The organism is Gordonia sp. DT218 (assembly GCF_049847105.1).
GTDB lineage: Bacteria > Actinomycetota > Actinomycetes > Mycobacteriales > Mycobacteriaceae > Gordonia.
In genome coordinates this window covers 400,233-457,159 of record NZ_JBNCNS010000002.1, presented here as the reverse complement: position 1 = coordinate 457,159, position 56,927 = coordinate 400,233, and the positions used below count along the sequence as shown (strand labels likewise).

The window sequence follows — 56,927 nt, the reverse complement described above, 5'->3', positions numbered from 1 at the left end:
TGTCCGAGGGATCCGAGCGTCCCGTCGCCACCACGACGGCCGGACCCGTACGCGGCCGGGGACTCACCGACGGCGTCGTCCGATTCCTCGGAATCCCTTACGCGGCAGCTCCGTTCGGGGACAACCGGATGCGCCCTCCCCAGCCTCCGGAGGCGTGGCAGGAGCCGCGGGACTGCGATGAGTTCGGCCCGACGGTACCCAAGGGTGATTACCCGCCGCACTACGCGACGCTCTTCGCCGAGGTGACCGTCGACGGTGCCGAGTGCCTGAACGTGAATGTCTGGTCCCCCGGCCTCGATGACGCGCGGCCCGTGCTGGTGTGGATCCACGGCGGCTCGTTCATGAACGGGTCGAACTCGGTGGCCGAGTACGACGGCACCGCGTTCGCGAGGGACGGGGTGGTGCTCGTGTCCGTGAACTACCGGTTGGCCGCCGAAGGCTTCCTGTACCTCGACGACGGCACCGCCAATCTCGGGCTGCAGGACCAGATCGCCGCCTTGCGGTGGGTGCGCGAGAACATCGCCTCGTTCGGCGGCGATCCCGGTCAGGTGACCGTCGCAGGCGAATCCGCCGGCGCGATGAGTGTGTCCACCTTGCTGACGATGCCGTCCGCCCGCGGCCTGTTCACGCGGGCGATCACCCAGTCGGGCGCGACCGCGCACACCATCAGTCCCGAACAGGGACTGATGGTCGGCCGTTACCTGGCCGAGTCACTCGGCGTCGAGCCGACCCGAGACGCCATCGCCGCGGTCCCGCTGGACAGGTTGGTGGCCGCCGCCGCTGATCTGGTGACCGAGGTGCAGACCACTCCCGACCCCGAGAAGTGGGGCACTCTCGCGATGAGCCTGCTGCCCTTTGCGCCTGTCGTCGACGGAGATGTCCTGCCGCGCCACCCGCTCGACGCCATGGCCGAGGGCGCAGGCGCCGACGTGGCGGTGCTGACCGGCTCGACCAGAGACGAGGCCCGGCTGTTCCTGGTGGCGCCGCAGACCATCGACCTCATCGACGAACCGACCTTCACCGCGACCGCGCGGGTGTATGGACTGGACGAGCAGTCAATCGAAACCTATGCGCGCAACCGTCCGGATGCGCGCCCCGGTGATCTCGTCGCCGCCGTCGTCACCGACTGGTTCTTCGGCATCCCGGCACTGCGGGTCGCGGAGACACGGGTGCGCGCCGGCGGGACGCCGACCTGGATGTACCGATTCGACTATCCGGACCCGTCGGAGAACCGCGGGTTCGGCGCGTCGCACGCGGCGGAGATCCCGTTCGTCTTCGACACCCTGCACGAGAAGACGGTGACGCCTCGCCTCGGCAACCACCCGTCGCAGGCGGTTGCCGACACCGCCCATCGCGTCTGGGTCGACTTCGTCACCACCGGATCTCCGGGCTGGACGTCCTACGATCTCAGTGCCCGTCACGTCGGATTGATGACCGACATCGTCGCCGACGTCTCGGATCCGGCCAAGGACGAACGGAAGGCGTGGGAGGGCGTCCGCTGACGCATCCCGGCGGCCACCGCACCACGGAAACGGAAACGGCCCCCGAACCGCAATGGTTCGGGGGCCGTCTGCTGTGGAGCTGCCGGGAATTGAACCCGGGTCCTCCGTCGCTTCAGTAGGGCTTCTCCGTGTGCAGTCCGCTATGCCTCTACTCGGATCTCCTGGTCACGCGAACAAGCCAGGATGACGATCCCAGTCGCTGTTGGTTGTCCCGTCCACACCCGCGACCGGCGAGGACGGTGAGCTCCCGAGATGATGCCGGGACCCGGGCTGGGAGCAGACCCGGGCCGACAGACTAGCCGTCGCTGTCAGGCAGCGAGGGCGTAGTCGCGCTGATTCTTATCGGCGCTTAATTGGTTGCTACGACGCTTACGGTGGTCTCTAGCCTGCACCGACACGCTTCCCCTACCTCGACGCACGCAGTCGAAACCGATCAGCCCCGAGACAGGAACCCACCGATCTCTCGGTGAGCACTTCAGTCTAACAACGCCCGGCGACGAAATCATCCGGGTATCCGCAGCGGCCGTCGCCGTTCTCACGCGATCTGCAAGACGACCGTGTCGTGGACACCGACGTCGGCGCTGAGCCGGCCGCCCGAGGCCTGGTATCGCCGCCCGGTCCACGCGTCGACCGCACTCACGGTCTTGTCGCCCACCAGCCCGAGACTCGTCAGCGGAACCGACATCCGGCGGGGATGGCCCTGCCGGTTGGTCAACGACACGACGATGCCTTTCTCCCCGATCGCCCGGGCCCAGATCTCGGGATCGTTGTCCACGGGTGCGCCCGCGCTCACGCGCTGGTCCTGGTCGATCGCGAGGACCGCCCGATTCCGCAGGATGTCGATCGTCGCCTGCGACATCCGCGTGAGGTCGTTACCCGCCATGAGGGGCGCGGCCATCATGGCCCACATGGACATCTGGGTCCGCTGCTCGGCGACGGTCAACCCCGGCTCCCCGTCCACACCGACGACCAACATGTCGGGGTCGTTGTACGACGACGGCCGCACCCGGGCCGCCAACGGTGCGATGGCGTTGACGATGTCGGTGATGCCCTGCGCGCCCGATGACCCGGTGTCCGTGGACCACTGCGGAGTTATGTCGTTGGTGACCCGCGTCATCGTCGCCACCCCGCCCCAGTCATAGCGGGTACCAGGTACCGATCCGCTCACCCCGCTGTTGGGATTGATGCTGTAGAGGATCGGACGCCCGGTGTCGCGGATGCCGTCACGCATCGCGGTGAACGCCTCGACCTGGTGGTCATGGTCGGAATCGCTTGAGCACCAGTCGTATTTCAGATAATCGACCTGCCAGTTGGCGAAGGTCCGCGCATCCTGCACTTCATGCCCGCGGCTCCCGGTCGAGCCCGGGTGCGTTCCCTGAAACTGCGTGCAGGTCTGTTCGCTTGCGCCCGAATAGACACCGAACTTGAGCCCACGCTCATGCAGGTAGGTCCCGAGTGCCGCCATCCCGGATGGGAATCGGGCCGGATCGGCCTGCAGCGAGCCATCGGCGGCACGCTGGTCTGCCGCCCAGCAGTCGTCGACCACCACATACCGATAACCGGCGTCACGCAGACCCGACGACACGAGCGCGTCGGCCTGTCCCCGCACGGTCTGTTCGGTGATGTTGCAGCCGAAGGTGTTCCAGCTGTTCCACCCCATCGGCGGAGTCGGGGGCAGATCGGCGACGGCGACGGCGTCACCGCCGATCCGGCCCGGCGGATCCGGCGTGCAGCCCGCGACCAGCACGGCCAACCCGACGACCACCACGCAGAGGAGTCGGCGGCCCGTCCCCCGGGCACGAGGTATCGGCACCGATCACATCCCCTTGACGCGACGACCAATCTCGCGGGCCACTTCACGCTGCGCGGTCCGCCGCGCGATGTCCTGTCGTTTGTCGTGCGCCTGCTTGCCTCGTGCGAGTGCGAGTTCCACCTTCACCTTGCCGTCGCTGAAATACATCGACAGCGGGACCAGGGTGAGATTCCCGTCCCGGATCTTGCCGATCAGGTTGTCGATCTCACGCCTGTGCATCAAGAGTTTCCGGTTGCGGCGCGGAGTGTGGTTGGTCCACGATCCGCTCCCGTATTCGGGGATGTGCAGGGCACGCAGCCAGATCTCACCGTCGTCGACGGTGGCAAACGCATCGACGAGAGAGGCCTTGCCGTCCCGCAGGCTCTTCACCTCGGTACCCAGCAGCGCGATCCCGGCCTCGTAGGTGTCGAGGATGGCGTAGTTGTAGCGCGCCTTACGGTTCGTCGCGATGACCGTGCGGCCCTTCTCCTTCACCATCTCAACACCTCCTCATACTGGGTTCGTCACTCGCGGACGTACACGCGAAGCGTCACATATGCAGTGACACCTGACAACAGAATTCCACCGATGATCAGCCACGGGGACACGAATAGCACGTCGGATGCCCCGATGCGCGCCAGGATGTTGACACCGTACAGATCCGCCAGGGCCTTGTCGAAGAAGAGGACCTTCGCGGCGAACAGCCCTCCGATCGCGAGGAATGCGCCGACAAGGGCCGCCACCACCGCCTCGAGCAGGAACGGTAACTGCGTGTACCACCGGGTGGCGCCCACCAATCGCATGATCGACACCTCGGTCCGACGAGTGAACGCCGCCACCTGAACGGTGTTCGCGATCAGCAGGATCGCCGCGAGGGCGAGCACGAGCGCAACGGCGAACGCCGCGTTGCGGGTTCCGTCGAGCACGCTGAATATTCGTTTCACCAATTCACGCTGGTCGAGCGCCCCGTCGACGCCGAGATCCTTTCGACCCTTGAATTCGTCGAGCACCGGCCCGAATTGCGAGGGGTCGGACATCCGCACCTTGAGCGACGCCGGGATGGTGCCCTCGCGGATGTTGTCGGCGATGTCGGGGTTGTCCTTGAACGTCTGCTTGGCGGCCTCGAAGGCCTCCTTGCGATCGATGAACGTCACCGAGCCCACACCGGGGTGGTTCTGGATCTCGGTGCGCAGGACCGAGCACGGCGCCTGCTGGCAGTTGGGGTCCGCTTCGGAGACCGCGTCATTGATGAAGAACTGCATCTCCACCCGGTCGAGGAAGATCTTCTGACTCTTGTCGGCCATCTGGATCACCAACAGTCCGCCACCAAAGATGCCGAGAGTGATCGCCGTCGTCAGGATCATGGCGATCGTCATGGTCACATTGCGGCGGAGACCGTTGAGGACCTCACTGATGATGAAGTTCGCTCGCATGGAGTGCGCAGTCCTTACAGGGATCGAGGGCGGAAGGGTCGGTTCCCTCCGGCGGTCGTGTCACGGGGCGGGTTGCGGAGGTATCGGCTAACCGATGCCGTACACCCCTTGCGGGTCGTTGCGGACCAGCCGGCCGTTGTCGAACTCGAGGACCCGTCGACGCATCGCATCGACGATGTGGCGGTCGTGCGTGGCCATGACCACCGTCGTGCCGCGCCGGTTCACCCGGTCGAGCACATCGACGATCTCCTCGCTCGTCTCCGGATCCAGGTTTCCGGTCGGCTCGTCGGCGAGCAGGACGAGCGGGCGATTCACGATCGCCCGGGCGATCGCCACCCGCTGCATCTCTCCGCCCGAGAGTTCGGTGGGCATCCGGTCGGCCTTGCCCGCGAGCCCGACGTAGTCGAGCACCTCGGGCACCACCCGGCGGATGGTCGACGGCGGCTTGCCGATGACCTCGAGGGCGAAGGCGACATTGTCCGACACCGACTTCTGCTGCAGCAGACGGAAGTCCTGGAACACGCAGCCGATCGACTGACGCAGCTTCGGTACCGAGCGCGCCTTGAGCGTGTTGACGTGGAATTCCCCCACATACACCTGCCCCGACGTCGGCCTGTCTTCCTTCAACAGCAGGCGGAAGAAGGTGGACTTGCCCGAGCCCGACGGACCGATCAGGAACGCGAACTCACCCTTGTCGACCTCGAGACTGAGATCTGACAGCGCGGGTCGGCTGGAAGCCTTGTACTTCATCGTGACGTTCTCCAGCGTGATCACGAGAAGCCAGTGTAACGGTGGGCCCTGAGAGTTCCGCTCAGGTCGGCGTCACCGACGATTCATGCTCGGCCGATCACCGTTGCGGCACCGAACTCTGGTCCCCGGTCTGTGGCGCATTGCCGAAATTGGGCAGTGTCACACCAGGTAGTCCAGGAACGGTCTGCTGTGTGGTCGTCGTGCCCCGCTGCTGGCCCGTCTGATCACCTTCGGGGTTGTTGTCGTTGTTCTGGCCGGTCTCGTTTCCGGGCGTCGTCGTCGACTCCGTGGTCGACGTCGACGACGGAGTCGAACTCGGGGTCGACGACGGCTGCGGCGTCGGTGTGGTCGTCGTGCTCGACTGCGTCGTCCGTGCCGGCTGCGGTGTGGGTGGGGCGACCACCCCGTAGCGCTGCGAGGTGTAGCCGTAGAGCACGATCGAGCCGAGAAAAACGATCAGCAAGATGGCCGTGCTCGTGCGCATGCGGGTCTTGTAGACGTGTCGCCAGTTGCGCGGTTTGCGTTCCCTGACCTCGTCCTGCTCGGTGTGCTCACTCGTCACGGTGCTTCGCCTTCCCGACCTCGTCGGCCAGGGCCGCCGGCGGGGCGCTCGCGGCCTCCACCTCGCGCCCCGGTGCCACCGTGATCCCCTCGCGGGCCAGGGCGCGCACGATGCTGACACGCAGTGCACGACTGATGTCGAACTGCTTACCCGGCAGCGTGCGCGCCACCACGCGCACGGTGATCGAGTCCAGTTCGAGATTGATCACGCCGAGCGGCGAAGGCGGGTCGAGCATCAGATCGTGCCACCGCTTCTCCTCGTAGAAGTCGCTCCCCACGCGATCCAGGGTCTCGTTGACCTTGGCGATGTCGGCCTCGGCGGGCACCGGCACATCGACCACGGCACGCGCCCAATCCTTGGAGAGGTTGGTGGCCTTGATGATCTGGCCGTTCGGCACCGTGATCACCTCGCCCTCGCTGGTGCGGAGCTTGGTCATGCGCAACGTGACATCCTCGACGGTGCCCTCGGCAAGGGTGCTCCCGGTGACCGTGAGGCTGACCACGTCCCCGTATCCGTACTGCTTTTCGGCGACGACGAAGAACCCCGCGAGGATGTCCTGGACGACACGTTGCGCACCGAAACCGAGAGCTGCGCCGATGACCGCGCCCGGACCGGTCAGGCCGGTGATCGGGATGTTGAAGACCACCATGATGCGCAGGATCACGATGATCGCCACGATGACGATCATCGTCCACGCGACGACGTCGACCAGGGCCCGGCGATGTTTGGAGTCCTCGGTCTGGACAATGAGGTCGCTGTTGTGGAATTGCGACTCGACACGCGCCGCGTACTTGTCGGCCGACCACCGGATGCATCTGATCACGAGGAGACCCCCGAGAATCCAGATCAGGATCTCGAGTCCGTCGGTGGCCGCCCAGACGTAGAACCGACCGAGTACCGACGCCGTCGCGCCGTCGGCAAACGCCAGCGGCGTCAGATCACGCATCTGCAGAAGCCATCCGCCATCGGATTCCGGCTTCGATGAACTTGTCGATGTCGCCGTCGATGACCGCGGTCGGGTTGTTGTCCTCCACGTTGGTCCGTAGGTCCTTGACCATCTGATACGGGTGCAGGACGTACGACCGCATCTGATTGCCCCAGCTCGAACCGCCGTCGCCCTTCAGGGCGTCGAGTTCGGCTCGCTCCTCCTGGCGCTTGCGTTCGAGCAGCTTGGCCTGCAGAACACGCATCGCCGACGCCTTGTTCTGCAGCTGGCTCTTCTCGTTCTGACAGGTCACGACGATCCCGGTCGGGAGGTGGGTCAGCCGGACCGCGGAGTCGGTGGTGTTGACCGACTGGCCACCGGGACCCGACGACCGGTACACATCGACCTTCACGTCGTTCTCGTCGACGTCGATGTGGTCGGTGGTCTCGACCACGGGCAGCACCTCGACCTCGGCGAACGAGGTCTGCCGACGACTCTGGTTGTCGAACGGGCTGATTCGCACCAGACGATGGGTGCCCTGTTCGACCGACAGCGTGCCGTACATGTACGGCGCCTTCACCGTGAAGGTGGCGCTCTTGATGCCAGCCTCCTCCGCGTAGGAGGTGTCGTACACCTCGACGCCGTAGTTGTGTTTCTCGGCCCAGCGGATGTACATGCGCATCAGCATCTGCGCCCAGTCGGCAGCATCCACGCCACCCGCGCCGGAACGGATGTTGACCAGGGCATCACGCTGGTCGTACTCGCCGGCCAGCATGGTCTTGACCTCCATGGCCTCCACATCGGCCCGCAACGACGCGCGCTCCGCATCGGCATCGGCCAGCGCGGCGACCTTGTCGTCGCCCTCCTCCGCCTCGGCGAGTTCGTAGTGGACGGGGAGATCGTCGAGGCGTTGACGCAATTCGCTCACCTTGCGGAACTCCGACTGCGCATGCGAGAGCTCACTGGTGACCTTCTGCGCGTGCTCCTGGTTGTTCCAGAGTTCGGGGTCAGAGGCCTGCATCTCCAGTTCGTCGATCCGACGACGCAACTCGTCGAGGTCGAGCACCTTCTCGACCGTGGTCAAGGTGGTGCCGATGGATTCGAGGTCTGCGGTTACGTCGGGATGCACGGTGACCAAGACTACCGGGGCAAAACAGTCTCGGTATGCCCCTGCCCGCTACCTCGTGGCGCGGTTGATCATGCGGGCGGGAACTGCCCGGGCGGTGGCGGTGCATCCATCGGCGGCAACTCGCCGAACCGCCACGTCGATGTCGCCTTGCCCGGCTTGTAGACGACCGGCAGATCGGCGCCGATCTGCGGCCAGGGATCGTGCTCGCCGAACACGAGGGTCCCGTAGACCTCGGCGGGATCGGTCTGCGGTCCGACGATCGTCCCGGACACCGTGCAGTACCGCTCCCCCTTCGCGTCGCCCTGGTCCGGCCGGTCGCTCACACCTGTGACCGTCAGCGTGCCCTGCACGAACCGACCGGCCCTCGAGGGGTCGAGCGGGCGCGGGTTCCGTCCGCGCTGCCATTGGACGAGCAGCGCCACCAGAAGAGCCGCCAAGATCGCACTGAACGCCACCGCGAGCCACATGGGCCCACCTTACCGTCGGTGGTCGGGCAAATCCGACGTACCGCTCCGCGGAGTTCATCGCCGATCTCCGATGTGACATGCATGCCGGTGGCGATAACCTACCCGCATGTCACACGACCTCGGGCCCACCGCGATCTCCGACGATCTCGAACTCGCGCTGTCGCTCGCGGACTCGGCCGATGCCCTGACGATGGAACGATTCGGCGCCGTCGATCTGCGCGTCGACGACAAGCCCGACCTCACTCCGGTCTCCGACGCCGACCTCGCATGCGAGACCATGGTGCGCCAACGCCTCTCGGCCCGGCGTCACGACGATGCGGTACTCGGCGAGGAGTTCGGCGGGGACGCCGTGCTGACCGGCAGGCAATGGGTCGTCGATCCCATCGACGGCACCAAGAACTTCGTCCGCGGTGTGCCGGTGTGGGCGACGCTGATCGCCCTCCTCGTCGACGGTGTCCCGCGCGTCGGCGTGGTGTCGGCGCCCGCACTGCGCCGCCGATGGTGGGCCGCCGAGGGGATCGGGGCGTTCTCGGTGTTCGACGGTGAGGAACTGCCGCGCCGATTGTCGGTGTCGGCCGTCGCGGATCTCCCGTCGGCCAGCCTCGCGTTCTCGAGTCTGTCGGGCTGGGCCGATCGGGGCATCCGCGACGAGTTCATCGCGCTGACAGATGAGGTGTGGCGGGTCCGCGGCTACGGGGATTTCTGGAACTACTGTCTGGTCGCCGAGGGAGCTGTCGACATCGCGGCCGAACCCGAGGTCTCTCTCTGGGACCTCGCCGCACTCGACATCCTGGTCCGCGAGGCGGGCGGGAGATTCACGGGCCTCGACGGCACCGACGGACCGTCCGGTGGCAGCGCCATCGCGACAAACGGACTGCTGCAGGACACAATCCTCGGGGCGCTCGCCCCCTCCCCGAATCGTCCCTGAAACCGTCCGTTCGACGAGTTCACTACCGGTGTCGGTAGGCCTAGGATCGGTGGAGCGGGGGCATCCGCCGACAAGGAGCAGGGACATGGCATTTCCCGCGTTGACCCACGCCGCCATCACCGTCACGAACCTCGACGCCAGCACCCGCTGGTACACCGAACTCTTCGGATCGGGCCCCGTGCTCGACGAGGATGAGGAGTCGGGCAAATTCCATCACACCGTGTTCGCACTCGACGGCGGCATGCTCTTCGGTCTGCACACGCACACCGAGCCGGGCCCCGTCGACAGCTTCGATGAACGACGCACCGGACTCGATCACATCGCGTTCGCCATCGGACGCGATGAACTCGATTCGTGGACAACACGACTCGATGAACTCGGTATCTCGCACAACGGCGTGAAGCACGCTCATTACGGCTCGGGCATCTCGTTTCGCGATCCTGACGGCATCGCCCTCGAGTTCTTCGCCCCACCTGCGTGAGCGCGGGATCAGGCGACCAGAGCTCGGAGGCGACTACAGATCCGTGGCCGATTCCTCGTCGAGGACCACGAACTCGGTGGCGGCGTCCTTCATCTCGGACAGCCGTCCGTAGTGGATACCGGTACCGGCATCCGACAGGATCGCCTGGTGGATCGGCACGGCGACGCGCGGTGCCATCGCGCGGAGGTAGTCGACCGACTCACTCAACTTCATCCATGGCGCCGCCGACGGCAGTGCCAGCACGTCCACCGTCTCGAACGGGATGTAGAACGAATCGCCGGGGTGCATGAACCGGCCGGTCATCGACTTGGTGTCGAGGACATAGGCGACATTGTCGATCACCGGGATCTCCGGATGGATGACGGCGTGGCGACCGCCGGTGATACGCGCCGTCACCGTCCCGATCTGCACATGCGACCCCGCGTTGGCCGTTTGCCACGGTCCCGCGACGTCGTCGCCGTTGAGCTGTGACGCGGTCTGTGGGTCCGCGTACCGGATCGCGTCGGGATTCGCCGCGACGAGGTCGGGCAACCGGGCGACGTCGCAATGATCGGGATGCTGATGAGTGATCAGGATCGCGTCCAGCCCGGTGACGCCGTCGAATCCATGGGAGAAATTGCCCGGGTCGAAGAGGATCTTGGTTCCGTCGATCTCCACCAGGACGCACGAGTGACCGAAGTGAGTGATCTGCATGTGTCCACTCTGCTCCCGAGTCGTGCCGACGTCACGTCGCGACACTCAGCGCGCAAACACCGACAGCTGACCACGGTCACGTGATCGGCGGAAAGACCCCCCAGCCGAATCCGGCGTCGACGGCACGCACGATCCCGTAGCCGAACCAGACCACCAGAACGGCCAGGGCCACCGGGCTGGTCAGGGTGCGCTGCACTCGCGTCAGAACCGGACGTCCGGTCGCCAGCGCGGCGATCGCGACAACGGTGACGACCGCGACCACGAGCATGAACAGCGGCCCGAACGCATTGAAGGAGAACGCCGACGCCACGTCACCGTGCCCGAGTGCGACCCAGCTGCGGGTGAGCCCGCAGGCCGGGCATGGCAGTCCGGTGATCCGGAGGAACGGACAGAGCGCCGGCCCCCGTTCGACCACGTGGGGTCCGAGCGCAGTCGCGAGCCCGAGCGCCGTGAGTCCCGCGGCAGCCACAGCGGCTACGGTCAGACGGCCGCCCCCAGCGAGCCGCTCGGGCGCGACGGTTCCACTCGTCGGTACCGTCGCCTGCTCGCCCGAAGTCACCCGACCAGCGTAGATCGATCGTGACGCCATCGTCATCGGCGAGCTGCGTGACAAGCTACTTACCGGATAGTAAGGTCTGTACTTACTACCGAGTAAGATCGGGTCGCGAGTCCGTCCGGACGCGGCCCCAACCGCCCGAGAAACAGCTGGTGATCATGACCTCACAGACCGAGCCGCGGCATACCGAACCGCGCGACACCTCCGCCGTCGGAAAGAATCCGCACCCGCGTTCGTTCATCGGTACCGCGATGCGCGTGCTGACCACGGTGACCGGATCCGAGTTCGCGGAGAAGTACAAGATCCGCGAGCCCATCAACCGGATCGCCTTCCAGGGCACCAAGACCGGCTTCCAAACCCTCGGTGCCGCGAACCGGGCGTTCAAGGCGGCCCAGGGCGGCGGTTCCGGTCAGGCCAAGCGCTTGACGACGGCCCCGAAGGATTACTTCAACCTGAACCCGGACGACGAGCAGCAGATGATCGCCGAGACGGTGAAGGAATTCGCTGTCGAGATCCTGCGTCCGGCCGCCTACGACGCCGACAACGCCGCCGCCGCGCCCGAGGAGATCCTCAAGCGGTCGGCCGAGCTCGGCATCACCATGATCAATGTCCCGGAGGACTTCGAGGGCGCCGCATCCGAGCGCGGCGTGGTGACCAACGCATTGGTCGCCGAGTCGATGGCCTACGGCGACATGGGTCTCGCGCTGCCGCTGCTCGCGCCGAGCGGGGTCGCGACAACCCTCACCAACTTCGGCACCGACGAGCAGCAGCGCACCTACCTGCCCGACTTCGCCGGCGAGAACGTGCCGCAGTCGGCGGTCGTGATCGCCGAGCCGCGTCCGCTCTTCGACGCCTTCGCGCTCGAGACCAAGGCCACCCGGGTGCCCAGCGGCTACCGCCTCAACGGAGTGAAGTCGTTCGTCCCTGCGGCCGGATCGTCCGAGCTCTTCATCATCGGCGCGCAGCTGGACGGTCGGCCCGCGCTGTTCATCGTCGAGTCGGACACAAAGGGCCTGATCGTCGAGGCCGACCCGGGCATGGGCGTGCGTGCGGCGGGCATGGGGCGCCTGCTGCTGCAGGACGTCGCCGTGCCGGAATCCGCCCTCCTCGGAGGAACCGACGGCGAGGCGGCGCTCGCCGCGTACCGCGACGTCGTGCGTCTGTCGCGGCTGGGCTGGTCGGCGCTGGCCGCCGGTACCGCAAAGGCCGTCCTCGACTACGTGATCCCCTACGTCAACGAGCGCGAGGCGTTCGGCGAGCCGATCTCCAATCGCCAGGCGGTGGCGTTCATGGTCGCCAACATCGCGACCGAGGTCGACTCCATCCGGCTGGTCACGCTGCGTGGCGCGGCGCGCGCCGAGCAGGGATTGTCGTTCGCCCGTGAGGCGGCGCTCTCCCGCAAGCTGACCATCGACAAGGGCCTGCAGATCGGTCTCGACGGTGTGCAGTTGCTCGGCGGCCACGGCTTCACCAAGGAGCATCCCGTGGAGCGTTGGTACCGCGACCTGCGTGGCGCAGGCATCGGCGAAGGCATCGTCGTCCTCTGACGGCCGGAACAGGGACAACTGACATGAGCATCAATCTCGAACTCCCCAAGAAGCTGGGCGCGACGATCGACCAGGCCCACCAGGCGGCCGCGGAGATCTTCCGGCCGATCTCACGCAAGTACGACCTGCGCGAGCACGAATATCCGGTCGAACTCGACACCCTCGCGAGCCTCTACGACGGTCTCGCCGAGGCCGGGCAGGCCGGCGCGGGCGCGGACGGCGGACGTAGCCAGAAGAAGTCGGACCGGCCGAGGCCCGAGGGTGCGGTGGTCAACGGCGGCAACATGCAGTCGGTGATCAACACGATGGAGACCTCGTGGGGCGACGTCGGCCTGATGCTGACCATCCCCTATCAGGGACTGGGCAACGCGGCGATCGCCGCGGTCGCGACCGACGAGCAGCTGAAGAACTTCGGCAAGGTGTGGGCAGCGATGGCCATCACCGAGCCGAGCTTCGGTTCGGACTCGGCTGCGGTGTCCACCACCGCCACCCCCGACGGCGACGAGTACGTCCTCAACGGCGAGAAGATCTTCGTCACCGCGGGTTCACGTGCCACGCACATCGTGGTGTGGGCATCGGTCGACAAGAGCCTGGGCCGGGCTGCCATCAAGAGCTTCGTGGTGCCGCGCGAACATCCCGGTGTCGAGGTCGTCCGCCTCGAACACAAGCTCGGCATCCGCGTCTCCGACACCGCGGTCATCCGCTTCGAGAACTGCCGCATCTCGAAGGACAATCTGCTGGGATCTCCGGAGGTGGACACCAAGAAGGGCTTCGGCGGTGTCATGCAGACCTTCGACAACACGCGTCCGATGGTCGCGGGTATGGCAGTGGGCGTCGCCCGCGCCGCGCTCGAAGAACTGCGTCGCATCCTGGAAGAGGCCGGCATCGAGATCGACTACGACCGCCCGGCCGCCGATCAGCATGCCGCCGCGGCCGAGTTCATCCGGATGGAAAGCGATTTCGAGGCGTCGTATCTGCACACGATGCGAGCCGCGTGGATGGCCGACAACAAGGAGCCGAACTCCCTCGAGGCCTCGATGTCCAAGGCGAAGGCCGGGCGCACCGGGACCGACATCACCAACAAGGTGGTGGAATTGACCGGCACGCTGGGATATTCGGAACGACTGCTGGTGGAGAAGTGGGCCCGTGACTCGAAGATCCTGGACATCTTCGAAGGGACCCAGCAGATCCAGAACCTGATCATCGCTCGGCGCGTACTCAACAAGAGCAGCACCGAGCTGAAGTAGGAACCCATCCGCCGGTCGAGTAGTCGCGAACCATCCACCCGCCGGTCGAGTAGGCGCGAACGGAGTGAGTGCCGTATCGAGACCAACTCTCACCACGAGGGCTGGTCTCGATACGCCTCCTCGCTACGCTCGTCGCCTACTCGACCGACGAAGCCCGGCGCTCGGCTACTCGACCGACAGGATCACGTCGACGGCGATTTGGTGCCGGGAACGAGGAGCAAAGGGGTCCTGTGCTTTCCGATCAGGCCCTGGGCAACCGACTGTCCCAGAACCGAATCGAGATGGGAGAGCACACCTCCGCGCGGACTGCCGATCACCACCATCAACGCCGAGTATCGGTCGGCGACGACGGCGAGCAGGTCGGCGGCCGCGCCGTGCCCGCTGTGATAAGTCCAGGACGCAGCCAGTTCGTCGAGCAGGTCACGTGCTTGGGCGGCCTCGCCGGTGATGGTGACTCGTAGCTGCTGCTCCCAGTCCGGCGCGTCCGGATCCACCGGCATGTCATCGAGATCGACGATGTGCACCACATGGACGTGAGCGGTGAGCCGATGGGCGAGGTCGACCGCGAACCGTAGCGCAGTGGTACTGGCCGGATTCCGGTCCCACCCCACCACAAGACTCGCGCGCGCAGGTTCGCGCGGCTGTGGCCCGGGTAGGTTCCGTCGCAACGGTGTCGGGCCCGGCCGCTGACCGAAGTCGACGTCTCGTTCCATCACAAAGCCTTTCGCCCGTTCGGCGCGCCGCGCCGAGCTGTCAGATCGCCCATGCCAGCACCAGCCCCAATCCGCATGCCAACGAACTCACGAGCAGCGACCCGATCGCGTACACCGCCGCCGACATCGTCCGGCGCTGCTCTGCCAGTCGGACAGTCTCGAAACTCGCGGTGCTGAAAGTCGTGTAGCCACCGCAGAATCCGGTCCCCACTATCGTCTGCCACCCCGCCGGAGCGGTATGGAACATGACCAGACCGGCCAAGAAGCCCAGCAGCAGCGAGCCGCTGACGTTGATGGCGAACGTCGCCCAGGGGAAGGTCGTCGGCCGCCATTGTTTGATCGCACCGTGTTTGATCGCACCGTCCAGGACGAAACGGGCAACCGCCCCCAGGGCGCCGGCAAGCATCACCGCGACGACGGTCACGACACCTCACCGCCCCGACGCAACAGTGCGCCCGCCGCCGCGATACCGAGCCATGCGCAGCAGAGCCCGACGATCACGGTCGTCACCCCGTACCCGAAGGCGACCAGTGGCGCGCCGCGGTGCGTGATCAGCGACGCCTCGAGTGCGAAACTGCTGTAAGTGGTGAAGGAACCGCAGAACCCGGTACCTGCCAGGAGCCGCGTGCGGCGACGCCATCCGTCGTCGTCACCGGCGCGGACAAGACCTTCCAGTAGCGCACCGAGGAGGAACGCACCGAGCAGGTTGACCAGGAACGTGCCCCACGGCCACCCGGTCCCCTCCGCCGGCAACCACTGCTCGACCCCGTAGCGCAAACCGGTGCCTGCCATACCACCGGCAAAGACCCAGGCAAGCGCGTCCATGCGCAGGTGTAACGGGCGAACCGCGTCGGGATCGGTGGGGAGCTCGGTGTGCGGATCGTCCCGATCTGGACGATCCGCGGAATGGTCTGAACCCATGCAGCAGCCCTATCCGTCGACCGGAACAGGAACCATCAGCCGAGAACGGCGGTTCGGGCATAGACAGCTGTGGCCGTCAACCCGGGCGAGATCCATCACCCATCGACACCCTATACCCGCTGCCGAATGCCGTATCGCCGCCGGCATCGCCCTCAGTCGCCCAGTTGCTTCGCCAGATCCGCCAGCACGTCGGCATCCTCGATGGTCGAGGGCACCGTGTAATCCTCGTGGTCGGCGATCTGACGCATCGTCTTGCGCAGGATCTTGCCCGACCGGGTCTTCGGCAGGGCCGGCACGACCGTGACGTCGCGGAAGGTGGCGACGGCGCCGATCTCGTCACGCACCATGGCGACCAGTTCGTCCCGCAACGTGTCCGGTTCGATCTCGACTCCCGCCTTGAGGACCACGTAACCGCTCGGACGCTGCCCCTTGAGGTCGTCGTGGATGCCGATCACCGCGCACTCCGCGACCGCCGGGTGGGACGCGACGACCGCCTCGATACTGCCGGTGGACAGGCGATGTCCGGCGACATTGATGACGTCGTCGGAGCGCCCGAGCACAAAGACGTAGCCGTCGGCATCCACATAGCCGGAATCACCTGTCAGGTAATAACCCTCGAACGCGGACAGATACGACGCGCGGAATCGCTCCTCGTCGTGCCACAGACCGGCCAGCGTGCCAGGCGGAAGCGGCAGTTCGATGACGATGTTGCCCTCCTCCCCCGCCCCGAGCCGAGTGCCCTCGGCATCGACGACCCCGATGCGGTAGCCCGGCACCGGCACTGTCGGAGATCCGGCTTTCAGCGGCATCGGTTCCAGCCCACGGAGATTCGCCGCGATCGCCCAACCCGTCTCCGTCTGCCACCAATGGTCGACGACGGGAACCCCGAGCACCCGGGTGGCCCACCCGAAGGTGTCCGGATCCAGCCGCTCGCCTGCTGCGAACAGTGTTCGCAGAGAGGATGTGTCGTACTGCGCGAGTTCGGCCGCGTCGGGATCCGCCTTGCGGATGGCGCGGATAGCCGTCGGTGCGGTGAACAGCGCGCGGACACCATGATCGGCGATGACCCGCCAGAACGCCCCCGCGTCGGGTGTCCCCACCGGCTTGCCCTCGTACATCACGGTCGTCGCGCCGATCAACAACGGCCCGTAGACGATATAGGAGTGCCCGACCACCCAGCCGACGTCCGACGCCGTCCACCACACGTCGCCCGGCTCGATACCGTAGATGTTGCCCATGGACCAGGTGAGCGCGACGGCGTGACCGCCGTTGTCGCGGACCACTCCCTTCGGCTTCCCGGTGGTTCCCGACGTGTACAGGATGTAGAGCGGGTCTGTCGCGGCCACCGTCGCCGGACCCACCGGGCGCGCATCGGCCATCGTCGTGTCCCAGTCGAGCCAGCCCTCGTGATCGACTGCGCTGCCGGTGATCTCGGGCCGATCCTTGACGACGACCGTCGTCGGCGGAGACGAGGCCAGTTCGACGGCCCGAGCCACCATCGGCAGGTACGGCACCGTTCGGCCTGGTTCCAGGCCGCCGGACGCCGTGACGATCGCGACAGGTTCTGCATCGTCGATGCGGCTCGCCAGCTCGGGCGCCGCGAAGCCGCCGAACACCACTGAGTGCACCGCCCCGATCCGGGCACAGGCGAGCATCGCGATCGCGGCCTCTGGGATCATGGGCATGTAGATCACCACCCGATCACCCGCGACCACGCCGTTCGACGCGAGCACTCCGGCGAACCGGGACACCTCGTCGAGCAGTTCGGCGTAGCTGAACGTCCGGGTCTCACCGATCATGGCCGAATCCCAGATGAGCGCGATGCGGTCACCGTATCCGGCCTCGACGTGACGATCCAGCGCGTTGTAGGACGTATTCAACGTCGCGTCGGGAAACCAGCGATAGAACGGTGCAGCGGAATCGTCGAGCGCCTGGGTGGGCGGTGACACCCAATCGACGCCCTGCGACGCCGCCAGCCAGAAGCCCTCCCGGTCATCGCTCGCCTGTGCGAACGCTTCGCTGTATCGACCCATCGTCGCCCCTCTCACTCACACACCGTGCGTCACACCGGCGGTGCCGCACATCGCTACGAGCGTAGCCATGTGGCCGTTGCTGCGACGTTGATTCCGGCTTCGGCAGACGTGGCCGTCGTCGGCGGATGCGGCGACGGACAGTGGTCAGTCCAGGTACTTCTCGACGGTGTCGGCGGGCCGGACCGAGGCGTCGTCGGGGTCGGCGCCGGCATCGCGCTTGGCCTGCCGCTGACGCAGCAGATCCCAGCACTGGTCGAGCGAGACCTCGACCTCGCGGAGCCGACTGTTCTCTTCGTCGCGGGAGATCTCACCCCGCCCCATCCTGTCGCGCAGGTCGCGCTCCTCGGCGATCAGATCGGTGATGTGCCCATGGATCGACTTGTCGGTGGCCATGGCACCACGGTAGTCCGGCCCACCGCCGGAGGCGTGAGATCAGGTGAGGGGTCGGTGGTGGCCTTTACGCCGGATCGGGGACCCGGCGATGAGGCCACAGTCGGGGGACGAGGACGCAATGCTCATGGATCAGTACAGCCACTTGCGGAAATTGGCCTCCGCGAACCCCTCTTCGAGCTCTGCCTCGTCGAGCTCCGGCATCAGCGTCTTGGTGATCTTCGCCGTGCTGGGGAGTGCCTCCGGTCGCCACGTGTCGGGACGCCAGAGATCCGAGCGCAGGAACGCCTTGGAGCAGTGGAAGAAGACCTCGTCGATGTCGATCTCGACGGCCAGGATCGGCCGGCGCCCCTTGACCGCGAGCCGGTCGAAGTAGTCGCCGTCGTCGACGATCCGGGCCGAGCCGTTGATCCGCAGCGTGTCCCCACGGCCCGGGATCACCGCGATCGTCCCGATGTGCGGATTCTGCAGGATGTTGAGGTAGCCGTCGACCCGCCGGTTGCCGGGACGTTCCGGGATGGCGATCCGCGTCTCGTCGATGACATGCACCACCTTGCCGGGTGGATCGCCCTTCGGGGACACATCGAGTCCACCGACCGCATCCGACGTCGCGAGGAACACGATCGGGGTCGCCGCCAGCCAGTCGATGTGGACCTCATGCAGCGACTGCCGGACCTTGGTCACGACGGTTTCGTGCGGATGGCCGACTATCCCGCGCAGTTGCTCCTTGGTGGTGATCTCCACGGCACCCATGGTCGCACCACGCCGCCACCCGAGGAAATCCTGTCCGCAAGAGTGCGGGCACCGGCGTCACATCGACGCTCGACGACGGCGTGCCGAGGCCACCATCACGACGCCGAGAATCGCCCAGACCAGCAGGATCGCGATGGTCAGGCCCCATCCGAACGGACGGTCGAGGATTGTCGAATTGTCCGGCCGCTCGCCCGCCGGACGTGGTGCGAGCACCGGTAAGGCGAGCAGGACCAGCAGGTTCGTATACGCGAGCGCGAGCAACACGGGAGTGCACCACGCGGGTGGGAGTGCGCGGCGCGTGATCGCGGCGACCAGCAGGCACAGCGGCGCGAAGACCAGGTCGTGGGCCAGGAGGCCGGCCGCCAGCCACAGCACGATCGAGAGTTGGTCGCCTGAGGAGAACGACCAGATCAACATCAGCCCGCGGACGACGAGCACGCACCCGGTCAGCACCAGACCGATCCGGAACATCTGCATCACCATCACGACACCTCGATCTTGGCGACCCATTTCGTCTGCATGACCCCGGGCAGGTTCGGGGCGATGAGCCGGACCGGGAAGCCGTGGTCGATGTCGAGATCGTCTCCGTGCAGGCGCAGGGCGAGCAGTGTGCGGGGATCGGCCGCGTGGGAGGACGGCACCGTGCTGACCGCGTACGGTCCTCGTTCCAGCGAGATCACCCGCACCGGCGCGCCGACGGTTCCGCCGACCACCTGGACCAGGTCGCGTAGGCGCACCCCCGTCCACACCGCGTCCGCGCTCCAGCCCTCGACGCAGGTGATCGGCAGTGACACCGTGTGTTGCGGCAGGGCGCGGAGAGCGGCCAGATCCCAGGAGACGTCACCGACCGGGCCGGATGCCGCGAGACGATAGGAGTCGGAGGTGGCGGCCATGGCCACCTGCGCCTGTTCGGCGGTGCGATTCACCGGCAGTCCCTGCGGACCGGCCCCGCTGCGGGGCGCGAACACCGCGACGCGCCGGAGTGCCGGCACGGTCTGCCCGGCGAAGGCAACGACCGCCACCGCGACGGCGCCGCCGGCCCCCAGCAGGACCGTGCGACGGTCGAGGCCGCCGAGCCTGCGTCGGTCGTTGTCGTCCTTCGCCTGTTTCGTCTCCGCCTCACCGAGTGCGACACGGATGATCGGCAGCTTCACCGCGATATGCACGAGCAGCGCACCGATCACGATGTAGGCCATCGCGTGGTGGGTCGTCGTGAAGAAGAAGCGCCACGGATACCACTGGGCGATGTTGAGCAGGCCCGTCAGGAGCTGGAAGATACTCGCCGACACCAGCACCGCGATCGACAGCCGCTCGACGAGACGCACCGGAGATCCGATCAGAGGTCGCTCGAAGAGCTTGCGATAGACCACGCCGAGTTTGATCAGCAGCAGCGGGATCGCCGCGATGCCGGACAAGACGTGAACGCCCTGCGTGGTGCGGTACAGCCACACCGGCGTCGACCGCCAGGCGAACCATTCCGGCGGATGCTGAATCCAGTGGCTCACCAGCCCGGTGACGAAACAAATGGCAAAGCAGGTGGCCAGTGCGAGTCCCACGCGAGTGGCGAGAGATCGCCGTTCGTCTTCCGCTTCGTCCGCCTCGACCGCCGGGATCATCGCGAGACCAGTTCCGCCACTTCGCGTTCGGCGATCCGACGGATCGATCGGACCTCGAGTGCACTCTGCTGCGCCGCGTCCTCGACCCCCAGGACACCCAGCCGCGCCCACGGGAACCAGGGGCCGGCCGACCCGCCCGACTCCAGCCGGACGGTCTGGTGGTCGACGTGTTCCACGTCGGGATCGAGCTCCACGTGGACCACTCCCGCGGGCCCGATCAACGCTGCGGCTCGTTGCAACACCCTGGTCGGGTCCCCGCCGATACCGATGTTGCCGTCCATCACCAGCACGTTCTGCCAGCGCCCCTCGCCGGGAAGCCTGTCGAAGATGTTGCGGCAGAGCGCGACCGCTCCCCGACGACGCGTCTCTGCGACCGCCGCACGGGAATGATCCACGCCCAGCGCGACCCGGTCCCGGGCCGTCAGCGCTGCGACGAAACGTCCCGGACCGCAGCCGAGATCGATGGTGGTACCCGGACACCGTGAGACCAGCTCCTCGTCGAACATCCGATCACCAGGATCCGTCGACTCACCACGCCACCGTGACACCGGCAGCCGATCCAGTGTGCCATCGGCATGCCTGAGGAAACACGCATCGGCACGCAGCATCAGATCGTGGGTCGGTGGCACGTCGGACGGACCTGGCAGGCCTATCGGGTCGTGGTCGGGCGCGGCCGTCATCAGGCGCTCACACCGAATGGGTGGAGCTTCCGCACTGCGATCGCGAATGCGCTCTGCGGCACACAGAGTCCGGCCACCGCCGCGACGTCGTCGGGCCGATCGACATCGACGAGGGTACGCAGTGGTCGCACCACCAGCCCGTCGCGACGGAGCGCGCCTTCGGTACCGACCCGGGTCTCTGGGGTGGACATCGGGACGCCGGGCAGCACATCCGCTCCGCGGGCGCCGACGAGGCCCAGCGCCCACCAGCCGCCGTCGACGGCGGGCCCGAGGACGGCAGTACCCGTACGCAACAGACGCAGGCCCGACTTGAGGTCGCGCCTGGTCACCTGCGGTGTATCCATGCCGATCTGCAGCACCCGGTCGACGCCGAGGGCGGCCGCATCGACATGGGCGTTGCGGAGGCGCTCACCGAAGGTGTCGCCGCGCTGCCCGATGACCGTGCAGCGATGCAGCAGGTCCGCGAGTTCGGCGTGCCGGGCACCGTGCGCCGGGTCGCCGACCATCGCGACGATGACCTCCGGGCCGGCCGTGCAGGCCGTTCGGATGGTGTCGATGAGTGCGGCTGCGGCGAGGTCCGCGGCCGCCCGCGGACCGAATTCCGGGATGAGTCGGGTCTTTGCCGCACCCGGAATCGGCGCCTTTGCCACGAGGAGCACGGCGTCGGTGTTCCGGGTGGCCGACGCTGTCATGACAAGGCCGCCAGGAAGTCCCGACCCGCCTGCATCGATCCGGCGATGGAGCCGGACACTTTGGAACGTCCTGCGGTTCGCGGCGTGTAGGTGACCGCACATTCGGACACCCGTAGCCCAGATCGTGCTGCCCGGACCAGCAGTTCGACCGGATATCCCGAGCGCCGATCCTCGATCCCGAGCGCCAGCAGGCGTTCTCGCTCGATCGCCCGCATCGGACCGATGTCGTTGACCGGCAGTCCGTATCGTCGACGAAGCCACCACGCGACGGCGGCGGAGCCGGCGCGCGCGTGGGCAGGCCACGCTTCGGGACGGGTGGGTCGACGACGCCCGACGGCCAGATCGGCCCCCGCGCCCAATCGGTCGACCAGGCCGGGCAGCTCCGCCGGTGACATCGACCCGTCCCCGTCGATGGTGCAGATGATCGGTCCCTGCGCGGCCAGCACTCCGGCATGGACCGCCGCTCCGTATCCGGGCCGCGGCTCGGCGATCACCCGCACACCGAGCTCGGCCACCACGTCCGCCGTGCCGTCGGCGGAACCGTTGTCCACCACGATCACCTCGTATCCATCCGGAATCCCTTCCAGCACAGAGACGATCGCCCCTCGCTCGTTTCGACAGGGAATGATGACGGATACGTCGGCATCGCTCATGAATCCCACGCTATGAGCGGTAGTGGCCCCTGAACAGGGTTCGGGCGGTGACGGAAGTATGACGTCGCGTCCGAGCCACTGTCATCGTGCCGTCCGTGCTCCTACGGTGGGTCATGTGAGGTCACCGACGGCACCCCCCGACATCCCGCTGCACGCCGGAGAACCCGTGCACCGCCGCGGCATCGTGCGCACCGACGTCGTGTGGGTCTCGGCGGCGATCGCACTGGTGGTAGCGGCGATCGTCGTACCGATCGTCATGGGTGACGCGCTGCGGGGCCGGATTTTTGCCGGCGCCGCACCCCTGTTGGGGCAATGGAACCCACACGTCGGACCGGGCTCGATCCCCGCCGTCGTGATCGCCGCCGCTGCGGTGATGCTGCTGCCCGGCTGGGCATCTCGACTCCGATGGAGGACCCTCGCGTTCACCGTGTGGGCCACGGCCGTGCTGTGGACGCTGAGCCTGGCGCTGATCGACGGCTGGCAGCGCGGCATCGCCGGGCGCCTCGTCCGCCCCGACGAGTACCTGTCGGAAGTGCCAGGGGTGCACAGCATCCCGGGCGTGCTCGCGACATTCTCGGACCGCATCCTCGCTCATCAGCCGGACTCCTGGACCACCCACGTGTCGGGGCATCCACCCGGAGCGCTCATCACCTTCGTATGGCTGGACCGGCTCGGTCTCGGCGGCGGCGGCTGGGCGGGGATCTGGTGTGTACTGACCGGATGCAGCGCCCTCGTCGCGGTGATGATCACACTCCGGAATCTCGATGCGGAGGACTGGGCACGCCGGTGTGCGCCGTTCCTGGCCCTCTTTCCCGGCCTCGTCTGGGTGGGGGTCTCCGCCGACGGATACTTCATGGCGGTGGCGGCATGGGGTGTCGCATTCGTCGCGATGGCGACGCACCGTCACGGTGTCGGCGCAGCCGTAACCGGCCTTCTCGGCGGAGCGTTCCTCGGGTTCTCGATCTTCCTGAACTACGGGCTGGTGCTCATCGGATTCGTCGTACTGGCCGTGCTCATCGCGGCCCGCAACGCACGGCCGCTGCTCCTTGCCGTGCCCGCCGCCCTGGCGGTCGTCGGCGTGTTCCGTGCCTTCGGGTTCTGGTGGTTCGACGGCTACCGAATGGTGGTCGACCGCTATTACCAGGGCATCGCCTCGATCCGGCCGTTCGCGTATTGGGGGTGGGCGAATATCGCCGCCACCCTGTTCGCCGTCGGCCCCGCGGTACCCGCCGGACTCGGCCGCGTCTTCGGATCGCGGATGTGGCGTCATCCCGTCGTACTGCTCTCCCTGGCCGGGCTGGTCGCCATCCTCGTGGCCGACTTCAGTGCGTTGAGCAAAGCCGAGACCGAACGGATCTGGCTGGGCTTCAGCTTGTGGACCATGGTGAGCACGGCGCTGCTCCCCGTCCGTCGGCAACGCGTGTGGCTTGGCGCCCAGGTGGCCGTCGCCCTCGCGGTCAATCATCTTGTGTTGACGTACTGGTGAGACGGGTGTGGGCTGACGTCATGCAGATTCTCGTCGCCGACGACGACCCCGTGGTGGCCGACGTCGTCCGTCGCTACCTCGAACGCGACGGTATGCACGTCATGGTGGTGGGTTCGGGCCGGCAGGCCCTCGACGAACTGGAACGGAATCGCATCGATCTGGCGATCCTGGACGTGATGATGCCCGACGGCGACGGGATCGACGTCTGCCGCCGCATCCGCTCCGGCGTTCATGCAGACCTGCCGGTCATCATGCTGACTGCCCTCGGGGAGGCCGAGGACCGGGTGCTCGGCCTCGAGTCGGGTGCCGACGACTACGTCGCCAAGCCCTTCAGCCCGCGCGAACTGAGCCTGCGCGTCCAGTCGGTGCTGCGCCGCGCGAGCGCGGCCACCGCGGAATCGACGGCCGGCAGGCTGTCCGATGGCGTCGTGACCGTCGACCTCGCGGCCCGCGAGGTATTGGTGGCCGGCCATCCGGTGTCCACCACCAAACGCGAGTTCGATCTGCTCACCTTTTTCCTCGGCCACGTCGACACCGTGTTCTCGCGCGACGAATTGCTGGAACGGGTGTGGGGCTGGCGGTTCGGGGACCTGTCCACCGTGACGGTGCACGTCAAACGGCTGCGCGCCAAGCTCGGCGACGCGTCGCGGATCGAGACGGTGTGGGGTCGTGGATACCGGTGGTCATGCCGGGCGGATGGCGACGCGTGAGACTCCGGACATGAGTGTCGACCGATGAATTCCGAGATCGTCCGAATCCTGTTGCTGGCGTTGGCCTGGACTGCGCCGGTGGTGTTGGCGGGCGGCCTGTTGCTGGTGGCCATGCGGCGTGCATCGCTGCTGATCAGCATGGTGCTGATGGTGCTCATCCCGATGGCGGCGACGTTCGTCGGCGTGTTCGGCGTCAGCGGCATGATGTTCACCGGTGACATCTGGCGGACCGCCGCCGTGCTGGCGGCAGTCGCGTTGGTGACGCTCCCGGCAGCCCTGTGGCTGGGGCGTTTTCAGGCCAGGCGCACCGTCTGGGAACGTCACATGCGCGAGCAGGAACGTGCCGCTGAGCACTCCCGCCGCGAACTGATCGCCTGGGTCAGCCACGATCTCCGCACCCCACTTGCCGACATCAAGGCGTTGGCCGAGGCATTGAGCGACCACGTGGTCACCGATCCCGGCGAGGTCGCGTCGTTCGCGACGCAGATCGATCGACACACCGTTCGGCTGGCCCGCATGGTCGACGACCTGTTCGAGATGGCGCGGATCAACGCCGGTGCGCTGACGCTGGACATGGAGGCGATCGACCTGCGCGAGGTGGTCGACGAGGTGACCAGCGCGACAAGTACTCTCGCCCAGCGCGCCGACGTGGCCGTGCACGTGACCTGTCCCGATGTGGCAGTCACGGTCAACGGCAGCGCCTCGGCGCTGTCTCGGATCCTCACCAACCTGATCGTGAACGCGGTGGCGCACACGCCGTCGGGCGGTGCGATCGACGTCGCCCTCGGCAGTTCGCATGGTGCCGCGTGGATACGGGTCGACGACACGGGCGTGGGTATCCCGGAGAACGACCTGGAGCGTATCTTCGAGACCTCGTATCGGGGCAGTCCTTCGCGCACGCCCTCGGCCATCGACGGGGTGCCCGCGGGCGCCGGACTCGGGTTGGCCATCGCTCAGGGTCTTGTCGACGCCCATTCGGGGTCGATCGTCGCGTCCAACCTGGACTCCGGGAGCCGGTTCGAGGTGACCTTGCCGCTCGTGCCGGCCGGCGCCTGAACCTCTGATCGACCGGACGAGCTCCGCAGGGGTTCGGAGGCAAAGCGTGCGATCCCCTGATCGGGTGGGATCGTGGCCCGAAAGCCGATGTGTTCCTGGGCCCGTCGCGGATCGGCGACGACATGACGCACGTCGCCGAGCCGGAATCCGCCGGTGATCTCCGGCGCCGGGCCGTCGGCCGCCTCGGACAGCAGCCGCGCCACCGTCCCGATCGAGATCGGGGTACCCGAGCAGACGTTGAGCGCCCGGAAGCCGTCGGCGTCCGTTGCTTCGATCGCACAGCGGTTGGCCTGCGCAACGTCGTCGACGTGCACAAAGTCGCGCATCTGGCCGCCGTCCTCGAACACCAGCGGGGCGAGGCCCGCGGCCAGTCTCGACCGGAACACCGATGCGACCCCGGCATACGGGGTGTCCCGTGGCATCCACGGCCCGTACACGTTGTGGTAGCGCAGCGCGACGACCGATCCGCCGGTCTGCTCCGACCAGGCGCGCGCATAGTGTTCCTGCGCGCACTTGCTGGCCGCGTAAGAGGTACTCGGCGCGAACGGTGTGTCCTCGTCGGTCAGGGTCCACCGCAACGGCCGCCCGTCGCGGAGATGCTCGAACGTTCCCGCACGCAGATCCTCAGGTCTACGATCACCCACCTGGTGGACCACCGTGCCGTCGGCATCCAGGAAACGCCCCGACCCGTAGACCACCATCGACGACGCCAACACGAGTCGCGCACACCCGGCCTCGAACATCGCGGCCAGCAGTCGAGCCGTCCCCCAGTCGTTCTCCCGGGCGTAGCGGGGCGCATCCGATGCGTCCACCCCGGCTCCGACCATCGCCGCCTGATGGCACACCACGTCGACACCGTCGAGGAGCTCGATCATCGCCTCGCGGTCGGCGACATCGACCCGGTGCACGCCGTCCGGCAGCTTCGCATCCATCGGGTGCGCGGCCGGGATGAGCGCGTCCACGCCCACCACCTCGTGATCGGCCACTCGCAGGACATCGGCGATCCGCGATCCGATGAAGCCCGCGGCGCCGGTGACCAGCACCCGGGTCATCGCGCACCAGCCGTCGGGCGGACGTCGACCCCGGTGCCGACCCCGGTGCGGAACAGTGAGTCCACGTCGTGCTCGGCTGCGCCACAATCACACTCGGCGGCAGCATCGATCACCTCGACGGCGCTCCGGATCACCTCGACGAGACGAGGCAGACTCCGCGCGAACTCCGCGAACACCTCGGCGGCGGTGACCCCCGTGCCCGACTCGATGCCGGCATCGAGGTCGGTGACCAGGCACGCGGTGGAGTAACACAACTTCAGTTCGCGGGCGAGTACCGCCTCGGGCTGACCGGTCATGTTGATCAACGAGGCGCCTTCGGTCGCATACCAGCGACTCTCGGCCCGGGTGGAGAACCGTGGGCCCTCGATGACGACCATCGTCCCGCCGTCGATAACGTCGTCGGACGCCGACGCGAGCGATTGCCGGAGACCCGGACAGTACGGATCGGCGAACTGCACGTGCACCGGGCTGTCGGGCGGCTGGGCGCCGGCCCAGATCTCGGGCCGGTCGAAGAAGGTCTGAGCACGCTGTGTGGTGCGGTCGATCAGCTGATCCGGCACCACGATGGTACCGGGACCGTGGTCGGGACGGAGTCCACCCACCGCGCACGCACCGATCACGCGCCGGACTCCGAGCGCCCGCAACGCCCAGAGATTGGCCCGGTAGGGAATCCGGTGCGGCAGGTACTCGTGATGGGCACCGTGCCGCGGAAGGAACACCAGACGTCTCCCGTCGACCGTGGCGACCCGCAGCCGCGCCGATGGTGGGCCGAAGGGGGTGTCCACCTCCGTCTCGATCACGTTGTCGTCGTCGGAGAAGTACCGGTAGAGGCCGGTGCCACCGATGATGCCGATGGCGGGTGCGGAATCATCCGTCTCGCTGTGCATGCCTTCGATGGTGCGCGCCTCTGGTGCGCGGCGGCACCCCCGCGGCCGATCGGTCATCGTTTCGTCACGATGGTCGACGGCACCGCCGGACGGCGTCGACCGAGAAAGCGAGAACCCCCGCCCGGGTGTCCCGGGCGGGGGTTCTCATGTTGGTAGCGGGGACAGGATTTGAACCTGCGACCTCTGGGTTATGAGCCCAGCGAGCTACCGAGCTGCTCCACCCCGCGTTGCTGAATACAACGTTACACACCCGCTCCGACCAGATGCAAATCGCCTCCGATACCCGCCCCTACCTGCGGCGATGGTGTGATCGCCGACACGTCGTCCCGCCCGGCGATCATCGCGGGTGTGGACGCCCATCAACGCGGACACCTGCGGTGCCGACGGGTTGAGGTTCACCGTGTCCAAGGCGCTTCTTCGCGGTGTTGCCCCGCGGCCGCTCGTATGCGGGATCTGCGCCGGCGGCCGAACCGGCGAGGCTCTCTCACGGACCCGATGCTCAGGACCAGCAGGCTCGACCCGAACTACACGAGTCCGTTCGCGATCATGCTCTTTCCCGCTGCGACGACCGCCTCGCCCGACGGTCGCGGTGAAAACCCGAGCAGCTGCCGCGCCTTGTCGATCACCACGATCTTCTGGAACCCCATCTCCGCCGCGGCGCCACGGGCTTCGGCCGAGAACAACGCCAGAATGCGCAGCGCCACATCAGGGATGCGTCACGTCGAGACCTTCGCTGCATCAAAACCGAGCGAATCACGTAGCACCGCAGCGACTTCCGAAAGAGCCACGGCTGGATCACCTTTCGCACGCGCAGCGTTCCCTCACGGGCAGGCCCGATGACATCGTTCTCCTCCTTCACCGCGCCGACGTGGACGGGAGAGGCGACATGCAGCACCGCATCGACGCCGTCCACCGCCGCACCCGCCTCGTGTCGTTGGTGAGGTCGGCCTCGACGAAGGTGAGCGCGTCGCCGCGGTGCATGCCGACGCCCTCGAGGACCGCGTACGCCACGATGAGCCGCGACTCCACCACAGCCCGTTCATCCCGGCCACGAGCACCGATGAGAAACGGCACTATCTCGACGCAACACCTGCGCTGACCTGCGCAAAGCCGAGGTCTCCAGAATCAGTATGTGACTAACATCACAGAAGCGTATCCTGGCGGTACGTCAACCGAAGGAGGAGAAACGATGGCAACCCATCATCTGCCCCATCACGAGAGCCACGGAAACCATCCGATGAGTGTCATCGGGTACGTGCTGACTCTCGGCGGTTTCGCTTCCGCCGCGCTCTGGCTCGTGTCGATGGCAGGCGGCCACGTCGCAGCAGCCATCTTGTTCGGCCTGTTGATGATCGGTGCGTTCGCCGTCGCCGCATCGATCTTCCTGTCTCTCAATCATCGCCACCATCACAGCCCGGTCCTACCCGACGACACCGAGCGGGAACTCGATCGGTACATGCACCGATATCGCGAGTGATCCACTGACATCCGCCGACGAAATGGCGGGGCGCACCAGAATTCTGGTGCGCCCCGCCATTTTCCGATTCGAGCGGCGGTGATCAGCCTCCCGACGGCAGCGATTCGTACTGCGACACCGCCTGATTCAGCTGATCGAGCGCCGCGCCGTACGCCTTGAAATCACCCTTCATCTGCGCGTCCTTCAACGCAGTAAGGGCCGAACCGATCGCTTGGACAGCGGCGTCGCGCTCCGGTGACTGCCCCTGCTGAGGTGACGGACTCGCCGCCGCGGCGTTCGCGGACTGTGAGGGTTGAGCACTCGCACCACCTTCGACAGCCGGACCACTCTCTGGGTCCGTCACCGCGGCGGGATTGATCCCCACTTGACGCAGCGCCTCTGAAACCGTGGCCGCATAGCCGACGCGGGCACCGTCGCTGGCCGCGTTGTAGTAGACGATCACGCGATAGAGCTTCGGAATCGCCGAGTCGTCGGTCTTCGACTGGGTGTACATCGGCTCGACATACAGAATCCCGTTGCGGCCCACCGGTAGCGTCAGCAGATTGCCGTAGGTCACCCGGGTGGTGTCCTCGACCTGCTTACGATCCGACGCGACCGGACCGGCGCTCTTCATGTTCTCCTGCGCCTGCTGCGGGCCGACGGTCTGCTTGGCCGTGGGCAAGGTCTTCACCGTGATCCGGCCGTAGTCCTGCGGATCGGACGACGCCGTCATGTAGGCGGCAAGGTTCCGGGTGTTCAGACCTGTCATCACCGTCGTCAGCTGGAACTGCGACTCGGTCCCGTTGGGAGCGGCAGCGGTGAAGTAATACGGTGGCTGGTTCAGCCCCTGCTGCACGGCCTGGTCCTTGCTCGGATCCGCGGGAATCGACCAGAAGTTGTTGCTGCGGAAGAAGGTCTCGGGATCGGACACGTGGTACTTGGCGAGCAGAGCACGCTGGATCTTGAACAGGTCCTCCGGGTACCGGAAGTGCGAGAGCAGATCCGGGTTCTGGTCGAGCTCAGCGCGTGACTTGACGGTTCCCGGGAAGACCTTCATCCACGTCTTCAACACGGGGTCGGAGGTGTCGAACTGATAGAGGTCCACCTTGCCCGTGTAGGCGTCGACGGTGGCCTTCACCGAGTTGCGCGCATAGGAGATCTGGCGGTTGACCTGAGTCCGGCCGGTCTGCCCCTGGTTGAGCTCCTGGGCATCAGACGTAGCGCCCTGCAGCGACATCCGCTGCGCATACGGGTAGGTGTCGAGCGTGGTGTACCCGTCGACGATCCACTTGATCGATCCATCGGCCATCACCGCGGGATAGGTCTTGGAGTCGAGGGTCAGCCAGGGGGCGACCTTCTTCACACGGTCGCGCGGATCGCGGTCGTAGATGATCTTGGAGTTCTTGTTGATCGCGCCCGAGAGCAGGATGTTGCGCTCGGTGTACTTCACCGAGTACAGGAAACGGTTGAACCAGTTGCCCAGCGAGACACCCGAATCGGCGGTGTAGGTGTAATTCTTGCCGTCCTCGTCGTACTCCCGGTCGCCGTTGTCCGAGCCGACGATGGCGTAGTCGGGGTTCACCTTGGCGATGAGCTCACCGAAATAGATGCGCGGCTGTTTGACCTTGATGGGTGCGGTCTGCTGATAGTCCTTTGACCGGATCGTCTCGAGGTCACTGACCTTGAACACGGGCAGACCACCACGGTCGCTGTCGCTGTCGGACGACGCCTCGTCCACGGTGTTGGCCGGCGCTGCGATGAACCCGTTGCCGTGGGTGAACACGGTGTGCTTGTTGATCCAGTTCTGCTGGTTCTCGCCGTACTTCGACGGATCGAGCTCACGGGCCGCGACCACGTAGTCGCGCTCCTGTCCGTCGACCTTGTAGCGGTCGACGGCGAGCTGCGCGGGGAAACCATAGAAGTTCTTGAGGAACTGTCGCTGATTGAAGGCCGGCGCAATCACGTTCGGGTCCAGGATCCGGATGTTCGACAACGTCGCCGAATCACTGTTGACCGCCACCGGATCCGCCGGGGTCTCGGTCCAGTTCTGTTCGTAGGTGACGTCGTCTTTGTCGCGGATCTTGTAGGCCTGTTTGGTGGCCGTCAGGTTGCGCGCTATGTACTCCGATTCCTTCTGCGCGGCGTTCGGCTTGACCGAGAACTGCTCCATCGCCAACGGCCATCCCACACCGATGACCAGGGCCGACAGCAACATGAGTGCGGTCGCGAGTGCCGGCACACGGAGGTCGCGCAATACCACCCCGGCGAAGAACGCCAGGGCACAGATGATCGCGATGGCCATCAGGATCAACTTCGACGGCAGCACCGCGTTGATGTCGGTGTAGCTGGCGCCAGTGAAGATCTCCTGTTTGCGCTGACTGGACAACAGCGAATAGCGGTCGAACCAGTACGCGACGGCCTTGAGCAGCAGGAAGATCCCGGCAAGCGCGGCGAGCTGCACACGCGCCGCGGTGGTCATCGACGGCTTCGTTCCGCCACCGCCGAGGCGGAGCCCGCCGAACAGGTAGTGGGTGATCAGGTTGGCCAGGAACGAGATCACCACGATGACGAACAACAGATTGAGCACGAGCCGGTAGAACGGCAGATCGAACGCATAGAAACTGACGTCGAGCCCGAACTGGGCGTCCTTGACACCGAAGCTCACACCATGCAGGAAGGTCTGGACCGTCGCCCAGGAACCTTGGGTGACCAGACCGGCGAGCAGGCCGATCAGGGCCGACGGCACGATCGCGAACCAACGGGTCCGTCCCATCACGGTGGCCCGATAACGAGCCAGCGGATCGTTCGGGCCGGAGGCCGGCACGAATACCGGTCGAGACCGATAGGCCATCGCGATGGCCCCGAACACGACCAGACCGACCACCACGGCCGTGACCAGGAACAGCACGACGCGTGTCCACACGATCGTGGAGAACACCCGCGTATATCCGAGATCAGAGAACCACAGCCAGTCGGTGGCCAGTCCCACCAAACGTGGCCCGATCAGCAGCAGCACCAGGATGGCGACGCCGATCCCGATGGCGATCTTGCTCCTGCGCGACAGTGTCGGCATTCCCGCCGGCCCGCGTACGCCCACCTACCCACACTCCAAAGTTCTCATTTCGGGCATCGGCCCGACCCGTACGAAGCCCGCAGGGCTCGTGTTCGTCCAACTGTACTGGCCCGGTGTGGCGCTGGTCCGACACCGGTGCCGCCGGACGCCGACCTCACACTCGGTGACGAGGTCGAGGCGTTGACGCCCTGGGTGAATCGACAACGCACTGCCGCCCAGGTGAGTTCCATGTCACATCACGCTCGGCGTGGTGGGCTCGCGCGAGTGGCACCCGACGTCGTCGGGACGCGGCAAGATGGACCGGTGACCGATCAGCCAACACTGTCGCCCGACGGCCTCTCACCCGACGCGCTGGGCCGCGCTCTGAGCGACATCGTGACATTCGTCGACGAGAACGGCTGGGATCAGCCGCCGATCCTGTTCGCCCTGGTCCCGACAGCCACGCTGGCGCAAACCCAACCGGATCTGATCGATCCCGACGACGACTCCGAACTGAGTCCGATCGCGCAGGAGTCCCTTCCGATCGGCTCCGAGCCGTCTGGCAACGCAGACCTCGAACACATCCTCGCGACCACGACGTGGCCGGCCCCGGTCACCGGCGCCGCGCTCGTCCAGGAGATCCTTGTGCTGCCGCCCGAGGCCGAGGCGGACCTGGATACGGCGTTTCTGCAGGTGCCAGGCGACCCGGACGACCCGACCGGAGGTGACGCCGTCCTACGCGCCTCGGCCGACGCCCATCCCGGTGCGCGCCCCGCCCGGCTCGCGATCGGCGCACTGCGCGACGGCTGCACATTGGCCCTGATGCAGTTACGTCCCGAGAGGGGCGCCGATCCGGCCGGCATCGAGTTGCTCACCCATCACGACCTGGCCACCGATCTGCGCGCCGCCCTGGCGCACACGCTCGACCACGGCCCCGACAGCTGACATAAGGCGGAGATCAGCAGTGCGGGGCGGGACGCCCTGCGCCCACGTCGCCGAGCGCGTCGACGGCGCCCTGCAGGTTGTCCACCTTCACCAGGGTGAGCCCGTCGGGCGCATCCGAGGTGGCCTCCGCGCAATTGCGCTGCGGCACGAGGAAGACGGTGGCGCCGGCGTCCCGGGCAGCGCGCGTCTTGTGCGTGATGCCGCCGATCGGGCCGACCGCACCGTCCTCGTCGATCGTCCCGGTCCCCGCGATGAACTTGCCGTGGGTCAGTTCGCCCGGACTCAGCCGGTCTATCACCGCCAGAGTCAACATCATCCCGGCCGACGGGCCGCCGATGTCACCGACGTTGTATGAGATCTTCAGTGCCGGATCGGCATTCACCACCTCGGGGGTGACGCCGAGATAACCGACCTTGGGGTTGTCGGGACGAGCCGCCAGCGTGACCGTCACCGTCTGCTTGGTGCCGCCGCGATCGATCTCGATGGGAACGACGGCGCCCGGAGCATTGCCCTTGACCGCGGCCTGCATCTCGGCCGTCGTCGAGACCTGCTTGCCGGCGACCGTCAGCACCTGATCGCCCTGCCGGAGCACATCCGCGGACGGGCCGCCGGGAGCGACGGTCGCGACGACGACCTTGGTCGGCCGGTTCAAGTAGCGCAGGGCCGCGGCGGTGGCGCTGTCCTCCGAGCCGGTCATGTCCTGCTGATTCTGTTGCTGGACATCGTCCGGTGACTGATCGGGCGGGTACAGGCGGTCGCGCGGCTCCAGCGTGTACGTGCCGGAGATCCACATCCCGAGAGCCTGGAACATCGACATGCCGTCGGTGACCGAGACGGTCGTCAGGTTGAGATTTCCGGTCGTCGGATCGGTGGGCGTGCCGGTGATGTCGACCACGGACTTGTCGTCGAGGGTGCCGAGTGTGTTCACGGTCGGGCCGGGGCCGAGTGCCACGAACGGCACCTGCACGGTCGTCCCGACGAACAGCAGTGCGACGAAGACCAGCGCGGTGACGGCGACGGTCGCGATCCGACGATGCCCGGGCTGCAAGCTCATTCCGCTCACAGTAACGGACCCCTCCTACATTGAGCCGCCTACGCTCAAGGCGAACGCCGGGACGCCTGGCGGGCGGTACCGTGGAGGCATGAGTGATCTGCCCTTCGGGTTCTCCCCCTCCGGCGACGACGATGACGAACGCCGCGGCGAGGACAAGCGTCGCGAGGACAAGTCCGGCAACGACGCGTCCCCCGGCGACCCGGGCAACCCGCAGAATCCGTTCGGTTTCGCGATGGGCGGCGCCGAGGGTTTCGATCCGTCCCAGCTCGGCCAGATGTTCTCCCAGCTGGGCAATATGTTCAGCGGTATGGGCGCCGGGATGGCGCCCGGTGCGGGTGGCGGTCCGGTGAACTACCAGGTCGCCACGAACCTCGCTCGCCAGCAGATCGGCAACTTCACACCGGTGCTCGACAAGGAGACCCAGGCCGTCGCCGACGCGGTCCGGTTGGCCGACGTCTGGCTCGACGATGTGACCACCTTCCCCGGCGGTGTTCGGCAGGCCGTCGCGTGGACGCCGGTGACGTGGCTCGAAGAGTCGATGCCGACCTGGAAGCGGCTCTGCGATCCGGTCGCCACCCAACTCTCGCGAACCTGGGAACAGAATCTGCCCGCAGAGGCCGCCCAGTTCGCCGGCCCGATGATGGGCATGCTGACCCAGATGAGCGGGATGGCCTTCGGCACGCAGCTCGGCCAGGGACTCGGCCAGCTCGCCAAGGAGGTTCTCACCTCGACCGACGTCGGACTCCCTCTGGCCCCGGAGGGCACCGCGGTCCTCCTGCCCGAGGCGATCGCGAATTTCGCCGAGGGGCTCGAGCAACCGGCGCAGGAGATCATCCTGTTCCTCGCCGCCCGGGAGGCCGCGCACGTACGCCTGTTCACCCACGTCGGGTGGCTGCGGCAGCGTCTGCTGTCCACGGTCGAGGAGTACGCGCGGGGCATCAGCATCGATTTCAGTGGCATCGCCGACATGACGTCCGGCATCGATCCGCAGGAACTCCTGTCCGACCCGTCCAAGCTCGAGGAGCTGATCGGGTCGTCGGCGTCGTTCGAGCCAACCACCACACCCGAGCAGCAGGCAGCGCTGGCCCGGCTGGAGACCCTCCTCGCACTGATCGAGGGCTGGGTGGAGCAGGTGGTGTCGAGGGCTCTCGACGACCGCATCCCGAGCGCGGCCGCCCTCACCGAGACGATGCGGCGGCGCCGTGCCACCGGCGGGCCCGCCGAGCAGACCTTCGCGACGCTCGTGGGCCTGGAGTTGCGGCCACGCAAGGTGCGCGAGGCCTCCGCCCTCTGGCGGCAACTGTTGGAGGCAGGCGACATGTCGACTCGTGACGGGGTGTGGGCACATCCGGATCTGATGCCCGACGCCGACGATCTCGACCATCCGGCGGCGTTCATCGACGGCGTCATCGGCGGCGGGGCCAGTTCCTTCGACGACCCGATCGCTCAGCTCGAGGCGACCCTCGCGCAGGAGCGCGCGGACCAGGAGTCGCAGGGCGCGAAGCCGGACGACTCCCCCGACTCCGACGACCCGCCCCGCGACTCCGGCACGTCGTGATCGCCGCGGTGGTACAGGACGCTCCCGCACCACCGCAACCGCACTGAACACAGGCGTTCCGACTTGTGCACAACCTGTTCCACGACACCTGAGACCGCCTCCGGGGGTGGCAGAGTGACGTCATGTCCGATCCGAGCGCCCGGCACCCACGTCCCCCGGACGAATCCCGAGGTGCTCGCGAGACCATCGAGTTGCCGAGCAGCCTCCCGCTGGTACGACCGGGGACACCGGTTCTGGTCCGGCCCGGCAATCGCGTGCATGTCGGCAGCGATCCGCACCGCAGCCTGATCATCGAGCTCTCCTCGCCGGTCCGCGCGGACGCGGTCGCGACGCTGGTGCGTGATCTGAGCCGCCCTCGGTCGCGGGGAGAGATGCTGCGCCGCGCGCGGTCGATCGGCCTGACCGCAGCCGATCTCGCCACCATCGTCGGCAGGCTCACCGCCGCCGGCCAGGCGATCGCCACCGACAACGGCAGATCGTCGTCGACGCTGCGCATCCGTCTGCATGGACGCGGCCCCCTGTCGGACCTCCTCGCCGCCTCGCTGACCGAGGTGGGGATGGTGCCGCGCCGGTCGACTCGTCGTCCCCATGACACGGTCGACGGGTGGGATGCGAACCTCGTGGTGCTCACCGACTTCCTGGTGCACGACCCGGCTGTCGTCAACGCACTCATCGCCGCCCGCATCCCGCATCTGCAGGTGCGCGTCCGAGACGGAGTGGGCGTGATCGGACCACTCGTGCTGCCCGGTCTCTCGAGCTGTCTCCGGTGCGCGGATCATCATCGCACCACGATGGAACCGGACTGGCCCCTCCTGGCCGCGCAGATGGTGCGTCAGCCGGGCTATGCCAGTGCCGGCACCATCCGCAGCACCGCCGCACTCACCCACGAACAGATCGAACAGCTCGCGGGCGCGCTCTGGGCCGGCACGTCGACCACGTCGACACCCCAATTATTCAATCGCGCTTTGGAATTCCACGCAGATCCGGCAAGACTCGCAGTGGTCGAATGGCCACCGCACCCGTTGTGCGATTGCCGCCCGATCATCGCGCAGGCCGGTTGACCACGGCAGCAGCCCGGCGCTCGGGTGTGGCGGTCGTCGGGACGGGCCCGTCCTCTATCCTGAGGTGGGGAAAGGACGCTATGAGCGACATCACTCGGGGGCAGGGACGACGCAACGCCAAGTTGGCGTCGCTGCCCATCGGTATGGCCGGACGCGCAGCGGCCGGTCTCGGTAAACGCATGGTGGGCAGGGACAAGGACGAGGTCCAGCAGGAAATGCTGGAACGGGCCGCCGACCAGCTGTTCGCCGTCCTCGGCGAGCTCAAGGGCGGCGCCATGAAGGTCGGTCAGGCCATGTCGATCATGGAGGCCGCCATCCCCGACGAGTTCGGGGAGCCCTTCCGCGAGGCGTTGACCAAATTGCAGGCGGAGGCGCCGCCGCTGCCTGCAGCCAAGGTGCACAAGGTTCTCGACCAGCAACTCGGCACCAAGTGGCGCGAACGATTCCGTGAGTTCTCCGATGAACCCGCCGCGTCCGCCAGCATCGGGCAGGTCCACCGGGCCGTCTGGTCGGACGGCCGCGCCGTGGCCGTCAAGGTGCAGTATCCGGGTGCCGATCACGCCCTCAAGGCGGACCTGAAGACGTTGTCCCGGATGTCGGGTCTGTTGCAGAAGCTGTCGCCGGGCACCGATGTCAGGGCGATGATGGACGAACTCATCGACCGGACAGAGGCCGAGCTCGACTATCTCGGGGAAGCCGACAATCAGCGCGCCTTCGCCAAGGTCTTCGACGGCGACCCGGACTTCCTGGTTCCCAAGGTCGTGGCGAGCGCACCGAAGGTGGTTGTCTCCGAATGGATCGACGGCACCCGGCTGTCGAAGGTCATCGCCGACGGCGACCAGGCGACCCGCGACAACGCGGCCGCGAAAATGGCCACCTTCGAGGTGAGTTCACCGTTCCGTGTCGGACTGCTCCACGGCGATCCGCATCCCGGGAACTTCTTCCTGATGGACGACGGCCGTTTCGGCATCCTCGACTTCGGCGCGGTCGGTCACTATCCCAACGGACTTCCACCAGAGACCGGACCCATTCTTCGTCTGGCGCGGGACAAGCAGTACGAAGAGCTCAAAGAGCTGATGGTGCAGACCGACTTCATCCGGCGTTCGCATGCCGATCGAGTGAGCCCGGCCGACATCGAGGCCTACCTGAAGCCCTATGTCGACCCGCTCTACACCGAGTCCTTCCACTTCACCCGCAAGTGGATGCAACGCGCCGCCGGCAAGGCCACCGACGTCCGCGGCGACGTCTACAAGACATCGCGAAACCTGAACGTGCCCAAGAACTATGTGATGGTGTTCCGGGTGCTGGCAGGGTGTGTCGGCATCGCCTCACAGCTCGAGGCGAATGCGCCGTACCGCGCGATCATGGAGAAGTGGGTGCCGGGTCTCGCCGACTGAGTTCGGCCCCCTTCGTGACGTTCGCAAGCTCACTCCTCAGGGACCGGGAATTCCGTTCGACCCCTGAGGAAGCGAGCCTGCGAGCACCGACCGATCCCTGAGGAAGCGAGCCTGCGAGCGCCTCGACGGGCAGCCGCCCCATCAGGCGGCGTTCTTCCGCGGCCGACCGCGCGGGCGCTTCCGCGCGATCACGGTGCCGCGATCGAGGATCTCGCCGCCCCAGACCCCCCAGGGCTCGGCACGGTCCAGCGCGGCCCGCAGGCAGGCCTCACGCAGCGGGCACTCGGCGCACATTGCCTTGGCCCGCTCCAGATCTCGGGGATCCTCGGCGAACCACAGATCGGCGTCGGCCACCTGGCAGGGCAGGTCCAGGCCATCGACCGACACGTGGTCCGCCGAAAGACACGATTCGAGAACGCAATCGACGGTCATCTTGCTCTCCACATCTACTCGTGTTGGGTGTTGAACCCGGAGTCCTCGATGTGAAGTAGTCGAAATGGAAGCTCATCACCTGGGATGAGATCGATTTCGGGTATCTACAACAAGGGCCACGGGTTCGCGTCTGCGATTCGCCCGTGGCCCGAAAGGTGCGGAGTTAACGTCTCCGCAGACTTCGTATCTGCACGGGGAACCGCTGCTCGGCTCGCGCGCCGGCGATTGCCGGGTCTGCGAGCGGTACGGCTGCGGCGGGCGCATGGGCTGCCATCGGGCACACATGGGTCACATCGACCCAGGAGCGGTCGCGACGGAAGTTCATACCGACGAAGAAGTCGATCGACGCCGCCGTCGGTGCCAGAGGCATCGCCACAGGCACGCTGACGCTCGCCTGAATGTTGATTCCGTTCACTGATCCGCTCCTTTCCGTGCTCGCAGGCTTCCACATGTGAGGCGACCCATTACGGACAAACAGGTAGCACCCCGTGCTGACGAATCAAGACTAGGGGGTGGGACAAACTTCGCACAACCCATTTTTGACCTGCGGTTTCGATACGGCGCGGGCTCGGTTTCGATACGGCGCGGGCTCGGTTTCGATACGGCGCGGGCTCGGTTTCGATACGGCGCGGGCTCGCTACGCTCGCGCGTGCCTACTCAACCCGGCGGCTACGCTCGCGCGTGCCTACTCAACCCGGCGGGTTTCGATACGCGTCGCGTTCACTTCGTTCACCCGTCGCTACTCAACCCGGCGACCTTTGACGAGGTCGAGGAGTTCTGGACCGAACTCCTCGAGTTTCGTCGGTCCGATGCCCGGAATCGCACCGAGCGACCGGGCATCTGCCGGCCGCTGGTCGGCCACCGCATCCAGCATCGCGTCGGTGAGGATGGCGAGTTCCCGCACGCCACGCCGCCGCGCACGGTCGGCCCGCCAGACCCTCAGCGCGGATACCAGCGACTCGTCGCGGTCCTCGATGCGACAACTCGCGCACCGACCTCGCACCCGCGACTCCGGGTTCACCAGCTCCGCTCCGCACACCGTGCATCGCCCGCTCCGATTCGGATCGAGGTCGATGCCGTCGAGGAATCGCGTTCGTCGGCGCGTGGCCCGTCCGCCGCCCGACCGCGACAGGCTCCACGAGAGGTAGAGGTGCTCGCGAGCGCGGGTGATGCCCACGTAGAAAAGCCGGCGTTCCTCCTCGATCGCCTCGTCACCGTGTTCGATCGCCTGGGTGATGGGAACCGATCCCTCGGTGAGTCCGACCAGGAAGACCGCGTCCCACTCCAGCCCCTTGGCCGCGTGCAGCGACGCGAGCGTGACACCGACCTGCGCGGGGGTGTGCCGCTCGCCCGCCCGCAATGCCAGCTCCGACACCAGGCGTCGCAAGGTCATACCGGGCTGGTCGGCGATGATCTCGTCGACAACGGACATCAACGTACGCAACGATTCCCATCGGGACTTCGCCGTCGGCCCCGCCGGTTCGGTCTCACTCAGGCCGAGGGGCGCCAGGACGGCGCGTACCACCCGCGTGGTCTCGGCGCCGGCGGGCAGGTCGTCGCGGCCGGCGGCGGCCTCGAGGTTGCGCATCGCCTGGCCGATCTCGGTGCGCATGAAGAACGCCTCGGATCCCCGTACCTGATAGGGGATGCCGGCCTCGGTGAGTGCCTCCTCGAAACGTTCGGACCGCGCGTTCACGCGATAGAGCACGGCGATCTCCGAGGGTGAGGTACCGGAGTTCACCAGGTGTTTGATCTGCGCGGCGACCCCGTTGGCCTCGCGCAGGTCGTCGGCGAACTCGGCCGGTCGGGGAACCGGGCCGCGGGGACGTTGTCCCACCAGCTCCAGCCTCGTGCCCGGTGAGCGCTCGGTCGCGGCACCGATGACCTGATTCGCCAGTGACACCACCTCGGGAGTGGATCGATAGTCACGTTCCAGACGGACCAGGGTGGCCTCGGGGTGGCGGCGGGTGAAGTCCAACAGGTACTTCGCGGTCGCGCCGGCGAACGAGTAGATGGTCTGGTTCGCGTCGCCCACCACCGTCAGGTTGTCGCGCTCCCCCAGCCACGCCTCGAGGAGCCGTTGCTGGACCGGTGTGATGTCCTGATACTCGTCGACGACGAAACACCGGTAGCGCGAACGGAAGTCGGCTGCATGGTCGCTTTCCCGAAGTAGCTCGCCTGCGTAGATGATCAGGTCGTCGAAATCCAGGAGCAGATGTGCACCATCACGTTTCGCAGTCTCGTACGTGTCGAAGACCGCGGCTACCGCATCATGTGGGAATGGGGTGTCGCGACCGGCGGCACCGGCGTGCGCCACGTATTCGCCGGGTGTGATGAGGGATCCCTTGGCCCACTCGATCTCCGACGTCAGGTCACGCAAGGACTCGCTGGTGGTGGTCAGGCCGACGTGACGGGCGGCGCGCGCCACCAGCGGGACTTTGTGGTCGAGGAGCTCCCAACTCAGACCGCGCGGCCAGAAGTATCGCAGCTGACGCAGGGCCGCCGCGTGAAATGTCTGCGCCTGAACCGAATTGCCGGGGCCCGCGATGTCCAGCGACCTGAGTCGCGAACGCAGCTCGCCCGCCGCGCGTGTGGTGAACGTGACGGCGAGCACCTGACTCGGATTCATCTGGCCACTGTCGATCAGATGCGCGATACGCCGGGTGATGGTCCGCGTCTTCCCGGTCCCGGCCCCCGCCAGCACGCACACCGGGCCGCGCGGGGCGAGCACCGCCCGCTGCTGCTCGGGGTCGAGACCGTCGAGGATGCGGTGGAGATCGGGCACCGGTTCACTATGCCATCCGGCACGGACACCCGATCGTCACGTCTCGCCACGCCGATCTGCGCACGGTCGGCGAGATTCTGCGCACGGTCGGCGAGAGTTGGTATCGCCGTCACCGGCGGCGATCAGACGCCGAGCTTGGCCTTGACGTCTGCGATCGACGGGTTGGTGGCCGTGCTGCCATCGGCGTACAGAACGGTCGGGACCACGTGGTTGCCGCCGTTGACGCTCCCGACGAACTCCGCGGCGTCGGGATTGAGCTCGATGTCGACCTCCTGCCACGTCAGACCGAGGCTCTTGAGTCCGGTCTTGAGCCGCGCACAGTAGCCGCACCAGCTCGTGGTGTACATCGTCAGTTCGCCGGTGTCGGAAACCCGGGCCGAGGCGTCGTCATCGATCACATTGCTCATGCCACCCATAACAGCACGGAACGGCGCACTGTTCCCGGCGAGGCCGCTATCAGCGATCCGCGTACGCCCACGCCGTGATGAGCGATCGCGCGATGGAGATCGACCCCGGGAGGCGCAACCTGCGCTCGTCTGTCCCCGTGCCCACGGATCCGTCGCCGCGCACCCACTCGGCGCCCTCCTCGAGGGCGTCGATCACCTCGGCACGGTCGAACCAGACGGCGTCGCCGATCTCCCCGTCCAAGAACTCCAGAGGTTCGTCGGGGTCTCCGATGGCGGCGAAACCCAGCATCAGCGACCGCGGGAACGGCCATGGCTGGCTTCCCAGATAGCGAGGTTCGCGGATGGTGATGCCGACCTCCTCGTGGACCTCGCGCGCGACGCATTGTTCGAGCGACTCTCCGGGTTCGACGAATCCGGCGAGGGTCGAGTACCAGCCGTCGGGCCAGATCGCCTGCCGGCCGAGCAGCAGCCGATCGCCACCGTCGTGGACGACGGTGATGATCGCGGGGTCGGTTCTCGGGAACTCGTCGGCGCCGGTGTCCACGTGCCGTCGCACCCAACCGCCGCGAGCCGGGACTGTCGCGGACCCGTCAACCGGCGAAAAGCGTGCGGTGGCATGCCAGTTCAGGATGCCCAGCGCTGTGGCGAGGAGCCCTGCCTCGTCGGCGTCCAGGCCGTGCGCACCGCGACGCGGGTCGTCGGTGGGACCGTCGATGTGATCGACACGCCGAGCCCACAGATCCGCGCCGGCGCTCTCGGCGCCGCCGATCCCGAGGAACACCGCGTCCGCGAGCGGCTCGTCGGCGAACTCGATGGCGGCGAGCCAGTGCAGACCACCACCGTCGGACACCGGGTAGCGCCCGTTGGAATCGATCAGGAGCATGCGGGCCGTCGACCACCCCGCCTGCATGCGTGCCGGGTCGTCACGGATCTCATCGGCTCGGTCGAACGTCGCGCGCGACAACAGCGGCGGCTGGTCGAACACGAACTGATCCCCGATCATTCGGACTGTCCCTTGCGCACGTAGAGCAACCTGTCCCCTGCCTCGATCTGTTCGACCTCACTGTCGTCGACGCGGTGCAATACCCCGTTGCGCACCACCCCGAGCACGATGTCTCGGGTGTGCGAGGGCGACCCACCGGTCTCGGTCGGGTCGACCTCGCGTTCAGCGATCGCATACCCCGCATCGGGTGTCAGGAGATCTTCGATGACCTCCACCACCGATGGTGTCATGGTCGCGATACCGAGCAACCGTCCTGCCGTCTCCGACGACACCACCACCGAGTTCGCACCCGACTGCCGCATCAGGTGGGTGTTCTCCGATTCCCTGATGGACGCCACGATCTTCGCCCGTGGATTCAGTTCTCGGGCGGTCAACGTCGCCAGCACCGCGGTGTCGTCGCGATTGGCCGCGACCACGATGCTCGCCGCGTGTGCCACGCCCGCGAGCCGCAGGACATCCGACTTGGTGGCGTCACCGCGGACCGTCACGAGGCCGTCGGCAGCGGCCGCCTCCAAGATGTGCGGGTCCGAGTCGACCACGACGATCTCGGCCGGCTTGATGCCGTCACCGATCATCGCGTCCACCGCGGTCCGGCCCTTGGTGCCATAACCGATGACGACGGTGTGATTGCGCACGCTGTTCCTCCAACGCTGGATCTTGAGCGCCTGCCTCGACCGTTCGGTCAGCACCTCCAGTGTGGTACCGATCAAGACGATCAGGAACAGCACGCGCAACGGGGTGATGATCAGTAGGTTGATCAGCCGGGCGGACGGGGTGTACGGAGTGATGTCGCCGTATCCGGTGGTCGAGAGCGTCACCGCGGAGTAGTACATCGCATCGAGGAACGACAGTGCGTTCGGCTGGACGTCCCGATACCCGTCGCGGTCGAGATAGACGATGATCGAGGTCGCGAACAACGCGACCACGGCGAAGACCACCCGCTTGCCGATCGCCCGACCCGGACTCTGCTGCAGTTCGGGAATCCGGACAACTCCGACCAGCGCGTAGTCGGGGCTGTCCGCGAGTTCCTCGGACCGCAGTCGCCGCCGAAACCCCCTGGACCGCATCAGCCGTACCGCCGTTCGCTCACGAGTGGAATCTAGCTCATTTCGCCAGCATTGCAGCGAGCGCCGGCCGATCGGGCAGGTCGTCGGGCTCAAGTGTGTAACCCGACCGCACGTAGTGGAATGCGGCGCGTACGTTCTCGAGCGGGACACCGGCCAATTGCGCCCAGGCGATCCGGTAGGCGGCGAGCTGGACGAAAAGCGATTCCCGGCGAGCCGGCTCCGGCACCGACCCCGTCTTCCAGTCCACCACCAGCCACCGCCCGCCCGCCTCCGCGAAGACGGCATCGATCCGGCCGCGGATCACCGTCGGACCGATCACCGTCTCGAACGGCACCTCCACCTCGGTCGGGCTGCGCTGTGCCCACGTCGATGCCAAGAACGCATCACGCAGCTGATCGAGGTCGGCGTCGGGCGACGCGGTCCCGTCGGCGGCACCCGGCAACTCGTCGACATCGAGGAGGCGGGTCGCGCCGAACCACCGCTCGACCCAGGCGTGAAACGCAGTACCCCGCCGAGCCGTCGGGTTGGGCTGATAGGGCGTCGGGCGTCGCAGCCGCCGAGCGAACGCCGCCTCGTCGGTGTCGAGTTCCACGAGCTGGCTCACCGACAAGTGCGTCGGCAGCTCCACATCGACCTCTGCCTGGTTGGTGCTGTGGTGTTCGGCCAGCAAAGCCGCCACCTCGGCGCGCCACGCGGCGATCTCCTCGTCGTCTTCGTCGTCGCCCGTCTGCTCGGACGCCGGGGCATCGAACAGCGCCGGTGCGTCCCGATCGGCGATCGCATCGAGGACCAGGCGGGCCGCAGCCGTCACCGCGAGTCGGCGCTCGCCGAGAAGATCACGCGGCCACGACTCGCTGACGATCCGCTCTGCCAGCGGGTTGGTCGCATCGTCGGCCGGCTCCGGTGCGTCCACGTCGATCACCATGTCGGTCGAATCCACGTCGGGGTCGGCGATGGACGCCGACATGATCGTGCGGATCTCCTCGAAGAACGGTGAACCGCCCCGGGACTTGTCGCCGGTCTCAGACCAATGGTGAGCCGAGATCAACAGCTCGTGTTTCGCACGGGTCAGGGCGACATAGAGCAACCTACGATCCTCTTCGAGCCGCCGCTGCCCGATCGCCTCCTTGTGTTCGGTGAGAGTCGTCTCGAGTTCCTTGCGATCCGACACCGACCGCAGATCCAACGCCGGGAATCCCTCCGCATCGGTGCCGTCGGCCAGATCACCACGCAATGCCGCGGGCAACTCCTTGGCGCTGCCCAGCCAGGTCGTGTCGGCGCGCCCGCCGGGAAAGATGCCCTGACACAGATGCGGCAGCACCACGACATCCCACTCGAGGCCCTTCGCGGCGTGCACGGTGAGGATCTGCACCCGTTGTTCGGCGACCTCGATCCGACCGGGTTCGAGCCCCTTCTCGATGGTCTCCGCAGTGTCCAGGAACGCCAGCAACCCCGGCAGATTCGCTCCGGGTCGGTCGGCATATGCGGTCACGTAGTCGGCGAATGCGTCCAGGTGTTCACGCCCGGTGATCGCGCCACGCATGCGATGGGCGCGGATCTGCGCCTCCACCGCCACCCCGATGGTGTGTTCGACGTCGGCCACCAGCTCGGGCAGCGGTTGACCGATCCGGCGACGCAACGACTCCAGCTGCGCCCCGAAGGCACGGATACGGGCGTATCCCTCGGTGCTGTACCGCTGTGCGTCACCGGGATCGACGATGGCATCCGCGATCCCGGCACGGTCGACGATCTCCGTGGGCAGGACAGCGTCGAGGGCTTCGTCGAGCTCCTCCCGGGACGCCACCACGCCCGTCGAACCATACGACTCGACCGCGGCCAACTCGGTCGCGCGTCGCCACAGCGTCGCCAGATCACCTGCGCCGAGTTGCCATCGTGCGCCGGTGAGCAGACGCATCGCCGCGGTACCGGCCATCGGGTCGGCGATCACCCGCAACATGGCCACGATGTCCTCGATCTCCGGGACATGGAGCAGGCCCCCGATACCGACGACCTCGGCAGGGATGCCGCGACTCTCCAGCTCGGCCGCCAAGGGGGCGGAATCCTCGTTGCGCCGCACCAGGATTGCCGTGGTGGGTGGGGCCTCGCCGGCCGCCTCCGCATCACGATAGTGCCGCTCCACATGGTCTGCGACCCAGCTCCGCTCGTCGACGACGGTTTCGGTGAGTGCCAGTCGCACCGAGCCGAGCGGAGCGTCGGGACGTGGCCGTAACACACTGACGGGTATCCCCCGACGACGCAGCTCGTCCGACGTCTCGTTCGCGAGGCGCAACGCGTGGACAGCATTTCGCCAGCTGGTGAGCAATTCCAGCCGAACCGCAGGCGACGAGTCGGACTGTCGGAAGTCGTCGGTGAACCTGGGGAGATTGGCAGCCGACGCACCACGCCACCCATAGATGGACTGAATGGGGTCGCCGACGGCGGTCACGGCGACGCTCCCGACTGGGTCGCGCCCGCGGGGTGGCGCCGACCCCCGGCGGCCCGGCGCCACCCCGAACAACGTCGCCAGCAGGATTCGCTGCGAGTGACCGGTGTCCTGATACTCGTCGAGAAGCACCGCTTTGAACGATTCCCGTTCGGCGGCAACCACTTCGGGGTTGCGCATCACCAAGCGCGCCGCCAGCGACATCTGACTGCCGAAGTCGAGCGCGGTGGCCGCCCGCATGGATTCCGACAGCGCCTCCACCATCGGGATCAGCTCGCGACGTTCGTCGATCACGTCGCGCACCTTCAGCAGGGCCTGGGTCGGGGTGTCGCGCTGGCGTGGTCCCTTCGGCAACGTCGCGATCAATTGATACAGGTCGTCGCCCGTGCGTCGCAGGTCGTCCATGTCGACGAGGTGCTCGGCCATCTCGCCGTACAGCTTCAGCACCGCCTCGGTGACACTGGCCGGCACCTTCTTCGTCTGCAACTCCCCGGTCCAGTTCGCGACCACCGAGAACGCCATCTGCCACAGCTCGGTCTCCGACAACAACGTGGAATTCGGCTCCACCGGCAGCAACAGACCGTAGTCGGCGATGAGCCGTCCGGCATAGGCGTGGTACGTGCTGACCTCCGGGTCACCACCGTTCAGGCGCGCAGCGATGGCACCATCGGGATCCCAGCCACGCAACGCGGGCGACCCCGCCAGCATCGACAGTCGACGCCTGATACGGACCCCCAACTCACTGGCCGCCTTTCGCGTGAAGGTCAGCCCCAGCACCTCATCGGGCGCGACGAGACCGTTGGCCACCAACCACACCACCCGAGCCGCCATGGTCTCGGTCTTGCCGGCCCCCGCGCCGGCGACGACGAGGATAGGTTCCATCGGCGCCTCGATCACGGCCACCTGTTCAGGCGTCGGTGTGGGCAACCCGAGGGCAGCGGCCAGCGACACCGCGGAGATCCTCGACCTCACGAGTCGGTCAGTCATCGATCACCGTCTTGCCGCGCAGTTGCGCGGGACAGCTGGTGGCCAGCGCGCAATGGGTACATCCGGGATTCAGCGTTGCGGCAAAGCCCGGACCCACGCTGGCCCGGGCCGCCTTGCGTACCACCGAGATCCACTCGTCCACCCGATCCGATGTGAGAGGTTCCTGTACCCGCTCGGTGGCGCCGCTGTTCCGGTTCGCCGCCGAGACGTACACCAGGCGACCGCCGCCGGGGTCGCCGTCGCCGATGCCCTCGACCCCGCCCAGTGCCAGCGCGAGTTGATAAGTTGCCAACTGTGCGTGATCTTGCGCGTCCGCCTTCGTGATCGCGGTCTTCGCGGTCTTCACGTCGACCACCACCGGCCGCCCATCGCGGTCGCGTTCGAGACGGTCGATCCGGCCGCGCAGGCGCACCGGCACCTCCGGATCGCCGTCCGCACCGGCGTCCTGAGACCCGGCGGGCAATGTCGCGTCGATCTCCGCCTCGACACCCATCTCCGACAGATCGTCACGCGAGAGTCGCAGCCAGTCACGGAAATTCGTGAGCATGGCCTCGGCCCGTTCGAGCTCACGCACCGAGTACCACGCCGCCCCGGTATCGACCCGGTCCCAGATGCCACGCAGCGCGGCCGTCACCTCGGCAGGCTCGATCTGGCCGGCCACTGCCTGCACCAGAGTGTGCACCAAGGTCCCGGTCAGCGCGGGCGTGCCGTCGCCGTCGCGGCCGCCATGCCGTTCGAGAACCCAGCGCAACGAGCATCGCGTCAACGACTCGACATTCGACGGCGACAACATGACCGGCCCACGGTCGGGGGTCCACAGGGCCGCATCGGAACTCGGGCCCGCCAATCCGTACCAGTCCTTCGGAGCAGCACCGGGAATATCCGAGTCGGCGAGTTCGGCGAGCAGTTCTGCAGCGGCCCGGGTACGCGCATCGAGCTCGCCGCTCCCGGCGCCGGTCATACTCGGCCCGCTCGGCCCGCTCGCTCCGCTCCCGGCGCCGCCCACACTCGGCCCGCTCGCTCCGCTCCCGGCGCCGGCCACCACCGCGGACCGCAACGTCGCGATCAACGACGGCAACGACAGCACCCGGTCGACGCCCGGATCCAACGGCAGTTCCGCGAAGGGCTCCATCGGCTCCTCGTCCACGGCCTCCGTCGAGCCCTCCCGACGAGTGGCGAGGGCATCAGCGATCTCCGCAACGAACCGCGACGGCGACGCGTCGCCGCTGCCGTCCTCCACCGCCGTCACCAGCAGTCGTCGCCGCGCCCGCGTACATGCGACCAGCAGCAGCCGACGCTCGTCGGCGAGCGCAGACGTGGTGCGAGCCACCGTGTCCAGCGCCTCCGGATCCACTCCATCGAGCAGATCGACCAACTGACCCGTCCCCAGCACACTGCCCCGGCTGCGCAGTGACGGCCACAGACCGTCGAGTACACCGGCCACCGCGACGACGTCCCACTCGCGGCCCGCGGCGGCATGGGCCGACAGCACGGTCACCGCGTCGGCACCCGCACCCGGAACGCGGCTGTCCCGTGGGATCTGCAGTGCCGCAAGGTATCGGACAAAACCGGCAGGTCCCGCCGCGGGCAGATTGTCGGCGAATCCGGCGGCCGCCTCGAACATCGCCATCACCGCGTCGAGATCGCGGTCGGCCTGCTCCCCGGCCGGGCCACCGCGGATCGCACTCGCCATCCACCGACGTTCCAGACCGGTCGCCTGCCAGGCCGCCCACAGGGTCTCCTCGACGCCGCGGCGTGCCACATCGGTCCGATGGGCGGCATCGACCACCTCGAGCACGCGGACCAGCGGGCGTGCCTCGGCGTCGGTGAGCGCTCGGAGATAGCGCTCGGCCTCCGTGCGGTCGAGGATCGCACGCCGGAGGGCGATCAGCGAATCGGTGGCCGCGCCACCGTCGCCCGTCCGCTCATCGAACCGGCGGACCCCGCGGCGCAGTCGGCGCATCGCACCCGGGTCGGCACCGCCGACGGGGCCGGACAGCAATGCGACCGCGTCCTCCACCGCAAACGCCTCCATGGCGTCGTCGTCGGACAACCCGCGCGCGGCGACGGCACGCAGAACCTGCATCAGCGCCGCGACGGCACGCTGACGATGCAGCGGCAGGTCGCTGGTCGGCGTGGTGACCGGGACACCCGCGGAACGGAATGCGCGACGCAACGCCGGCAACGCCAGCGATACCGAACGCACGATCACCGCCATCCGGGACCACGGGACCCCCGAGAACAAGTGCGCGCGACGCAACAGATCAGCGACCGCCGTGGCCTCCTTGGCGCCCGAGCTGAAGACCCTGACCTCGGCTCCGCCGAGCGGGTCGTCGTTCGGGTCGGTACCGTCCGACCTCACCTCCGGCGGCAATGGATACGGATGAGGACGAGCCCCCGGGAGTCGCGATGCCAACGCATTGCCGACCACGGCGACCGCCGGATGATTTCGAAAACCTTGTGTCAGCACGATATCCCGGTCGGAACCGCGGTCGGCGAGCTCGTCTGCGAACCGAGGGCTGGCACCCCGGAAACCGAACACCGACTGATCGGTGTCGGCGGCGACGACGGTCGAATCGGTGCCGGTGCCGATCAGGGTCACCAGCGCCGATGCCTGCGGATCGAGATGCTGCGCATCGTCGACGAGGAGATGCCGGATTCGTCGCCGCTGCCCGGCGAGGAGATCGGGGTCCGTGGCGAATGCCGAAAGCGCCGACCCGACGAGTTCCGCGGCATCGACGGCGGGCGCCGACGCGCCCGGGGCGTCCGCGCCGACCGCGCCGCGCAACAGCATGTTCTGCTCGTATTGGCCGTACGCCCGGCCGGCCGCCACCCACTCCGGGCGGCGATGACGGCGCCCGAGGGCGGACAGCTCCTCCGGGCCGACCCCGCGTTCGGCGGCCCGCATCATCAGGTCGCGCAACGCCTGTGCGAATCCATCGGTGCCCAGGGCCGGTCGCAGCCGATCTGGCCAATACTCTGCGCCGTCCTCGAGGTCGCCCGCCAGCAGTTCACGCAGCACCATGTCCTGTTCGGATCCGGTGATCAGGCGGGGCGGCGGATTTCCGTGCGCCGACGCCTGCAGTCGGAGCACGGCGAACGCGTAGGAGTGCACCGTGCGCACGAGAGGCTCGCGCAGTGCATGACCGGCGCCGTCGGCATCGGCGCCCGGCCCCGCCGCCAGCACCCGGCGGGTGATCTCCTCGCGGAGCATTCCGGCGGCACGCCGTGACGAGGCCAGGACCAGTACCGACTCGGGATCCACCGCTGGGCGCACCAGTCGGGACACCGCGGCGTCGACGATCAGGGCGGTCTTCCCGGTGCCGGGACCACCATGAACACGGATCGGCGACCACGGTCGGCCGGGATCCGCCGACGCCGACCCGCTGATCGCCGCCCGGACGTCGGCAGGCCACTGCCGGGCGGCATCGTCTGCACCGGCCCGGGTGGCGATCAGGCGGGTGCGCAGCGCGGTGCCAGTCCCCGGCGTGGAATCGACGCGACGTGCCATGACCCTATGGAATCACGCGACCACGACACCGCTCCGGGCTCGACCCCCGTGCCTGCCCGATCCTCGGGGGTCGGTCCGCCGGACATGCGGCAGGATGGCAGTCATGTCGTTGACCACCTACGTCTTCGGGACCGACACACCCGAGGCACCGCACGTCCTCGCGATCCACGGACTCACCGGTCACGGCAAGCGATGGGAGTCGCTCGCCGCCGATCACCTCCCGGACCTGCGGGTGATCGCCCCCGACCTGCTCGGGCACGGATACTCACCGTGGGAACCGCCGTGGTCATTGGAGGAGCACGTGGCTTCTCTGATCGTCGTGGTCGAGCAGCACATCCCGGTGGACGCCCACCCGTTCGTCGTGGTGGGCCACTCGTTCGGGGGTGCCGTCGCGGTGCGCCTCGCCCAGCGGCTGGGCAGCGACTCGGTCCGCGGACTGGTCCTGCTCGACCCGGCGCAGGGCCTCGATCCCGCCATGACCCTCCAGGTCGCCACCGACAGCCTCGAGCACTGGGACTACGCGGACGCAGCGGCGGCCAAGTCGGCCAAACGCGCGGAAGGGTGGGCAGATATCCCGGAAGAGCTGTTGGACAAGGAGATCGACGACCACCTCACCGACCGCACAAACGGGCGGGTGGGGTGGCGGGTGTCCGCCCCGGCCGCGGCAACCGCGTGGAGCGAGATGGCCCGTGACGCCGTGCTGCCGCCGCCAGGTCTACCGACCACGGTCGTCGTCGCCGATCGGGTCGACCCGCCGTTCGTCCGGCCCGCCTTTCTCGAGGCCTGCGCCACCGAACGTCCCGACTCCGTCGAGATCGTGCACGCCGATTGCGAACACATGGTGCCGTTCCTGGCGCCCGAACTCACTGCACGAGTCATCCGGTCGATGGTCGATCGGGGCTGACATGGCGGCGGTCACCGACGACGAGGTCGAGCAGGTGCGCGCCCTGGTCGGCGCGATCCCGGTCGGTCAGGTCACCACGTACGGCGACCTGGCCGCGGCCGTCGGCCTGTCCAGCCCGCGGATCGTCGGATGGATCATGCGGACCGACTCGGCTGACCTACCGTGGCATCGCGTCATCACCGCAAGCGGGAAACCTGCCACCCACCTGGCCGGCCGACAACTCGAACGCCTACGGGACGAAGGGGTTCCGGTCCGCGACGGCAAGGTGGTCCTCCGCGATTGCCGGTGGACGCCGATCGGTTGAGGGCAGCGTGGTCTCGATACGCTGCCTCGCTTCGCTCGGAAGCTACTCGACCAGCGGGAGAAGCGGCGCCTCGACCAGCGGAAGGCACAGCCAACCGACCAGCGGGAGAAGCGGCGCCTCGCTCTCCACCGCCGATCGAGTGGCCGGCGAGCCGCCAGGCGAGCCGGCGTATCGAGATCACCCACCACGACAACGACTTTCAGCGACGCACCGCGGCATTCCGCCGATACGGGCTCACCGCGGCGCGCATTCGGGTCACGATCAGGTCGACGATCCGCCGGTCCGCACCGAGCGGATCGGCGACCGCGTCGGCACCATAGGTGTGCAACCGGTTGTGGAACAGACCCGGTGCCAGCAGATAGCTCGCGATCACCACACGGCGACCGCGTCGGGAGGCACGCTCGAGCGCTTCCGGCACCGACGGCGATGCGGTCGTGATGAACCCGACCTCCACCCGGCCGCCGATCAGCGACTCGAGTTGGCGTGCCGCGAGATGAACTTGCCCGCAAGCACTTTCATCCGACGACCCGGCGGCGGCCAGTATCACTGCATCGCCCGGCTCCCAGCCCGCCTCGATCAGCCGAAGTCGCGCCACCGCCGCGATGCCGGGATCCGGTCCGAGCGCACGGGTCACCACCGTGTCGGCCCGGCCTGCCGCGACGACGTGCCGAGGGATGTCCTTGCGTACGTGATATCCCGACGCCAGGAAGGCGGGCACGAGCACCGCGGGTCGGTCGACGTCCGCGATCACCTCGGCAGGCGTCGGTCCGAGCACGTCGACGAACGCCGTCCGCGTGGTACCGATCCGATCACTCACCGCCTCGGCGATCTCGGCGATCACGTTCACACCATGCGGGTTCCGGGTGCCGTGCGCGACCAGGACGGGACTGATGTCGCGAAGTCGGTCTCCGGTCGGCAGGATCGGGTCGCTGCCCCTGCGTGTCATTCGGGGTCGTCCTCTCCGTCGTACTCCAGATCAACCGCGAGCCGATATCCGCGCTTCACCACGGTCTGGATCATCTTGGGGTCCCCCAACGCATTACGCAGTCGGGCAACAGCGACCTCGACGGCGTGCGTGTCGCAGCTGTCGCCGGGGAGGCCGGCCAGGAGCTCCTGACGGGACACGACCCGACCGGGCGCCATGGCAAGCGCTTTGAGCAGACCCAGGCTGGTCGCCGACAGATCACGGAGTTCACCGTCGACGACGACTGCCTGACCGCGGATCGCCGTGTTGTGACCGTGGATTCGCAGATTATGGCTGCGCCGCGGGAGCTCTTCGGTGATCAGTCGCGCAAGCGCACCGAGACGGAATCGCTTGGGATAGATCGTCGGGATCTGCAAGGCTTCGAGCGGTCCGGCGGTCACCGAACCGACGCACATCACCGGCACCGCAGTTCTCATGGCATGCACGAACTGTGAGAGCTTGCCCAGTTCCTTGGCTCGGGTGAGGATGGCTGCCGCAGCGGGCGCGCTGGTGAACGTGATGGCATCGAGGTCACCGCGAGTGACCGCCCCGATCATCCGGTCGATCCGGTCGACGTCGGGATGCATGTTCCAGCGATAGACGGGCACGGGCAGCACCCGTGCGCCGGCGGCACGCAGCACCGCACAGAAATCCGGCAGGGGTTCCCACTCGGTGGTCGCGCCGTGCAACTGCACGGCGATCCGCACTCCCTCGACGCCCTGATCGAGCAGTCGGTCGAGCACCTCCGACGACGACTCGCTCTCGGGCGACCATTCCTCCCGCAGTCCTGCGGCACGGATGGCGCCTTTTGCCTTCGGCCCGCGGGCGATGAGCCGGCTCTTCCCGAGCGCGTCGATCAGCGACTCGGCGCTTCCCCATCCGTCGGCCGCCTCCACCCAGCCGCGGAAACCGATACCCGTCGTGGCGACCATGAGTTCCGGCGGGTCGCCGATGATCTCTTTCGTGACGCGTTCCAGCTCGGTGTCGTCCGTGAGCGGCAGGATCCGGATGGTCGGTGCGGCCATGACCTCTGCGCCCCGACGGGTCAGCAGTGCCGCGAACTCGTCCGCACGACGTGCAGCGGTGATCCCGATGGTGAAACCGGCCAACGGCAGGTTCTCCGCGGCATCGGAGGATTCATTGTGCTTGTGTGTGCTCATCGGCGCGGGAAGAACACCTCGACCATGTCATCGACGATGTGGACGGCGTAACTCGCCACCGACGTCGTGTCGTCGTCGAGGCACAGCCCGGTGCGCAGGGAGAACACTTGCTTGCCCAGCGGGCTCGCAACGGTCGGCTCACCCGAACGATCGCCGGTCACACCGCGGGAGAGCACTGCGGCGCGGGAGAACGGATCGATGTTGCCGATCGCATACAGCCGCGTACGGCCGACGACGGCCTCCCGGTCGGTCTCCACCGCGGGGACCCGGAACAATGCGGCCTGTTCGAAATCGGGCCCGAGAACACCGGCACCGCGGCCGATCGCCAGATCGGCCACGGCGCAGGCGCGGACCCACTCCCCGGGCACCGCGTCGGGGTGGGTCCCGGGTTCGGCGGGTTGATGAGCGGCAATCACGTCGGCACTCCTTCACGTTCGGGTTCGGTCACGTCACGGACTGCGGCCGGCGAGCCGGTCTCACGTGCCGGCATCGCCGGCATGTCCAGCAGCACCGGCACCTTCCGGTCGACTTCGGCGAACCGGATCGTCGGGTCCACCACATCCGGCGCGTTCACGAACGAGACGAAGCGCTTCAGCTTCTCCTCGTCGTCGAGAACGGCGGCCCACTCGTCTCGGTACCCGGCGACATGTGCTTCCATCGCCGCCTCCAACTCGGTGGCCAGTCCCAGGCTGTCGTCACAGACCACCGCACGCAGATGGTCGAGACCGCCCTCCAACGACTCCAGCCACGGCGCGGTGCGCTGCAGCCGGTCGGCAGTTCGGACATAGAACATCAGGTACCGATCAATGTATGCGACCAACGTCCGGTCATCCACTCCACTGGCGAGGAGTTGAGCGTGCTTCGGGCTCTGGCCGCCGTTGCCCGCGACATAGAGATTCCACCCGTTCTCGGTGGCAATGACGCCTACGTCCTTGCCACGCGCCTCGGCGCACTCGCGCGCACACCCCGAGACCCCGAACTTCAGTTTGTGGGGCGACCGGAGACCGCGGTATCGCTTCTCCAGGAACACGGCCATGCCGACCGAGTCCTGCACCCCATAACGACACCAGGTCGACCCGACGCAACTCTTCACGGTGCGCAGACTCTTGCCGTAGGCATGGCCTGATTCCATCCCCGCGTCGACGAGCCGACGCCAGATCTCCGGTAGCTGATCGACACTGGCCCCGAACAGGTCGATCCGCTGGCCGCCGGTGATCTTGGTGTAGAGCCCGAAGTCGCGAGCGATCTCGCCGATCACGATGAGTTGCTCGGGAGTCACCTCGCCGCCCGGCATACGCGGGACCACCGAGTACGAACCGTTCTTCTGCATGTTCGCGAGGAAGTGGTCGTTGGTGTCCTGCAATGCGGCCTGCTCGCCGTCGAGGATGTGATCGCTGGACGTGGACGCGAGGATCGACGCGACGGTCGGCTTGCAGATCTCACACCCCTGCCCGGCCCCATATCGGTCGATCAGTTCGGAGAACGTCCGGATTCCGGTGACGGAGACGATCTCGAACAACTCGCTGCGCGACTGCCCGAAGTGTTCACACAGGGCCTTGGAGAGCTCCACTCCCGACGCGGCGAGCAACGACTTCACACTCGGCAGACACCCGCCGCACGTGGTGCCCGCGCAGGTTGTCTTCTTGACGTCGGCGATCTCACAAGCCCCGGCGGCGATCGCCGAGCAGACGGTTCCCTTGGAAACACCGTTGCACGAACAGATCTCGACATCGTCGGGCAGCGCGTCGATACCGACACCCGGGCCGGCGGCAGGCGCGATCAGGGCGGCCGGGTCACCAGGGATCTCCCGACCGACCATCGGCTTGAGCATCGCGTACGCCGATGCGTCGCCGACCAGGATGCCGCCGAGCAGCGTGGTGGCGTCGTCGGACACCACGACCTTCGCATACCGGCCGGCCACCGCATCGTGATAGACGATCTCGAGCGCGTTCTCCGTCGTCGCCATGGCGTCGCCGAAGCTGGCGACGTCCACACCGAGGAGCTTGAGCTTGGTCGACATGTCGGCCCCCGGGAAGGCGCTCCCCCGGCCCAACAGCTGTTCGGCGACCACCTCGGCGGTGCTGTAGCCCGGCGCCACCAGCCCGTAACACCGGCCATCCACCGCGGCCACCTCGCCGATCGCGTAGACATCGGGATCGGCGGTGCGACAGTTCGTGTCGACCAGGACGCCGCCACGCTCCCCGACGGCGAGGCCCGCATCGCGAGCCAGTTGATCGCGCGGCCGGACACCTGCAGAGAACACGACCAGCGCCGCCTCGATCTCGCTGTCGTCGCTGAGTGTGACGGTCACACCATCCGACTCGCCGTCGGCGATGTTCGCGGTGCCGACACCCGTGTGCACAGACAGTCCGAGGTCGGTCACCAGGTTCTTCAGCACTGCGCCGCCGCCGTCGTCGACCTGCATCGGCATCAGTCTCGGGGCGAACTCGACCACGTGCGGCGTCATACCCATCGACTTCAGTGCGTTGGCGGCCTCGAGTCCCAGCAGGCCGCCACCGACCACGACGCCCGGCGCGCCGGGGCCTGCGGCCTCGGCGGCAATCCGGATCGCGTCGAGATCGTCGAGGGTGCGGTATAAGAAACACTTCTCGTGGTCGTGACCTGGGACCGGAGGCACGAACGCATACGATCCGGTGGCCAGAATCAATGCGTCGTAACCGATCTCGCGACCGCTCGAGGTGACGACGCGGCGTCCGGAGCGATCGATGTCGGTGACGGTCTCGCCGAGATGCGTCACGACGAGTTCGTCGCCGGCGTAGGTA

The 56,927-nt window shown here is 67.3% G+C and carries 54 protein-coding genes, 1 tRNA gene, 1 other RNA gene and 1 riboswitch (2 of these 57 cut by a window edge); of the genes, 15 read left to right on the top strand and 41 right to left on the bottom strand.

The window, feature by feature from the left end:
• Positions 1–1,502: the 3' portion of a carboxylesterase/lipase family protein gene (locus ACPXCG_RS08870; RefSeq protein ID WP_425791169.1), read on the top strand. It extends 1 nt beyond the left edge of the window; 1,502 of the gene's 1,503 nt are visible here — the last part of the coding sequence; only part of the start codon is in view: it crosses the left edge, with 2 bases visible at positions 1–2; it ends in the stop codon at positions 1,500–1,502.
• Positions 1,503–1,573: 71 nt separating this feature from the next.
• On the opposite strand, the gene ssrA is transcribed toward ACPXCG_RS08870, so the two are convergent.
• From ssrA to ACPXCG_RS08825, 9 genes are all read right to left on the bottom strand, one after another.
• Positions 1,574–1,943: a transfer-messenger RNA gene (ssrA, locus tag ACPXCG_RS08865) on the bottom strand.
• A 94-nt stretch (positions 1,944–2,037) separates the two neighbouring features.
• On the bottom strand, positions 2,038–3,315 hold the full coding sequence (locus tag ACPXCG_RS08860) for a glycoside hydrolase family 27 protein (protein ID WP_425791167.1): 1,278 nt from the start codon (positions 3,313–3,315) through the stop codon (positions 2,038–2,040).
• Positions 3,316–3,318: 3 nt separating this feature from the next.
• Positions 3,319–3,792, bottom strand: a complete 474-nt coding sequence (gene smpB / locus ACPXCG_RS08855) for an SsrA-binding protein SmpB (RefSeq protein WP_164308896.1) — start codon at positions 3,790–3,792, stop codon at positions 3,319–3,321.
• A 26-nt stretch (positions 3,793–3,818) separates the two neighbouring features.
• Positions 3,819–4,727, bottom strand: a complete 909-nt coding sequence (gene ftsX, locus ACPXCG_RS08850; RefSeq protein ID WP_425791164.1) for a permease-like cell division protein FtsX — start codon at positions 4,725–4,727, stop codon at positions 3,819–3,821.
• 87 nt (positions 4,728–4,814) lie between these two features.
• Positions 4,815–5,501 carry a cell division ATP-binding protein FtsE gene (gene ftsE, locus ACPXCG_RS08845; protein ID WP_425791162.1) on the bottom strand — a complete coding sequence of 229 codons (687 nt, stop codon included), beginning with the start codon at positions 5,499–5,501 and terminating at the stop codon, positions 4,815–4,817.
• A 73-nt stretch (positions 5,502–5,574) separates the two neighbouring features.
• Positions 5,575–6,039 (bottom strand): hypothetical protein, encoded by a 465-nt coding sequence (locus ACPXCG_RS08840; protein ID WP_425791160.1) that lies wholly within the window; start codon positions 6,037–6,039, stop codon positions 5,575–5,577.
• Positions 6,029–6,985, bottom strand: a complete 957-nt coding sequence (locus tag ACPXCG_RS08835; protein WP_425791158.1) for a mechanosensitive ion channel family protein — start codon at positions 6,983–6,985, stop codon at positions 6,029–6,031. The genes ACPXCG_RS08840 and ACPXCG_RS08835 overlap by 11 nt, the downstream gene beginning before the upstream one ends.
• Positions 6,978–8,093 (bottom strand): peptide chain release factor 2, encoded by a 1,116-nt coding sequence (gene prfB, locus ACPXCG_RS08830; protein WP_425791156.1) that lies wholly within the window; start codon positions 8,091–8,093, stop codon positions 6,978–6,980. Before prfB ends, ACPXCG_RS08835 begins: the two co-directional genes overlap by 8 nt.
• Before the next feature lie 68 nt (positions 8,094–8,161).
• Positions 8,162–8,560 carry a hypothetical protein gene (locus ACPXCG_RS08825; protein WP_425791154.1) on the bottom strand — a complete coding sequence of 133 codons (399 nt, stop codon included), beginning with the start codon at positions 8,558–8,560 and terminating at the stop codon, positions 8,162–8,164.
• Between the two features lie 106 nt (positions 8,561–8,666).
• Between ACPXCG_RS08825 and hisN the strand changes: the two genes are divergently transcribed.
• Positions 8,667–9,488, top strand: a complete 822-nt coding sequence (gene hisN / locus ACPXCG_RS08820) for a histidinol-phosphatase (protein WP_425791152.1) — start codon at positions 8,667–8,669, stop codon at positions 9,486–9,488.
• Between the two features lie 85 nt (positions 9,489–9,573).
• Positions 9,574–9,969, top strand: coding sequence for a VOC family protein (locus ACPXCG_RS08815; protein ID WP_425791150.1), 396 nt, complete (start codon positions 9,574–9,576; stop codon positions 9,967–9,969).
• 33 nt (positions 9,970–10,002) lie between these two features.
• On the opposite strand, the gene ACPXCG_RS08810 is transcribed toward ACPXCG_RS08815, so the two are convergent.
• Together ACPXCG_RS08810 and ACPXCG_RS08805 are read right to left on the bottom strand one after the other, a co-directional pair.
• Positions 10,003–10,662 carry an MBL fold metallo-hydrolase gene (locus tag ACPXCG_RS08810; protein WP_425791148.1) on the bottom strand — a complete coding sequence of 220 codons (660 nt, stop codon included), beginning with the start codon at positions 10,660–10,662 and terminating at the stop codon, positions 10,003–10,005.
• A gap of 76 nt (positions 10,663–10,738) precedes the next feature.
• Positions 10,739–11,221: a DUF2752 domain-containing protein gene (locus ACPXCG_RS08805; protein WP_425791146.1), complete on the bottom strand. Its 483-nt coding sequence runs from the start codon at positions 11,219–11,221 to the stop codon at positions 10,739–10,741.
• 155 nt (positions 11,222–11,376) lie between these two features.
• Here ACPXCG_RS08805 and ACPXCG_RS08800 point away from each other — a divergent pair, with 155 nt between their 5' ends.
• Positions 11,377–12,765: an acyl-CoA dehydrogenase family protein gene (locus ACPXCG_RS08800; protein WP_425791144.1), complete on the top strand. Its 1,389-nt coding sequence runs from the start codon at positions 11,377–11,379 to the stop codon at positions 12,763–12,765.
• A gap of 23 nt (positions 12,766–12,788) precedes the next feature.
• Positions 12,789–14,012, top strand: a complete 1,224-nt coding sequence (locus tag ACPXCG_RS08795) for an acyl-CoA dehydrogenase family protein (RefSeq protein ID WP_425791142.1) — start codon at positions 12,789–12,791, stop codon at positions 14,010–14,012.
• A gap of 182 nt (positions 14,013–14,194) precedes the next feature.
• Here ACPXCG_RS08795 and ACPXCG_RS08790 read toward each other — a convergent pair whose 3' ends face one another.
• The 11 genes from ACPXCG_RS08790 to ACPXCG_RS08740 form a co-directional block, all read right to left on the bottom strand.
• Positions 14,195–14,725, bottom strand: coding sequence for a universal stress protein (locus tag ACPXCG_RS08790; protein WP_425791140.1), 531 nt, complete (start codon positions 14,723–14,725; stop codon positions 14,195–14,197).
• Positions 14,726–14,765: 40 nt separating this feature from the next.
• Positions 14,766–15,149 (bottom strand): fluoride efflux transporter CrcB, encoded by a 384-nt coding sequence (crcB, locus tag ACPXCG_RS08785; protein WP_425791138.1) that lies wholly within the window; start codon positions 15,147–15,149, stop codon positions 14,766–14,768.
• Positions 15,146–15,646, bottom strand: coding sequence for a fluoride efflux transporter FluC (locus ACPXCG_RS08780; RefSeq protein ID WP_425791136.1), 501 nt, complete (start codon positions 15,644–15,646; stop codon positions 15,146–15,148). The genes crcB and ACPXCG_RS08780 overlap by 4 nt, the downstream gene beginning before the upstream one ends.
• A 19-nt stretch (positions 15,647–15,665) precedes the next feature.
• Positions 15,666–15,755, bottom strand: a riboswitch (Fluoride riboswitch).
• Positions 15,756–15,798: 43 nt separating this feature from the next.
• The gene (locus tag ACPXCG_RS08775; RefSeq protein WP_425791135.1) at positions 15,799–17,679 is read right to left on the bottom strand and encodes a propionyl-CoA synthetase; all 1,881 of its coding nucleotides are present in this window, start codon (positions 17,677–17,679) and stop codon (positions 15,799–15,801) included.
• 144 nt (positions 17,680–17,823) lie between these two features.
• Positions 17,824–18,072 (bottom strand): DUF2630 family protein, encoded by a 249-nt coding sequence (locus tag ACPXCG_RS08770; RefSeq protein WP_425791133.1) that lies wholly within the window; start codon positions 18,070–18,072, stop codon positions 17,824–17,826.
• Positions 18,073–18,201: 129 nt separating this feature from the next.
• Complete coding sequence (locus ACPXCG_RS08765; RefSeq protein ID WP_425792081.1) at positions 18,202–18,813, bottom strand: MSMEG_1061 family FMN-dependent PPOX-type flavoprotein; 612 nt, start codon at positions 18,811–18,813, stop codon at positions 18,202–18,204.
• A 66-nt stretch (positions 18,814–18,879) separates the two neighbouring features.
• Positions 18,880–19,305 carry a hypothetical protein gene (locus ACPXCG_RS08760; RefSeq protein WP_425791131.1) on the bottom strand — a complete coding sequence of 142 codons (426 nt, stop codon included), beginning with the start codon at positions 19,303–19,305 and terminating at the stop codon, positions 18,880–18,882.
• Positions 19,305–20,438 (bottom strand): molybdopterin-dependent oxidoreductase, encoded by a 1,134-nt coding sequence (locus ACPXCG_RS08755; protein ID WP_425791129.1) that lies wholly within the window; start codon positions 20,436–20,438, stop codon positions 19,305–19,307. Before ACPXCG_RS08755 ends, ACPXCG_RS08760 begins: the two co-directional genes overlap by 1 nt.
• Entirely contained in the window at positions 20,435–21,118 is a 684-nt protein-coding gene (locus ACPXCG_RS08750) for a class I SAM-dependent methyltransferase (RefSeq protein ID WP_425791127.1), read from the bottom strand. The genes ACPXCG_RS08755 and ACPXCG_RS08750 overlap by 4 nt, the downstream gene beginning before the upstream one ends.
• Positions 21,118–21,810 (bottom strand): TIGR04282 family arsenosugar biosynthesis glycosyltransferase, encoded by a 693-nt coding sequence (locus tag ACPXCG_RS08745; protein WP_425791125.1) that lies wholly within the window; start codon positions 21,808–21,810, stop codon positions 21,118–21,120. The genes ACPXCG_RS08750 and ACPXCG_RS08745 overlap by 1 nt, the downstream gene beginning before the upstream one ends.
• The gene (locus ACPXCG_RS08740) at positions 21,807–22,463 is read right to left on the bottom strand and encodes a glycosyltransferase family 2 protein (protein WP_425791123.1); all 657 of its coding nucleotides are present in this window, start codon (positions 22,461–22,463) and stop codon (positions 21,807–21,809) included. The genes ACPXCG_RS08745 and ACPXCG_RS08740 overlap by 4 nt, the downstream gene beginning before the upstream one ends.
• A gap of 115 nt (positions 22,464–22,578) precedes the next feature.
• On the opposite strand from ACPXCG_RS08740, the gene ACPXCG_RS08735 reads away from it, so the two are divergent.
• Genes ACPXCG_RS08735 through ACPXCG_RS08725 form a run of 3 tightly spaced genes read left to right on the top strand, consistent with a single transcriptional unit; the run spans position 22,579 to position 25,715 of the window.
• Positions 22,579–23,949 carry a hypothetical protein gene (locus ACPXCG_RS08735; RefSeq protein WP_425791121.1) on the top strand — a complete coding sequence of 457 codons (1,371 nt, stop codon included), beginning with the start codon at positions 22,579–22,581 and terminating at the stop codon, positions 23,947–23,949.
• Positions 23,950–23,969: 20 nt separating this feature from the next.
• Positions 23,970–24,659, top strand: a complete 690-nt coding sequence (locus ACPXCG_RS08730; RefSeq protein ID WP_425791119.1) for a response regulator transcription factor — start codon at positions 23,970–23,972, stop codon at positions 24,657–24,659.
• 24 nt (positions 24,660–24,683) lie between these two features.
• Positions 24,684–25,715, top strand: a complete 1,032-nt coding sequence (locus ACPXCG_RS08725; RefSeq protein WP_425791117.1) for a sensor histidine kinase — start codon at positions 24,684–24,686, stop codon at positions 25,713–25,715.
• Here ACPXCG_RS08725 and ACPXCG_RS08720 read toward each other — a convergent pair.
• The 5 genes from ACPXCG_RS08720 to ACPXCG_RS08700 form a co-directional block, all read right to left on the bottom strand.
• Positions 25,613–26,767, bottom strand: a complete 1,155-nt coding sequence (locus tag ACPXCG_RS08720; RefSeq protein WP_425791115.1) for an NAD-dependent epimerase/dehydratase family protein — start codon at positions 26,765–26,767, stop codon at positions 25,613–25,615. The genes ACPXCG_RS08725 and ACPXCG_RS08720 overlap by 103 nt on opposite strands.
• Entirely contained in the window at positions 26,764–27,654 is an 891-nt protein-coding gene (locus tag ACPXCG_RS08715; protein WP_425791114.1) for an S-methyl-5'-thioadenosine phosphorylase, read from the bottom strand. The genes ACPXCG_RS08720 and ACPXCG_RS08715 overlap by 4 nt, the downstream gene beginning before the upstream one ends.
• A 150-nt stretch (positions 27,655–27,804) precedes the next feature.
• Positions 27,805–27,881: transfer RNA gene (locus ACPXCG_RS08710), tRNA-Met, on the bottom strand.
• Between the two features lie 297 nt (positions 27,882–28,178).
• Positions 28,179–28,358, bottom strand: coding sequence for a hypothetical protein (locus tag ACPXCG_RS08705; protein WP_425791112.1), 180 nt, complete (start codon positions 28,356–28,358; stop codon positions 28,179–28,181).
• 151 nt (positions 28,359–28,509) lie between these two features.
• Positions 28,510–28,728 (bottom strand): hypothetical protein, encoded by a 219-nt coding sequence (locus tag ACPXCG_RS08700; protein ID WP_425791110.1) that lies wholly within the window; start codon positions 28,726–28,728, stop codon positions 28,510–28,512.
• Between the two features lie 115 nt (positions 28,729–28,843).
• On the opposite strand from ACPXCG_RS08700, the gene ACPXCG_RS08695 reads away from it, so the two are divergent.
• The gene (locus tag ACPXCG_RS08695; protein WP_425791108.1) at positions 28,844–29,131 is read left to right on the top strand and encodes a hypothetical protein; all 288 of its coding nucleotides are present in this window, start codon (positions 28,844–28,846) and stop codon (positions 29,129–29,131) included.
• An 82-nt stretch (positions 29,132–29,213) separates the two neighbouring features.
• On the opposite strand, the gene ACPXCG_RS08690 is transcribed toward ACPXCG_RS08695, so the two are convergent.
• Positions 29,214–32,207, bottom strand: a complete 2,994-nt coding sequence (locus tag ACPXCG_RS08690) for a UPF0182 family protein (RefSeq protein WP_425791106.1) — start codon at positions 32,205–32,207, stop codon at positions 29,214–29,216.
• A 279-nt stretch (positions 32,208–32,486) separates the two neighbouring features.
• Between ACPXCG_RS08690 and ACPXCG_RS08685 the strand changes: the two genes are divergently transcribed.
• Complete coding sequence (locus tag ACPXCG_RS08685; protein WP_425791104.1) at positions 32,487–33,107, top strand: PPA1309 family protein; 621 nt, start codon at positions 32,487–32,489, stop codon at positions 33,105–33,107.
• A gap of 13 nt (positions 33,108–33,120) precedes the next feature.
• Here ACPXCG_RS08685 and ACPXCG_RS08680 read toward each other — a convergent pair whose 3' ends face one another.
• Positions 33,121–34,161: a YlbL family protein gene (locus tag ACPXCG_RS08680; protein ID WP_425791102.1), complete on the bottom strand. Its 1,041-nt coding sequence runs from the start codon at positions 34,159–34,161 to the stop codon at positions 33,121–33,123.
• 88 nt (positions 34,162–34,249) lie between these two features.
• On the opposite strand from ACPXCG_RS08680, the gene ACPXCG_RS08675 reads away from it, so the two are divergent.
• From ACPXCG_RS08675 to ACPXCG_RS08665, 3 genes are all read left to right on the top strand, one after another.
• A complete protein-coding gene (locus tag ACPXCG_RS08675; protein WP_425791100.1) occupies positions 34,250–35,719 on the top strand; it encodes a zinc-dependent metalloprotease in 1,470 nt (489 codons plus the stop codon).
• A 122-nt stretch (positions 35,720–35,841) separates the two neighbouring features.
• Positions 35,842–36,780, top strand: a complete 939-nt coding sequence (locus ACPXCG_RS08670; protein ID WP_425791098.1) for a hypothetical protein — start codon at positions 35,842–35,844, stop codon at positions 36,778–36,780.
• A gap of 80 nt (positions 36,781–36,860) precedes the next feature.
• A complete protein-coding gene (locus ACPXCG_RS08665; RefSeq protein ID WP_425791096.1) occupies positions 36,861–38,177 on the top strand; it encodes an ABC1 kinase family protein in 1,317 nt (438 codons plus the stop codon).
• 141 nt (positions 38,178–38,318) lie between these two features.
• On the opposite strand, the gene ACPXCG_RS08660 is transcribed toward ACPXCG_RS08665, so the two are convergent.
• The 8 genes from ACPXCG_RS08660 to ACPXCG_RS08625 form a co-directional block, all read right to left on the bottom strand.
• On the bottom strand, positions 38,319–38,609 hold the full coding sequence (locus ACPXCG_RS08660; RefSeq protein ID WP_425791094.1) for a WhiB family transcriptional regulator: 291 nt from the start codon (positions 38,607–38,609) through the stop codon (positions 38,319–38,321).
• A 163-nt stretch (positions 38,610–38,772) separates the two neighbouring features.
• Positions 38,773–39,024: a hypothetical protein gene (locus ACPXCG_RS08655; protein WP_425791092.1), complete on the bottom strand. Its 252-nt coding sequence runs from the start codon at positions 39,022–39,024 to the stop codon at positions 38,773–38,775.
• Positions 39,025–39,348: 324 nt separating this feature from the next.
• The gene (locus tag ACPXCG_RS08650; RefSeq protein WP_425791090.1) at positions 39,349–41,394 is read right to left on the bottom strand and encodes an ATP-dependent DNA helicase UvrD2; all 2,046 of its coding nucleotides are present in this window, start codon (positions 41,392–41,394) and stop codon (positions 39,349–39,351) included.
• Positions 41,395–41,516: 122 nt separating this feature from the next.
• The gene (locus ACPXCG_RS08645) at positions 41,517–41,801 is read right to left on the bottom strand and encodes a mycoredoxin (protein ID WP_425791088.1); all 285 of its coding nucleotides are present in this window, start codon (positions 41,799–41,801) and stop codon (positions 41,517–41,519) included.
• Positions 41,802–41,850: 49 nt separating this feature from the next.
• Positions 41,851–42,804, bottom strand: a complete 954-nt coding sequence (nudC, locus tag ACPXCG_RS08640) for an NAD(+) diphosphatase (RefSeq protein ID WP_425791086.1) — start codon at positions 42,802–42,804, stop codon at positions 41,851–41,853.
• Positions 42,801–43,871 carry a potassium channel family protein gene (locus ACPXCG_RS08635; protein WP_425791084.1) on the bottom strand — a complete coding sequence of 357 codons (1,071 nt, stop codon included), beginning with the start codon at positions 43,869–43,871 and terminating at the stop codon, positions 42,801–42,803. Before ACPXCG_RS08635 ends, nudC begins: the two co-directional genes overlap by 4 nt.
• 37 nt (positions 43,872–43,908) lie before the next feature.
• Positions 43,909–47,301 carry an ATP-dependent helicase gene (locus ACPXCG_RS08630; protein WP_425791082.1) on the bottom strand — a complete coding sequence of 1,131 codons (3,393 nt, stop codon included), beginning with the start codon at positions 47,299–47,301 and terminating at the stop codon, positions 43,909–43,911.
• Positions 47,294–50,812 carry an ATP-dependent helicase gene (locus ACPXCG_RS08625; RefSeq protein WP_425791080.1) on the bottom strand — a complete coding sequence of 1,173 codons (3,519 nt, stop codon included), beginning with the start codon at positions 50,810–50,812 and terminating at the stop codon, positions 47,294–47,296. The genes ACPXCG_RS08630 and ACPXCG_RS08625 overlap by 8 nt, the downstream gene beginning before the upstream one ends.
• 103 nt (positions 50,813–50,915) lie before the next feature.
• Here ACPXCG_RS08625 and ACPXCG_RS08620 point away from each other — a divergent pair, with 103 nt between their 5' ends.
• Both ACPXCG_RS08620 and ACPXCG_RS08615 read left to right on the top strand, forming a co-directional pair.
• Positions 50,916–51,716, top strand: coding sequence for an alpha/beta fold hydrolase (locus ACPXCG_RS08620; RefSeq protein ID WP_425791078.1), 801 nt, complete (start codon positions 50,916–50,918; stop codon positions 51,714–51,716).
• Position 51,717: 1 nt separating this feature from the next.
• Complete coding sequence (locus ACPXCG_RS08615) at positions 51,718–52,020, top strand: MGMT family protein (RefSeq protein ID WP_425791076.1); 303 nt, start codon at positions 51,718–51,720, stop codon at positions 52,018–52,020.
• 199 nt (positions 52,021–52,219) lie between these two features.
• Here ACPXCG_RS08615 and ACPXCG_RS08610 read toward each other — a convergent pair whose 3' ends face one another.
• The 4 genes in view from ACPXCG_RS08610 to nirB are tightly spaced (each overlapping or abutting the next) and all read right to left on the bottom strand, a layout consistent with a single transcriptional unit that may run on beyond the window.
• Positions 52,220–52,966: a sirohydrochlorin chelatase gene (locus ACPXCG_RS08610; protein ID WP_425791074.1), complete on the bottom strand. Its 747-nt coding sequence runs from the start codon at positions 52,964–52,966 to the stop codon at positions 52,220–52,222.
• A complete protein-coding gene (locus tag ACPXCG_RS08605; protein WP_425791072.1) occupies positions 52,963–54,144 on the bottom strand; it encodes a uroporphyrinogen-III synthase in 1,182 nt (393 codons plus the stop codon). Before ACPXCG_RS08605 ends, ACPXCG_RS08610 begins: the two co-directional genes overlap by 4 nt.
• Positions 54,141–54,560, bottom strand: coding sequence for a nitrite reductase small subunit NirD (gene nirD, locus ACPXCG_RS08600; RefSeq protein ID WP_425791070.1), 420 nt, complete (start codon positions 54,558–54,560; stop codon positions 54,141–54,143). The genes ACPXCG_RS08605 and nirD overlap by 4 nt, the downstream gene beginning before the upstream one ends.
• Positions 54,557–56,927 carry the 3' portion of a nitrite reductase large subunit NirB gene (gene nirB / locus ACPXCG_RS08595; protein WP_425791068.1) on the bottom strand. It continues 203 nt past the right edge of the window, so 2,371 of the gene's 2,574 nt are visible here — the last part of the coding sequence; its start codon lies beyond the right edge, outside the window; its stop codon occupies positions 54,557–54,559. The genes nirD and nirB overlap by 4 nt, the downstream gene beginning before the upstream one ends.

Coding starts and splice junctions, on each gene's coding strand:
- smpB (WP_164308896.1), bottom strand. CDS start 3,792: ATGGTGAAGGAGAAGGGCCGCACGGTCATCGCGACGAACCGTAAGGCG.
- ftsX (WP_425791164.1), bottom strand. CDS start 4,727: ATGCGAGCGAACTTCATCATCAGTGAGGTCCTCAACGGTCTCCGCCGC.
- ACPXCG_RS08835 (WP_425791158.1), bottom strand. CDS start 6,985: ATGCGTGATCTGACGCCGCTGGCGTTTGCCGACGGCGCGACGGCGTCG.
- ACPXCG_RS08825 (WP_425791154.1), bottom strand. CDS start 8,560: ATGTGGCTCGCGGTGGCGTTCAGTGCGATCTTGGCGGCTCTTCTGGTG.
- hisN (WP_425791152.1), top strand. CDS start 8,667: ATGTCACACGACCTCGGGCCCACCGCGATCTCCGACGATCTCGAACTC.
- ACPXCG_RS08815 (WP_425791150.1), top strand. CDS start 9,574: ATGGCATTTCCCGCGTTGACCCACGCCGCCATCACCGTCACGAACCTC.
- ACPXCG_RS08810 (WP_425791148.1), bottom strand. CDS start 10,662: ATGCAGATCACTCACTTCGGTCACTCGTGCGTCCTGGTGGAGATCGAC.
- ACPXCG_RS08800 (WP_425791144.1), top strand. CDS start 11,377: ATGACCTCACAGACCGAGCCGCGGCATACCGAACCGCGCGACACCTCC.
- ACPXCG_RS08795 (WP_425791142.1), top strand. CDS start 12,789: ATGAGCATCAATCTCGAACTCCCCAAGAAGCTGGGCGCGACGATCGAC.
- ACPXCG_RS08790 (WP_425791140.1), bottom strand. CDS start 14,725: ATGGAACGAGACGTCGACTTCGGTCAGCGGCCGGGCCCGACACCGTTG.
- ACPXCG_RS08780 (WP_425791136.1), bottom strand. CDS start 15,646: ATGGGTTCAGACCATTCCGCGGATCGTCCAGATCGGGACGATCCGCAC.
- ACPXCG_RS08775 (WP_425791135.1), bottom strand. CDS start 17,679: ATGGGTCGATACAGCGAAGCGTTCGCACAGGCGAGCGATGACCGGGAG.
- ACPXCG_RS08770 (WP_425791133.1), bottom strand. CDS start 18,072: ATGGCCACCGACAAGTCGATCCATGGGCACATCACCGATCTGATCGCC.
- ACPXCG_RS08760 (WP_425791131.1), bottom strand. CDS start 19,305: ATGGTGATGCAGATGTTCCGGATCGGTCTGGTGCTGACCGGGTGCGTG.
- ACPXCG_RS08755 (WP_425791129.1), bottom strand. CDS start 20,438: ATGATCCCGGCGGTCGAGGCGGACGAAGCGGAAGACGAACGGCGATCT.
- ACPXCG_RS08750 (WP_425791127.1), bottom strand. CDS start 21,118: ATGACGGCCGCGCCCGACCACGACCCGATAGGCCTGCCAGGTCCGTCC.
- ACPXCG_RS08745 (WP_425791125.1), bottom strand. CDS start 21,810: ATGACAGCGTCGGCCACCCGGAACACCGACGCCGTGCTCCTCGTGGCA.
- ACPXCG_RS08740 (WP_425791123.1), bottom strand. CDS start 22,463: ATGAGCGATGCCGACGTATCCGTCATCATTCCCTGTCGAAACGAGCGA.
- ACPXCG_RS08730 (WP_425791119.1), top strand. CDS start 23,970: ATGCAGATTCTCGTCGCCGACGACGACCCCGTGGTGGCCGACGTCGTC.
- ACPXCG_RS08725 (WP_425791117.1), top strand. CDS start 24,684: ATGAATTCCGAGATCGTCCGAATCCTGTTGCTGGCGTTGGCCTGGACT.
- ACPXCG_RS08720 (WP_425791115.1), bottom strand. CDS start 26,767: ATGACCCGGGTGCTGGTCACCGGCGCCGCGGGCTTCATCGGATCGCGG.
- ACPXCG_RS08715 (WP_425791114.1), bottom strand. CDS start 27,654: ATGCACAGCGAGACGGATGATTCCGCACCCGCCATCGGCATCATCGGT.
- ACPXCG_RS08695 (WP_425791108.1), top strand. CDS start 28,844: ATGGCAACCCATCATCTGCCCCATCACGAGAGCCACGGAAACCATCCG.
- ACPXCG_RS08680 (WP_425791102.1), bottom strand. CDS start 34,161: ATGAGCTTGCAGCCCGGGCATCGTCGGATCGCGACCGTCGCCGTCACC.
- ACPXCG_RS08675 (WP_425791100.1), top strand. CDS start 34,250: ATGAGTGATCTGCCCTTCGGGTTCTCCCCCTCCGGCGACGACGATGAC.
- ACPXCG_RS08670 (WP_425791098.1), top strand. CDS start 35,842: ATGTCCGATCCGAGCGCCCGGCACCCACGTCCCCCGGACGAATCCCGA.
- ACPXCG_RS08665 (WP_425791096.1), top strand. CDS start 36,861: ATGAGCGACATCACTCGGGGGCAGGGACGACGCAACGCCAAGTTGGCG.
- ACPXCG_RS08660 (WP_425791094.1), bottom strand. CDS start 38,609: ATGACCGTCGATTGCGTTCTCGAATCGTGTCTTTCGGCGGACCACGTG.
- ACPXCG_RS08645 (WP_425791088.1), bottom strand. CDS start 41,801: ATGAGCAATGTGATCGATGACGACGCCTCGGCCCGGGTTTCCGACACC.
- nudC (WP_425791086.1), bottom strand. CDS start 42,804: ATGATCGGGGATCAGTTCGTGTTCGACCAGCCGCCGCTGTTGTCGCGC.
- ACPXCG_RS08635 (WP_425791084.1), bottom strand. CDS start 43,871: ATGCGGTCCAGGGGGTTTCGGCGGCGACTGCGGTCCGAGGAACTCGCG.
- ACPXCG_RS08630 (WP_425791082.1), bottom strand. CDS start 47,301: ATGACTGACCGACTCGTGAGGTCGAGGATCTCCGCGGTGTCGCTGGCC.
- ACPXCG_RS08625 (WP_425791080.1), bottom strand. CDS start 50,812: ATGGCACGTCGCGTCGATTCCACGCCGGGGACTGGCACCGCGCTGCGC.
- ACPXCG_RS08620 (WP_425791078.1), top strand. CDS start 50,916: ATGTCGTTGACCACCTACGTCTTCGGGACCGACACACCCGAGGCACCG.
- ACPXCG_RS08615 (WP_425791076.1), top strand. CDS start 51,718: ATGGCGGCGGTCACCGACGACGAGGTCGAGCAGGTGCGCGCCCTGGTC.
- ACPXCG_RS08610 (WP_425791074.1), bottom strand. CDS start 52,966: ATGACACGCAGGGGCAGCGACCCGATCCTGCCGACCGGAGACCGACTT.
- ACPXCG_RS08605 (WP_425791072.1), bottom strand. CDS start 54,144: ATGAGCACACACAAGCACAATGAATCCTCCGATGCCGCGGAGAACCTG.